At 72.8% G+C, this 57,671-nt stretch carries 47 protein-coding genes and 1 tRNA gene (2 of these 48 running past the window's edge); 24 read left to right on the top strand and 24 right to left on the bottom strand.

Features of this window, described 5'->3' with window-relative positions:
• Nucleotides 1-93, bottom strand: the start of a protein-coding gene (locus IF99_RS0105260; protein WP_030995150.1) for a gluconokinase. Its footprint begins 441 nt before the window's first position; 93 of the gene's 534 nt are visible here — the first part of the coding sequence; its start codon is at nt 91-93; its stop codon lies off the left edge, out of view.
• Between the two features lie 140 nt (nt 94-233).
• Here IF99_RS0105260 and IF99_RS0105265 point away from each other — a divergent pair, with 140 nt between their 5' ends.
• On the top strand, nt 234-935 hold the full coding sequence (locus IF99_RS0105265; RefSeq protein ID WP_030995151.1) for a FadR/GntR family transcriptional regulator: 702 nt from the start codon (nt 234-236) through the stop codon (nt 933-935).
• A gap of 45 nt (nt 936-980) precedes the next feature.
• On the opposite strand, the gene IF99_RS0105270 is transcribed toward IF99_RS0105265, so the two are convergent.
• The 3 genes from IF99_RS0105270 to IF99_RS0105280 form a co-directional block, all read right to left on the bottom strand.
• Nucleotides 981-1,409, bottom strand: coding sequence for a YchJ family protein (locus tag IF99_RS0105270; RefSeq protein ID WP_030995152.1), 429 nt, complete (start codon nt 1,407-1,409; stop codon nt 981-983).
• Between the two features lie 42 nt (nt 1,410-1,451).
• Complete coding sequence (locus tag IF99_RS0105275; protein ID WP_030995153.1) at nt 1,452-2,198, bottom strand: SDR family oxidoreductase; 747 nt, start codon at nt 2,196-2,198, stop codon at nt 1,452-1,454.
• 172 nt (nt 2,199-2,370) lie between these two features.
• Nucleotides 2,371-2,994: a histidine phosphatase family protein gene (locus IF99_RS0105280; RefSeq protein ID WP_030995154.1), complete on the bottom strand. Its 624-nt coding sequence runs from the start codon at nt 2,992-2,994 to the stop codon at nt 2,371-2,373.
• Nucleotides 2,995-3,073: 79 nt separating this feature from the next.
• Here IF99_RS0105280 and IF99_RS0105285 point away from each other — a divergent pair, with 79 nt between their 5' ends.
• Nucleotides 3,074-3,952, top strand: coding sequence for a DMT family transporter (locus IF99_RS0105285; RefSeq protein WP_030995155.1), 879 nt, complete (start codon nt 3,074-3,076; stop codon nt 3,950-3,952).
• 105 nt (nt 3,953-4,057) lie between these two features.
• Here IF99_RS0105285 and IF99_RS0105290 read toward each other — a convergent pair whose 3' ends face one another.
• The 7 genes from IF99_RS0105290 to IF99_RS0105320 all read right to left on the bottom strand — a co-directional run bounded on the left by IF99_RS0105290 (nt 4,058) and on the right by IF99_RS0105320 (nt 15,299).
• Nucleotides 4,058-5,728, bottom strand: coding sequence for a class I adenylate-forming enzyme family protein (locus tag IF99_RS0105290; protein WP_030995156.1), 1,671 nt, complete (start codon nt 5,726-5,728; stop codon nt 4,058-4,060).
• A 73-nt stretch (nt 5,729-5,801) separates the two neighbouring features.
• Nucleotides 5,802-7,046: a beta-ketoacyl-ACP synthase II gene (gene fabF / locus IF99_RS0105295; RefSeq protein WP_267882231.1), complete on the bottom strand. Its 1,245-nt coding sequence runs from the start codon at nt 7,044-7,046 to the stop codon at nt 5,802-5,804.
• Nucleotides 7,047-7,118: 72 nt separating this feature from the next.
• A complete protein-coding gene (locus IF99_RS0105300; protein WP_030995158.1) occupies nt 7,119-9,191 on the bottom strand; it encodes an FAD-dependent oxidoreductase in 2,073 nt (690 codons plus the stop codon).
• Between the two features lie 137 nt (nt 9,192-9,328).
• A complete protein-coding gene (locus tag IF99_RS0105305; protein WP_030995159.1) occupies nt 9,329-10,165 on the bottom strand; it encodes an SDR family oxidoreductase in 837 nt (278 codons plus the stop codon).
• Between the two features lie 54 nt (nt 10,166-10,219).
• The gene (locus IF99_RS0105310) at nt 10,220-11,389 is read right to left on the bottom strand and encodes an acyl-CoA dehydrogenase family protein (protein WP_030995160.1); all 1,170 of its coding nucleotides are present in this window, start codon (nt 11,387-11,389) and stop codon (nt 10,220-10,222) included.
• 130 nt (nt 11,390-11,519) lie between these two features.
• Nucleotides 11,520-14,510, bottom strand: a complete 2,991-nt coding sequence (aroA, locus tag IF99_RS0105315) for a 3-phosphoshikimate 1-carboxyvinyltransferase (protein WP_030995161.1) — start codon at nt 14,508-14,510, stop codon at nt 11,520-11,522.
• 704 nt (nt 14,511-15,214) lie between these two features.
• Nucleotides 15,215-15,299: transfer RNA gene (locus IF99_RS0105320), tRNA-Leu, on the bottom strand.
• A gap of 209 nt (nt 15,300-15,508) precedes the next feature.
• Between IF99_RS0105320 and IF99_RS0105325 the strand changes: the two genes are divergently transcribed.
• The 3 genes from IF99_RS0105325 to IF99_RS35550 all read left to right on the top strand — a co-directional run bounded on the left by IF99_RS0105325 (nt 15,509) and on the right by IF99_RS35550 (nt 18,312).
• Nucleotides 15,509-16,834, top strand: a complete 1,326-nt coding sequence (locus tag IF99_RS0105325) for a M20/M25/M40 family metallo-hydrolase (protein ID WP_030995162.1) — start codon at nt 15,509-15,511, stop codon at nt 16,832-16,834.
• A gap of 308 nt (nt 16,835-17,142) precedes the next feature.
• The gene (chpH, locus tag IF99_RS0105330) at nt 17,143-17,376 is read left to right on the top strand and encodes a chaplin ChpH (protein ID WP_030995163.1); all 234 of its coding nucleotides are present in this window, start codon (nt 17,143-17,145) and stop codon (nt 17,374-17,376) included.
• A 141-nt stretch (nt 17,377-17,517) separates the two neighbouring features.
• Complete coding sequence (locus tag IF99_RS35550; RefSeq protein ID WP_030995164.1) at nt 17,518-18,312, top strand: chaplin; 795 nt, start codon at nt 17,518-17,520, stop codon at nt 18,310-18,312.
• A gap of 154 nt (nt 18,313-18,466) precedes the next feature.
• On the opposite strand, the gene IF99_RS0105340 is transcribed toward IF99_RS35550, so the two are convergent.
• Nucleotides 18,467-18,655 carry a DUF5703 family protein gene (locus IF99_RS0105340; protein WP_009063724.1) on the bottom strand — a complete coding sequence of 63 codons (189 nt, stop codon included), beginning with the start codon at nt 18,653-18,655 and terminating at the stop codon, nt 18,467-18,469.
• Between the two features lie 47 nt (nt 18,656-18,702).
• Here IF99_RS0105340 and IF99_RS0105345 point away from each other — a divergent pair, with 47 nt between their 5' ends.
• Nucleotides 18,703-19,386 (top strand): hypothetical protein, encoded by a 684-nt coding sequence (locus tag IF99_RS0105345; RefSeq protein WP_030995165.1) that lies wholly within the window; start codon nt 18,703-18,705, stop codon nt 19,384-19,386.
• A gap of 159 nt (nt 19,387-19,545) precedes the next feature.
• Here the strand turns inward: IF99_RS0105345 and IF99_RS0105350 are convergent, their stop codons facing one another.
• Entirely contained in the window at nt 19,546-21,741 is a 2,196-nt protein-coding gene (locus IF99_RS0105350; RefSeq protein WP_030995166.1) for a helix-hairpin-helix domain-containing protein, read from the bottom strand.
• Nucleotides 21,738-22,724 (bottom strand): aldo/keto reductase, encoded by a 987-nt coding sequence (locus IF99_RS0105355; protein WP_030995167.1) that lies wholly within the window; start codon nt 22,722-22,724, stop codon nt 21,738-21,740. The genes IF99_RS0105350 and IF99_RS0105355 overlap by 4 nt, the downstream gene beginning before the upstream one ends.
• Nucleotides 22,725-22,906: 182 nt before the next feature.
• Here IF99_RS0105355 and IF99_RS0105360 point away from each other — a divergent pair, with 182 nt between their 5' ends.
• A complete protein-coding gene (locus tag IF99_RS0105360; RefSeq protein ID WP_030995168.1) occupies nt 22,907-23,956 on the top strand; it encodes an LLM class F420-dependent oxidoreductase in 1,050 nt (349 codons plus the stop codon).
• Between the two features lie 252 nt (nt 23,957-24,208).
• Nucleotides 24,209-24,997, top strand: coding sequence for a hypothetical protein (locus IF99_RS0105370; RefSeq protein ID WP_030995169.1), 789 nt, complete (start codon nt 24,209-24,211; stop codon nt 24,995-24,997).
• A gap of 69 nt (nt 24,998-25,066) precedes the next feature.
• Here the strand turns inward: IF99_RS0105370 and corA are convergent, their stop codons facing one another.
• Entirely contained in the window at nt 25,067-26,074 is a 1,008-nt protein-coding gene (corA, locus tag IF99_RS0105375) for a magnesium/cobalt transporter CorA (RefSeq protein WP_030995170.1), read from the bottom strand.
• 166 nt (nt 26,075-26,240) lie between these two features.
• Between corA and IF99_RS0105380 the strand changes: the two genes are divergently transcribed.
• From IF99_RS0105380 to mshC, 4 genes are all read left to right on the top strand, one after another.
• Nucleotides 26,241-26,930, top strand: coding sequence for a histidine phosphatase family protein (locus IF99_RS0105380; RefSeq protein WP_030995171.1), 690 nt, complete (start codon nt 26,241-26,243; stop codon nt 26,928-26,930).
• 85 nt (nt 26,931-27,015) lie between these two features.
• On the top strand, nt 27,016-27,606 hold the full coding sequence (locus IF99_RS0105385; RefSeq protein WP_078654996.1) for a DUF3090 domain-containing protein: 591 nt from the start codon (nt 27,016-27,018) through the stop codon (nt 27,604-27,606).
• Nucleotides 27,603-28,427, top strand: a complete 825-nt coding sequence (locus IF99_RS0105390) for an SCO1664 family protein (protein ID WP_051703377.1) — start codon at nt 27,603-27,605, stop codon at nt 28,425-28,427. The genes IF99_RS0105385 and IF99_RS0105390 overlap by 4 nt, the downstream gene beginning before the upstream one ends.
• A 188-nt stretch (nt 28,428-28,615) precedes the next feature.
• Nucleotides 28,616-29,845: a cysteine--1-D-myo-inosityl 2-amino-2-deoxy-alpha-D-glucopyranoside ligase gene (mshC, locus tag IF99_RS0105395; RefSeq protein WP_030995174.1), complete on the top strand. Its 1,230-nt coding sequence runs from the start codon at nt 28,616-28,618 to the stop codon at nt 29,843-29,845.
• A gap of 94 nt (nt 29,846-29,939) precedes the next feature.
• Here the strand turns inward: mshC and IF99_RS0105400 are convergent, their stop codons facing one another.
• The 6 genes from IF99_RS0105400 to IF99_RS0105425 form a co-directional block, all read right to left on the bottom strand.
• On the bottom strand, nt 29,940-31,079 hold the full coding sequence (locus tag IF99_RS0105400) for a PAC2 family protein (RefSeq protein ID WP_078654997.1): 1,140 nt from the start codon (nt 31,077-31,079) through the stop codon (nt 29,940-29,942).
• A gap of 115 nt (nt 31,080-31,194) precedes the next feature.
• Entirely contained in the window at nt 31,195-32,277 is a 1,083-nt protein-coding gene (locus IF99_RS0105405) for an LLM class flavin-dependent oxidoreductase (protein WP_037826480.1), read from the bottom strand.
• 211 nt (nt 32,278-32,488) lie between these two features.
• Nucleotides 32,489-34,102: a glycerol-3-phosphate dehydrogenase/oxidase gene (locus IF99_RS0105410; RefSeq protein WP_030995177.1), complete on the bottom strand. Its 1,614-nt coding sequence runs from the start codon at nt 34,100-34,102 to the stop codon at nt 32,489-32,491.
• A 178-nt stretch (nt 34,103-34,280) separates the two neighbouring features.
• On the bottom strand, nt 34,281-35,831 hold the full coding sequence (gene glpK / locus IF99_RS0105415; protein WP_030995178.1) for a glycerol kinase GlpK: 1,551 nt from the start codon (nt 35,829-35,831) through the stop codon (nt 34,281-34,283).
• Nucleotides 35,832-35,918: 87 nt separating this feature from the next.
• Nucleotides 35,919-36,719 (bottom strand): MIP/aquaporin family protein, encoded by an 801-nt coding sequence (locus IF99_RS0105420; protein ID WP_030995179.1) that lies wholly within the window; start codon nt 36,717-36,719, stop codon nt 35,919-35,921.
• A 472-nt stretch (nt 36,720-37,191) separates the two neighbouring features.
• The gene (locus IF99_RS0105425; RefSeq protein WP_030995180.1) at nt 37,192-37,956 is read right to left on the bottom strand and encodes an IclR family transcriptional regulator; all 765 of its coding nucleotides are present in this window, start codon (nt 37,954-37,956) and stop codon (nt 37,192-37,194) included.
• 315 nt (nt 37,957-38,271) lie between these two features.
• Here IF99_RS0105425 and IF99_RS35415 point away from each other — a divergent pair, with 315 nt between their 5' ends.
• The 5 genes from IF99_RS35415 to IF99_RS0105455 all read left to right on the top strand — a co-directional run bounded on the left by IF99_RS35415 (nt 38,272) and on the right by IF99_RS0105455 (nt 47,210).
• Nucleotides 38,272-38,397, top strand: a complete 126-nt coding sequence (locus tag IF99_RS35415; protein WP_267882232.1) for a hypothetical protein — start codon at nt 38,272-38,274, stop codon at nt 38,395-38,397.
• Nucleotides 38,398-38,543: 146 nt separating this feature from the next.
• On the top strand, nt 38,544-42,056 hold the full coding sequence (gene metH, locus IF99_RS0105440; protein ID WP_030995181.1) for a methionine synthase: 3,513 nt from the start codon (nt 38,544-38,546) through the stop codon (nt 42,054-42,056).
• Between the two features lie 291 nt (nt 42,057-42,347).
• Complete coding sequence (locus IF99_RS0105445; protein WP_030995182.1) at nt 42,348-43,043, top strand: HAD family hydrolase; 696 nt, start codon at nt 42,348-42,350, stop codon at nt 43,041-43,043.
• 461 nt (nt 43,044-43,504) lie between these two features.
• Nucleotides 43,505-45,109, top strand: a complete 1,605-nt coding sequence (locus IF99_RS0105450) for an ABC transporter substrate-binding protein (RefSeq protein WP_030995183.1) — start codon at nt 43,505-43,507, stop codon at nt 45,107-45,109.
• Nucleotides 45,110-45,605: 496 nt separating this feature from the next.
• Nucleotides 45,606-47,210 (top strand): ABC transporter substrate-binding protein, encoded by a 1,605-nt coding sequence (locus tag IF99_RS0105455; protein WP_030995184.1) that lies wholly within the window; start codon nt 45,606-45,608, stop codon nt 47,208-47,210.
• Between the two features lie 103 nt (nt 47,211-47,313).
• On the opposite strand, the gene IF99_RS0105460 is transcribed toward IF99_RS0105455, so the two are convergent.
• Both IF99_RS0105460 and IF99_RS0105465 read right to left on the bottom strand, forming a co-directional pair.
• A complete protein-coding gene (locus tag IF99_RS0105460) occupies nt 47,314-47,985 on the bottom strand; it encodes a response regulator (protein ID WP_030995185.1) in 672 nt (223 codons plus the stop codon).
• Between the two features lie 72 nt (nt 47,986-48,057).
• Nucleotides 48,058-48,891, bottom strand: coding sequence for a PD-(D/E)XK nuclease family protein (locus tag IF99_RS0105465; RefSeq protein ID WP_030995186.1), 834 nt, complete (start codon nt 48,889-48,891; stop codon nt 48,058-48,060).
• Nucleotides 48,892-49,234: 343 nt separating this feature from the next.
• On the opposite strand from IF99_RS0105465, the gene IF99_RS0105475 reads away from it, so the two are divergent.
• The 3 genes from IF99_RS0105475 (at nt 49,235) to IF99_RS0105485 (ending at nt 52,281) form a co-directional block, all read left to right on the top strand.
• Complete coding sequence (locus IF99_RS0105475; RefSeq protein WP_078654999.1) at nt 49,235-50,488, top strand: site-2 protease family protein; 1,254 nt, start codon at nt 49,235-49,237, stop codon at nt 50,486-50,488.
• A 53-nt stretch (nt 50,489-50,541) separates the two neighbouring features.
• Nucleotides 50,542-51,435, top strand: a complete 894-nt coding sequence (locus IF99_RS0105480) for a tRNA (adenine-N1)-methyltransferase (RefSeq protein WP_030995189.1) — start codon at nt 50,542-50,544, stop codon at nt 51,433-51,435.
• Nucleotides 51,436-51,663: 228 nt separating this feature from the next.
• Nucleotides 51,664-52,281, top strand: coding sequence for a hypothetical protein (locus IF99_RS0105485; RefSeq protein ID WP_030995190.1), 618 nt, complete (start codon nt 51,664-51,666; stop codon nt 52,279-52,281).
• Between the two features lie 173 nt (nt 52,282-52,454).
• On the opposite strand, the gene IF99_RS0105490 is transcribed toward IF99_RS0105485, so the two are convergent.
• Nucleotides 52,455-52,775, bottom strand: coding sequence for a ferredoxin (locus IF99_RS0105490; RefSeq protein WP_030995191.1), 321 nt, complete (start codon nt 52,773-52,775; stop codon nt 52,455-52,457).
• 234 nt (nt 52,776-53,009) lie between these two features.
• Here IF99_RS0105490 and arc point away from each other — a divergent pair, with 234 nt between their 5' ends.
• The 4 genes from arc to prcB form a co-directional block, all read left to right on the top strand.
• Nucleotides 53,010-54,776 (top strand): proteasome ATPase, encoded by a 1,767-nt coding sequence (gene arc, locus IF99_RS0105495; protein WP_030995192.1) that lies wholly within the window; start codon nt 53,010-53,012, stop codon nt 54,774-54,776.
• Between the two features lie 289 nt (nt 54,777-55,065).
• Nucleotides 55,066-56,577 carry a depupylase/deamidase Dop gene (dop, locus tag IF99_RS0105500; protein WP_030995193.1) on the top strand — a complete coding sequence of 504 codons (1,512 nt, stop codon included), beginning with the start codon at nt 55,066-55,068 and terminating at the stop codon, nt 56,575-56,577.
• 205 nt (nt 56,578-56,782) lie between these two features.
• Nucleotides 56,783-57,001, top strand: coding sequence for a ubiquitin-like protein Pup (locus IF99_RS0105505; protein WP_007828998.1), 219 nt, complete (start codon nt 56,783-56,785; stop codon nt 56,999-57,001).
• Between the two features lie 292 nt (nt 57,002-57,293).
• Nucleotides 57,294-57,671, top strand: partial view of a proteasome subunit beta gene (gene prcB, locus IF99_RS0105510; RefSeq protein WP_030995194.1) — the beginning only. Its footprint extends 465 nt past the window's final position; the window shows 378 of its 843 coding nt (coding positions 1-378); its start codon is at nt 57,294-57,296; its stop codon lies off the right edge, out of view.

A 57,671-nucleotide genomic window follows, 5' to 3' on the forward strand; every position in this document is an offset into this window, starting at 1 on the left:
CGTGACGCCGAGCTGTGCGGCCACCAGTGGCCCGATGGTCGTCTTGCCGGTACCGGCGACGCCCATCACCACGACGACAGGGGGGGTGCTCATCGCTGCCTCGTTGTCCTTCGCTGTCTTCTTCGACCTCGTCTGTGCACGCCACTGAAACCCACACGTCATACTTATTCAAGAGAATGTGACGTAAAAGTCTTACGTATTGCGGTGTGCGCAACGCGCCGTACGCTGAGCCCATGACTTCGCAGGACGGGGGCCTCCACGGCCGCGTACTCGACCACCTGGGCAAAGCCATCACGGGCGGGGAGTACCCGCCGGGCAGCGTGCTGCGCGGCGACGCCCTCGCCGAGCGCTTCGAGGTCTCGCGGTCGGTGATCCGCGAGGCGGTCCGGGTCCTGGAGGCGATGCGCCTCGTCAGCTCGCGCCGCCGCGTCGGGGTCACGGTCCGCCCCATCGAGGAGTGGAACGTCTACGACCCGCGCGTCATCTCCTGGCGCCTCGCGGGAGCCGACCGGCCGCGCCAGCTCCGCTCCCTGACGGTCCTTCGGTCCGCCGTCGAACCGATCGCGGCGGGGCTCGCGGCCCGCCACTGCACCCCTGAGGAGTGCGCGGCGCTCACCGAGGCGGCCCTCGGCATGGTCGCCACCTCGCACGGACGGCGCCTGGAGGCGTACCTCGTGCACGACGTCGAGTTCCACCGCATCGTGCTGACCGCCTCGCGCAACGAGATGTTCGCGCGCCTCGGCGACGTCGTCGCCGCCATCCTCACCGGGCGCACCCGCCACCAGGTCATGTTCGAGGACCCCGACCCGGCCGCCGTGACGCTGCACGTACAGGTCGCCGAGGCGGTACGGGTGCGGGACGCGGCCCGCGCGGAGGCGCTGACGCGCGAGATCACGGTGGGCGCGCTGCACGAACTGGACGTGCTGGCACCCTGAACCCGTCGCGGCCGGAGGGCCCCGCCCCCTCCCGGCCGGGAGCGCTCAGTCCAGGAAGTCCCCGTCCACGTACACCCATTCCCCGCCCACGCGCGTGAAGCGGCTCCGCTCGTGGAGCGCGCCCGGGGTGCCGCCCTCGCGGTAGCGGGCGCGGAAGGTGACGGTGCCGTCCTGGTGGAAGGCCGAACCCCGCTCGCTCGCCTCGATCTCCAGGCCCTCCCAGCGCGTCCCGCCGTCGAGCCCGATCACGGGCGGACACGTGTCCGGGTGCCAGCTGCGCCGCAGATACGCCTCGTCGCCCACGACGAAGGCGCTGTACCTGGCCCGCATGAGGTCCTCGGCCCGCGCCGCGACCCCGCCCGCGTGCAGCTTCCCGCAGTGCTCCGGGTACGGGGCGGGACTCCCGCAGGGGCAGGTGGCGGGGACGGTACGGGCCGCCGCGGGGGCGGTACGGGATGCTTTACGACGGGCCATGCCGCCCATTGTGCCGGTGCCCGCCCCGTGCCCGCGCCGTGCCTAGGCGGGCCAGGAGTCGCGCAGCCACTCGTCGAACGTGGTCGGCGCGATCGTCGCGTCGTGCGGCGCGGTCAGCTCGGCCCCCGGGACGGCGGCGAAGATCCCCGCCTGCTCGTCGGTCACGACGGCCCGCCCGTCGGGGTGCAGGGCGAGCACGTGCCGGGCGAGGTCGTCGAGGGCGAGGGACTCGGGCCCCGCCAGGTTCGCGCGGGCCCGCGTCGGCGGGCCGAGCACGACGTCCACGAGCACGTTCACGACGTCCGCCGCCGCGACGGGCTGGAGCGGCGTGGGCGGCAGCCGCACGACGCCGCGTTCCGTGGTCCAGTCCATGACGTCGGGGATGAACTCGTGGAACTGCGTGGCCCGCAGCACCGACCACGGCACCCCCGAGTCGGCGAGGGCCTGCTCCTGGTACGCCTTCGCCGCGTAGTAGGGCACCTGGGGCACGTCGTCGCAGCCGACGATGGAGAGCACCACGAAGTGCCCGACACCGGCCGCGCGCCCCGCCTCGACCATGTGCGCCATGGCCGCTTCCTGGAACCGCAGCGAACTCTCGTCGAAGGCGGGTGGCGTGGAGACGTCCACGCACACCTCACAGCCTTCGAGCCCCTCGCGCAGCCCCTCACCCGTGACGACGTCGACCCCGGCGGAGCGCACGAGGGCCACTCCCTGGTGCCCGCCCGCCCGGAGGTGCGCGATGAGCCGCGAGCCGACGCGGCCCGTGCCGCCGATGACACCGACCTTCATGGCGAATCCTCCCGGGGTGGCGGACAGGCTCTTCCCTCCACGCTAGGTCCCGCGCTCCCGGGACGCCTCCCGGGCAAGGGGGCCGCGCCCTGCCGGGCCCCGGGGCCTCAGTCCTCCGGCGTCCGAGGAGCGGGTGCGGGGGCGCGCCCCGGGCCCTCCGCCCGAGGACGGGTCAGGCGCCCCGGTCCTCCGACGTCACGTTCCACGCCGAGATCACCGGCCTGCCGTGCTCCGTCCCCAGCCGGCTCAGCGAGCCCACGTCCAGGCGGAAGAGCGCCCCGGCGGACACGTCCAGGCCGAGCCTGCGCGCGGTCAGCGCCCGCAGGAAGTGCGCGTGCGCGACCAGCACCACATCGCCGCCCTCCCCGTCGAGATCCGCGTCGCGCAACGCCTTGTCGACGCGCGCGAGGACGCGGTCGGCCCGCTCGCTCACCTGCTTCGGCGTCTCGCCCGGGTGCTCCGCGGGCCCTTCGTCGACCCCGTCGCGCCACAGGTCCCAGTCGGGCCGCTCCTGGTGGATGCGCGCGGTCGTCACGCCCTCGTACGCCCCGTAGTCCCACTCGTGCAGCTCCGGGTCCGTGAACGTGTCGCCGAGGCCGGCGAGGCGCGCCGTCGTCACGGCCCGCTGCATCGGGCTCGTGACGGTGAGCGCGATCCTGCGCCGGGCGAGCAGCGGCGCGAGGGACCGCGCCTGTTCCTCGCCGCGCGCCGTGAGCGGCAGCTCCGTGTAACTCGTGTGCTTGCCGGTCAGGCTCCACGCGGTCTCGCCGTGCCTGACCAGGATCACTTCACCCATGGGGTCACTCCTTGCTCGTACCCTCCAACCCTGCCACCGACTGCCTCATTCCATCCGGCGCCCCTCGCCCGCACGGCGCATGATGGTCCGTGTGATCAGCGTCCTGTTCGCCGTGCTGACGGCCATCAGCAACGGCACCGCGTCCGTGCTCCAGCGGCGAGCCGCCGCGACCGTCCCCGACCGCGACGTGCTGCACGCGTCGCTGATCGTGAAACTGCTGCGGCAGCGCGTGTGGCTCGCGGGGATCGGCATGGTGCTCGTGGCAGCGGCGTGCCAGGCGGTCGCGCTCGCGACGGGGCCGATCGCCGTCGTCCAGCCGATCTTCGTGATCGAACTGCCCGCGACGCTGCTCCTCGCCGGTCACCTCTTCCGGGTGAGGCTCGGCGCGCGCATCTGGACCGGGGTCATCGCGGTGTCGCTCGGCCTGGCGCTGGGCATGGCGAGCGCGGCCCCCGGTGGCGGCACGGAACGGGTGCACGGCCTGACCTGGCTGCCGGCCCTCGTCGTGACGGGCCTCTTCGAGGCGCTCGTCCTCGGCCTCGCGCTGAGCACGAGGGGCAACCCCCGTGCCGCCCTCCTCGGCCTCGCCGCCGCGTGCGGCTACGCGCTCACGGCGGCCCTCATGAAGGACGCGCTGGCCCGCCTGGAGAACGGCGGAGGACTCGCGGCGCTCTTCTCCAGCTGGCAGCTGTACGGAACGGCTGTGGCGGGCGTCGGCGCCCTCTTCCTCCTCCAGAACGCCCTTCAGGCGGGCTCCCTCGCCGCGTCCCAGCCGATGCTGACCCTGGGGGACGCCCTGATCAGCATCGTCTACGGGGTGGTCCTCTTCGGCGAACACCTCCGCACCGGCTGGTGGCTCCTCCCGGAACTGGCCGGAGCGGCGCTGATCGCGGCGGGCGTCGCGGAACTGGCCCGCTCGCCGCTGGCCCAGGGAGCGGTGTCCCGCGCGAAGACGTGACCCACGGGCGGGCGGGAGCGGGGCCCGTGTCCTCAGCCGCTGCGGCGCCCGCGGAGCGGGGCCCGGGGCGGCGCCCCGGAACCCCGCGGGGGCCGCACCCGTCGGCTACCGGCCCACCCGCTCCAGCAGCCCGGCCGCCGCGTCCGCGGAAACCCGCTCCCGCAACTGATAGTGGATCTTCTTCCCCGTCGACGTCACCGGCAGCGCCTCCACGAAGCGGTAGGCCCTCGGCCTCTTGTACGCCGCCAGCATCGGGTGCGCCCGGCAGTGCTTCTCCAGGTCCTCCACCGTCACGGCCGCGTCCTTGCGCACCACGTACGCGGTGACGAGCTGGCCCCACTCCGGGTCCGGCGCCCCGACCACCGCGGCGTCCGCGACGCCCGGGTGCTCGTTGAGCACCTCCTCGACCTGCACCGGGTGCACGTTCTCGCCGCCGGAGAGGATCATGTCGTCGCGGCGCCCCACGATCGTCACGTACTCGTCCTCGTCCCACGTCGCGAGGTCGCCGATGTACAGCCAGCCCTGCCGGAAGTTCTCGGCCTGCTCCTCCGGGCGCCCGATGTAGCCGTAGCCGGACTTCGGCGAGCGCACGATGACCTCGCCGATCTCGCTGCCGTCCTTCGCCGCGAGGTCGTCCGGCTCGGCGCGCCGGTCCTCGTAGACCTTCACGACGGCGACGTCGTCGTCCGTGCAGGCGCGGCCCGCGCTGCCCGCGTGGACGGGGAGGTCGGCGGGGCGCAGGAACGTGTTCCAGAAGGCCTCGGTCGTCCCGTACCCGTTGAAGATCCGCGGCGTCAGGACCTCCTGGTACCGCAGGCAGGCGGCGCGGTCGAGCGGCGCGCCCATCGTCACGATGCCGCGCAGCGTGGACAGGTCGCGCGGGCGGCGCTCCTGCGCGTCCGCGAGCCGCTCCAGATTGGTCGGCGCCCCGATGAGGAAGGTGATCCCCCGCTTCTCCACGAGGTCGAGCACGGTGTCCGCGTCGAAGTGCCGCAGCGGCACGACCTCGCCGCCGACGTAGAAGACCGGGTTGGGGCCGCCCGAGTAGAGTCCGCCGCGGTGGAACCACGGGGACATGTTGAGGGTGCGGTCCTCCGGCGAGAGCGGGAAGTGCATGATCACGTCGTGCGCCGAGAGCACCTCGACCGCGTTGTTGAGCGGCACGCCCTTCGGCAGGCCCGTCGTGCCCGAGGTGTACAGGCGTGTCGTCTCCGTGTAGATCCCGGCCTCGGGGGCGTCCGGCAGGGCCTGTCCGGCGCCTCGCTCGGCGAGTTGCACGAAGGGCAGGGAGCCGGGCAGCGGGTGGTCCCCCTCCTGCCCCGAGGGCACGTGCACCACGAGCTTCGGCGCGTGTCCGGCCCGCTCCAGGGCCTGCCCGGCGAACTCGGCGACGGAGGTGTCGTACACGAAGACGGCCGGCCGCCCCGTGTCCAGGATGTGCGCCGTCTCTCCCGGGGCGAGCCGGAAGTTCACCGGTGAGCCCACCGCGCCCAGGCGCTGCGTGGCGAGCCAGAGCAGGGCGAACTCGGGCCCGTTGAAGAGCTGGTAGGCGACGAGGTCGCCGGGCCCGACCCCGTGGGCGGCGAGCCCGGCGGCGAGCCGCTCGACCTCCTCGCCCAGTTCCGCGTACGTCCAGGTGCGGCCCGTGGCGGGGTCGGACATCGCGGTGGAACGGGCGTAGCGGTGCGTGTTGCGCGCGAAACCGGCCCAGTAGGTGAAGCGCTGCTCGAAGACGTCCCGGAAACCTGTCGGGTCGTAGGCGGGGGTGGTGTTCATATCTGTGTCTCGCGTATCTCGCGTATCGCGGAAAAGGCCGGGTGCGGAATGAGGACCGCGGGCACGGCGGTGCTCAGACCGCTCTCAGCACGGCGACGCAGTTCTGGCCGCCGAAGCCGAAGGCGTTGACGGCCGCCGCGCGGACGTCCGCCTTGCGGGCGGTGTGCGGGACGTAGTCCAGGTCGCACTCCTCGCCCGGCTGGTCGAGATTGATCGTGGGCGGCACGACGCCGTCCCGGATGGCGAGCGCGGCGACCATCGCCGAGAGCGCCCCCGCCGCGCCGATGAGGTGACCCACCATCGACTTCGGGGAGCTGACGAGGAGGTCGTAGGCGCTGGTGCCGTACACCTCGCGGATCGCCTTGGACTCGGTGAGGTCGTTGATGCGGGTGCTCGTGCCGTGCGCGCAGATGTAGTCCACGTCGCTCGCCACCGTTCCCGTGCGCTCCAGCGCCTGCCGCATCGCGGAGACGGCCCCCGCCCCGGACGGATCGGGCGCGCTCACGTGGAAGGCGTCCGAGGTGAGCGCCCCGCCCGCGACCTCCGCGTAGGGGCGCGCGCCGCGCGCGGCGGCGTGCTCGGCCGACTCCAGGACGCACACGACGGCGCCCTCGCCGAAGACGAACCCGTCCCGGTCCGCGTCGAAGGGCCGCGAGGCCCGTTCGGGCTCGTCGTTGCGCTTCGAGAGCGCGCCCATGTTCGACAGCCCCTGGAACATGACCCGCGTGATCGCCGAGTCCGTGCCGCCCGCGAGGACCACATCGGCCTCGCCCGACAGGATCAGCCGCCGCGCCTCCAGGAGCGCGTACACGCCGCTCGCGCAGGCGAGCGCGCTCGCCGTCACCGGGCCGCGCACCCCGAGGTCGATCGCGACCTCGCAGGCAGGCATGTTCGGGATGACGGACGAGACGAAGTACGGGGAGATCGTGCGCGGATCGGCGTGCATCTGGTCCACCGCGCGCTCGACGCCGTCCATCCCGGCGACCGCGTTGTTCAGGACGACGCCGACGCGGTCCGCGTTCACCCCCTCGCCGCCCACCGTGAGCGAGGCGTCGGCGACGGCCTCGCGCGCGGCGGCGATCGCGAGCTGCGAGAAGCGCGCCGAGCGGCGCTCGCGCTTGCGGTCGAGCAGGGCGGAGGGGTCGAAGCCCTTCACCTCCCCCGCGATCGTCGTCGGCAGCCCGGTCGCGTCGAACGCGGTGAGGGGCGCGATGCCCGACCTCCCCGCGAGGAGCGCCTGCCACGTGCTCTCCCGGTCGTTGCCGACCGGAGTGAGGGCCCCGAAGCCCGTCACCACGACTTGTCGATTGCTCTGCACGTACTCCTCCTGGAAAACAGACCAAAGAAAACAGACCAGCGAAAGCCGGCCGCGCACGCGACCGGTGACCCCCTACCGCCCGTCGAGCAGGCGGTGCGCGGCGCGCAGCCCCTCGGCCGTCGCGCGCACCGCGTTGAGCGCGCCCGTGCCGGCGGCACCGCCCGCCACCTCGAAGGGCACCCCCGCGTGCCGCAGCGTCACCGCCACGTCCCGCTCGGGCTCCTGCCCCGTGGCGAGCACGACGTGGTCGGCGGCGATCAGCTCCGTACCGCCCCCCGCGTCCCGCACCACCACGCCCTCCCGGGTGATCTCCTCGACCCCCGTCTCCGTCAGGAGCCGCACCCCGGCCGAGCGGAGCTCGTCGAGCACGACCCACCGCGTCGAGGGACCGATGCCCGCGCCCATCCGCCGCCCGCGCCGCACGACGGTGACCTGCCGGGGGACCGCGGAGGTGGTACGGGGCGCGAGCGCCGCGTCGCGCCCCCCGGCGCCCGCGGCCGTCAGCGCGTGCCGCGCAAGAAACGCCTCCGGGGTCCGCTTGAGCTGCGGGTCCGCCGTCAGCAGGTGCGCGAGGTCCACGCCGACCCCGCCCCCGCCGATGATCGCCACCCGCGGCCCGAGGGCCTCCGGGTCGGCGAACGCCTGCTGGTAGTCGAGGACGTGCGGCAGCGCGGCCCCCGGCAGGTCGGGGCGGTGCGCGAGGACCCCGGTCGCGAGCACGATCCCGTCGAGACCGCCCAGGTACGCGAGGTCGCGGTGCCCCACCCGGTGCCCGAGCCGCAGCGGCACCCCCAGCCCGGCCAGCTCGCGCACGTGGTGACGGACCGTCTCGCCGAAGTCCTCCTTGCCCGGCACCCGCGCCGCCCAGCGGAACTGCCCGCCCGGCTCGCTCTCCGCCTCGAAGACCTCGACCTCCTGGCCGAGCCGCGCGAGCGTCCGCGCCGCCTCCAGTCCGGCCGGGCCCGCGCCGACCACCGCGTACCGGCCGCGCCGCTCCCGCACCGTCAGCGGGAACTCGGCCTCGTACCCGGAACGCGGATTGACCAGGCACGACACGCGCTCGGTGCCGAAGGACCTGTCGATGCACGCCTCGTTGCACGCGAGGCACACGTCCACCGTGTCCGGGCGGCCCGCACGCGACTTCGCGACGATCTCCGGATCGGCGAGGAAGGGCCGCGCGAGCGCGACGAAGTCCACGTCCCCCGCCGCCAGCACCTCGTCGACCTGCGCGAGCCGCGAGTAGCGGTTCGACGCGATGACGGGCAGCGCGCCGTGCCCGCCCGCGCGCAGCGCCCGCTTCACGTCCTTCGCGTACGTCGCCCACGTCCCCGCCGGGACCTGCGCCTGCACGGTCGGCACGGGCGACTCGTGCCACCCGATCCCCACGGCGAGCGCGTCCACGCCCGCCTCCGCGAGCGCCACGGCGAGCGCGCCGACGTCCTCGCGCGGCGTTCCGCCCTCGACGAGATCGGCGCCCGACATGCGGAAGAGCACGGGGAAACCGGCGCCGACCGCCGCACGCACCGCCGCCGCCACCGCGACGGGGAACCGGCGCCTGCGCTCCGGGTCCCCGCCCCACTCGTCCTCGCGCCTATTGGTGAGCGGCGCCGTGAACTGGTTGACGAGGTAGCCCTCGGAGCCCATCACCTCGACCGCGTCGAAGCCGAGTTCCACGGCCCGCCGCGCGGCCCGTGCGAAGTCCTCGACCGTCGCGGCGATCCGCGGCCCGCTCAGCTCGCGCGGGGTCGTGCGCGTGAAGCGGCTCGCGACCGGCGAGGGCGCCCAGCCGGGCCCGCCGTCCGTGCCGGGCGCGCCGGGCAGCGCGTACCGGCCGGCGTGGAAGAGCTGGAGCGCGATGAGCCCGCCCGCCTCGTGCACCGCCGCGGCGGTACGGCGCAGCGCCTCCTCGTGCGCGGGCTCCCCGGCGACCCCGTACCCGGGACCGCCCGCGCCCTCGGGGCTCACCGCCGTGCCGCCCGTGACGAGCAGCGCCGCGCCGCCACGCGCGCGTTCCGCGTAGAACGCGGCGAGCGCCGCGCCCCCGTCGCCGAGCGTCTCCAGGTTCAGGTGCATCGCGCCCATGACCACCCGGTGCGGCAGACGCAGGCGGCCGAGCGTGCCGGGGCGGAAGACGTGGTCGAACATGGGCCTTCTCCTCGCTTCCGGCCCCGGGGCGGACTCCCCGGGGTCCGGGTGGTGAATGCCCGGCGGGCGGGGCGAGCGCTCCCGGGCCGGCCCGCCGAGCGGGGAGGCCGGGGCGCGCCGCCCGCCGGGCGCGGACGTCAGCTCTCGCGCGTGGGCCGCGGCGGAAGCTGCAACTCGGGCCCCGCGTCAGCGAAGAACGGCGGCGCCACGACGCTCAGCCCGCCGTCCACGACGAGCGTCTGCCCGGTGATGTAGCCCGAGCCCTCGCCGAGCAGGAAGTGGATGGTGTCCGCCATCTCCTGCACCGTCCCCGGACGGTGGGCGGGGATGCGGTCGAGGACGCCCTGCATGTCCGGCATCCCCTTGACGTTGTAGAAGTACTCCAGCGAGTCCGAGTCGATGAGCCCGCCGTTCACGGCGTTCACGTTGATCCCGTACGGCGCGAACTCCACCGCCATGAACCGCACCCACGCCTCGATCGCGGCCTTCATCGCGCCGAGCGTCGCGTACGTCGGGTACGCGCGGATCGACCCGTACGACGAGAGCGCCACGATGCGGCCGCCCTTGTCCATGAGCTTCACCGCCTCCTGCGCCCCGAGGACGAAGGGCCGCAGGTTCATCGCGTAACTGCGGTCGAGGTGGTGCGGGCCGAGGTCCACGATGTTCTTGAACGCGCTCGCCGCCGCGTTCGACACGAAGTGGTCGAGCCGCCCGCAGCGCCGCGCGACCTCGTCGAAGAGCGCCGTGACACCCTCCGTCGTCTCCACGTCGGCCTGTACGGCGAAGCCCTGACCGCCCGCCTCCTCGACATCGGCGACGGTCTTCTCGGCGAGGTCCTTGTTCTTCTTGTAGTTGACGACGACGGTGCCGCCCTCGCGCGCGAGCGTCAGCGCGAGTGCGCGCCCGATCCCGCGCGAGGCGCCGGTGATCAGCGAGACGCGGCCCTGTGCGGTGCGGTCCTGCTCAGTGCTCATGGGAGCTGTGTTCCTTCGTGGTGCGGACGGGTACGGGTACGGGCGGGGCGCCGTTCAGCGCCCGGCCTCCGGGGCGGCCACCGGCGGCGTGCGGCGCAGCACCTCGCGGAAGACGACGGCCTTCTGCACCTCGTTGGTGCCCTCCTCGAAGCGCTGTGCGCGGGCGTCCCGGTAGACCCGCTCGATCTTCTGGCTCTTCCAGTAGCCGAGTCCGCCGTGGATCTGGAGGGCCTTGTCGGTGACGTGCGTCAGCATCGTCACGGCGTGCATCTTCGCCATCGACGACTGCAGGGAGGCGTCCTCGGCCCCCTGCTCGAAGCGGCGCGCGGCGTGCAGCACGAGCTGCTTGGCCGCCTCGATGTCGGCGGCGTTCTCGGCGAGCATGAACTGGATCGCCTGGCGCTGCGTCAGCGCCTTGCCGAACGTGACCCGGTCCCGCGCGTACGCGACCGCGAGCTGCTGGGCCCGCTCGGCGAGCCCGACGCAGCTCATCGCGACCGAGATGCGCGAGGGCGTCAGGAAGCCGCCGAGGAAGACGTCGAGCCCCTCGCCCTCCGCGCCGAGCCGGTGGTCGACCGGGACGGGCGTGCGCTCGAAGCTCAGCGAGGCGTGGTCCGTGCCCGTGACGCCCATCGTCTGCGAGGTGTCCTCCACCGTGACGCCCGGCGCGTGGCGCGGCACGAGCAGCGCGACGGTGCCCTCGTGGCCCGTACTGCCCTCGACCCGCGCCGCGAGCAGGTAGTAGTCGCAGCGCACACCGAAGGTGATGAGGTGCTTGCTCCCCGAGAGGTAGTACGTGTCGCCCTCGCGCACCACGGACGTCGTGATGTCCGCGCCCGTGCCGTTGCCCGGCTCGGTGAGGGTGAAGGCGATCTTGATCTCACCGGTGATCGAGGGGAGGACGAAGCGCTTGCGCTGCTCCTCGGTGGCGTGCCCGTCCATCGCCCGCCAGATGCCGTTGACGACGTGCACGATCATGCGGATCGAGCCGTGCGAGCGGGAGAAGACCTCCATCAGCTCCATCCAGCGCGAGAACGGCAGCCCGTGCCCCCCGTACGCGACGGGCGCCGCCATGCGCAGGAACCCCCGCTCGTTCAGCTCGGCCCACAGCGCCTCGGGGACCTCACCGGTCTCCTCGATGCGCTCCGCCCAGCGCTCGCCGGGGCCCTCCACCCACGCCTCTACCTGGGTGCGGAGCTCCTCGAAGGAGTGCTCGTCGCTCATGTGCTGCCTCTTCTTCTTCTCGTACGGTCCAGCTCTGCGTCGGCGGGGCGCCGCGCGGCCCTCCCCGCCGTCCCGGGCCCTCACGCCCGGAGGGCCGGAGGGCGGCGCGCCGCCCTCCGGCCCCGGGGACTCAGTCCTCCTGCGGCCTCAGTTCCCTCGCTCTCTCGCGCAGGGCGAACTTCTGCACCTTGCCGATCGGGTTGCGCGGCAGCACCCCGAGCGGTTCGAGCCGTTCGGGCCAGTACTGCTTGGCCACCTGGTGCTCGTCCAGATACGCGCGCATCTCGCCGAAGCCGAGCCGCTCGCCCTCCTTGAACACCACGAAGGCGCACGCGCGTTCACCGAGCCGCGCGTCGGGCATCGCGACGACGGCGATGTCCTCGACGGCCGGGTGCGCGAAGAGCAACTGCTCGATCTCCGCGACAGGGATCTTCTCGCCGCCCCGGTTGATGACGTCCTTGACGCGCCCGGTGATCCGCAGATACCCCGAGGCGTCGAGCGTCGCGAGGTCGCCGGTGCGGTACCAGCCGTCCTCCGTGAACACCTCGGCGGTCAGGTCCGGCCGGTCCAGGTAGTCGTCGAACACGGTGGGGGAGCGCAGCTCGAAGTTTCCCTCGACCCCGGCCGGGAGCGCGTGCCCCTGGTCGTCCGTGATCCGCAGCTCGATCCCGTCGAGCGGCCGCCCGTCCGAGCCCCAGCGCTGCGCCGGCTCGTCGCCGGGCGCGGAGAGCGCTCCGAGGCACGTCTCGGTCGTCCCGAAGGCCCCGCACACGTCGGCGCCGAGCACCCGCCCGGCCCGCTCGGCGAGCCCGCGCGGCACCTGCGCCCCGGTCGCGACGAAGATCCGCAGCTTGCGCGGCATGTCCCCGCCGTCCTCGACCGCCTTCACGAGGTCGGTCAGGAACGGCGTCGCGGCCTGCACGAAGCTGGCCCCGTGCGTGTTGAGCGAGGTGAGCGCGCGCTTCGCGTCCCACTCGGCCTGCGTGATCTGCGGGACGCCGAGGACGAGCGCGAGCGTCATCCCGTACAGGAACCCCGTCTGGTGCGCGAGCGGCGAGGGCACCCAGATCGCGTCCCCCGCGTGCAGCCCGAGGTGCCTGATCTCCATCGAGACCGCGCGCACGAGGTTCTGCGAGGGCTGCGTGACGCCCTTCGGCTCCCCGGTGGTGCCCGAGGTGAACAGGAGCTGCGCGGTCGCCTCGGGCGAGGGGACGTACGCGTCGAGCGCGGCCCGGTCCACCTCGGTGCCCGCGAGCGCCTTCTCCCAGTCGTGCACCGTGACACCCGGGTGGTCCGCCCCGGGCAGCTCCGCGCTCCCGCCGTCCTCGGCGAGCACGACGAGCCGCGACAGCTCCCCGCGTTCCCCGGCGGAGAGCCCGAGCACCTCCTCGGCAGGTCGCCGGTTGCGGTACCGGTCGGCGACGACGAGCACCTTCGCCCGGGAGCGGCGCAGCACGAAGCCGAGTTCCCGCTCCCGGAAGAACGGGATGACGGGGCAGCACACCGCCCCGATCCGCAGCGCGGCGAGCGAGAGCACGACGAACTCGACGCGGTTCGGGAGCTGGTACGCCACGTTGTCGCCGGGCCGCACCCCGAGCCCGAGCAGCAGCGAGGCCGCGCGCTCGACCCGCTCGTGCAGCTCGCGCCATGTCACGGTCTCGTCCCTGTCGGCCCGGACGTCGACGACCGCGACGTCGTGCGGACGACTCGCCGCCCGGCGCCGCAGCCACTCGGGGAGCGTCACGCGCGCCGCGAGGTCCGGCTTCGTGACCTCTTTCTCCAGCCGCCGCTGCCGCGGCCGTCCCGAGGGAGCGGGCCCGTCCTCGACACTCATCGGCACGCCGAGCGTGTTCATCGCGTCGAGGAAGGCCGGGTACGAGATCCGGTACGCGTTCGGATACGTCAGCGTCGAGTGGCCGCGCGCCCGCGAGGAGGCGACGGCGAGCGACATCAGCACCCGGTGGTCGTTGAACGAGGAGAGCTTCGCGCCCACCAGCCCCTCGACGCCGCGCACCCGCAGCGCGTCCGCGTCCAGCTCCAGATCCCCTCCCATCGCGTTGAGCTGGAGCATCGCGGCGGCGCGGTCGGATTCCTTGAGCCGGGTGTGCGCGATGTTGTGGAAGACGGACTCGCCGTAGGCGAAGGAGCCGAGGGTGGAGAGGATCGGCAGCATGTCGGGCACGTCCCGGCAGTCCACCTCGACGCCCTTGAGCATCGGCGCCTCCTGCCGGATGCGCACCCCGCCGGCCGCCTCGTCCAGCTCCATCGGGACCCCCATCGCGCGCGCGATGTCGAGGAAATGGAACTCGGGGTGGTCGGCGGGACCGCCCTCCAGGCGGTTCATGCCCTTGAGCAGGACGTCCGAGGGGTGCAGCGCGGCGACGGCGATCCCGAAGGCGGCCGAGCCGATGTCGGGCGGCAGCGTCAGCTCCGTCGCCACGGCCGACTGCCCCGGCTCCACGTCGAAGCGCCGCCAGTCGTCGGAGACGGTGACCCGCAGGCCGAACTGCCGCATCATCGCGACGGTCAGCTCCAGGTAGGAGCGCTCGTTGAGTTCGCCCTCGACCTCGATCGTGGTGGGCCCCGTCGCGAACGGCGCGAGCAGGATGAGCCCGGAGATCCACTGCGAGAGCGTCCCGGCGATGCGGACGTGCCCGCCGCTGGGACGCCGCGCGGTGACTCCCACGGGCGGGCAGTCGTCGGCCGACTCGACGCCGACGCCCATCTGCCGCAGCGCGGCGAGCAGGGGGCCCACGGGACGGCGGCGGAAGTACTTCTGCCCGGTCACCGCGACGTCGCGGTCCGAGAGCGAGGCCAGGCCGATCATGAAGTAGAGCGTCGTGCCGGAGGAACCGGCGGACACGGCCGCGCGGCGCGGCCGGTAGCGCCCACCGAGACCGTGCACCACAAAGGTGTCGCCCTCGGTGGTGATCCTGACCCCCAGGCCGCGCAGCAGCTGCACGGTGTACTGGACGTGCCGGGCGTCGGAGAGCCCGTGCACGCGGCTGACGCCCTCGGCCAGCGAGGCGAGGATCAGGGCACGGTGCGCGTGGTACTTGGAGTTGGGGACAAGGACTTCACCGGTGAGCTGGTGCTGAATCCCTTTGACAAGAAGGTGCATGGGGTCGTGCTTCTCCCTGGCCATGGGCGGGCACACCGAGCCGCGCACGCACGCGCGCCGCCCCCGCCGGCCGCACCCGAGGCCGGTGGCCGGGCAGCACGAACAGGGCCGCGGGGCATCCGTGGCTCGGTGATGGAGCCGTCTCGGAGACGGCAGTGGTTACGTTATGGAAGCGAGGGGCTACAGGCGTGCGACGTCGCCGTAGACAGCGGCGCATGGCCCGTACGGGGGACGGGTGCCGTCTTGGTCGACGGCGACTCTGGGACACGCGCGGACGGTGACATCCGGCAACGCCTGGAGAAACAGATCGGACGGCTGTCATGGCACGGGGCCTGGGTGAGGCCCGTAAGTCGTGGCAGGAGCCGAGGTGCGCTCGCGCGGCCGGGCAGGGGCCGCGAACAAGTAAGCGTCCGGATGACCGGCCCACGCGAAACAACGCGTTGCTCAGTCACCCGATCTTTATATCAATGGGCGATGCATCTAGACAGCCCAGGTCCCGCCATGTGGTCATCACCGCGCTGACCTGCGGTTTTCCTGGATGGAGCACCGCGCAGGTGAGGCCCGTGGCGCTCGTCTGGGCCCGTCCCGGCGGCGCGGGGGAGCGGTGGGCGGCACGCGGGCAGAGGGGGCGGGCCGGGCCGGGGGGTGCGGGGCGAGTACCGGCACACGAAGAAGGGCCCCGCTCTCGCGGGGCCCTCACTGTGTGTCCGAGGGGGGACTTGAACCCCCACGCCCGATAAAGGGCACTAGCACCTCAAGCTAGCGCGTCTGCCATTCCGCCACCCGGACAGGGTGTTCGCTCTGGGCTGTTCGGCCCCGGCGACGTGGAAAACAATACCAAACATCCGAGGGCGGTCGATCACCCCTGGTCCGGGCCCCTGTGAACGGCGTGTGTCCCGGGGGAGGGCGGTCTTGGGGGCGCGGCGGGGGGCGCGCGAGGATGGGGGGAGCGCGGCGCCGAGCAGGGCGCCGGCCGACCGACCGCCAAGGAGAGCAGCGTGAGCGAGCCGAGCACCGGAAGGGCGGCTTCGGGCCAGGACGAGGTCGTCGATCTCACCCGGGACCTGATCCGCATCGACACCAGCAACTACGGGGACCACTCGGGCCCCGGCGAGCGCGCGGCGGCCGAGTACGTCGCCGAGAAGCTGGCCGAGGTCGGCCTCGAACCACGGATCTTCGAGTCCCACCCGGGCCGCGCCTCGGTCGTGGCCCGCGTCGAGGGCGAGGACCGCTCCCGCCCCGGCCTCCTCATCCACGGCCACACCGACGTCGTCCCCGCCAACGCCGCCGACTGGACCCACGACCCCTTCTCGGGCGAGGTCGCCGACGGCTGCGTGTGGGGGCGCGGCGCCGTCGACATGAAGGACATGGACGCGATGACCCTCGCGGTCGTCCGCGACCGGCTCCGCACGGGCCGCAAGCCCCCGCGCGACATCGTCCTCGCCTTCCTCGCCGACGAGGAGGCCGGCGGCACGTGGGGCGCGCGGCACCTCGTGGACCACCACGCGGACCTCTTCGAAGGCGTCACCGAGGCGATCGGCGAGGTCGGCGGCTTCTCCTTCACCGTCAACGAGAAGCTGCGGCTCTACCTCGTCGAGACGGCCCAGAAGGGGATGCACTGGATGAAGCTCACCGTGGCCGGGACCGCCGGGCACGGTTCGATGATCCACCGCGACAACGCGATCACGGAGCTGTCCGAGGCCGTCGGCCGCCTCGGCCGCCACGAGTTCCCGATCCGCGTCACCAAGACGCTCCGCCACTTCCTCGACGAACTCGGCGACGCGCTCGGCACCGAGCTGGACCCCGAGAACATGGACGAGACCCTCGCCAAGCTCGGCGGCATGGCCAAGCTCATCGGGGCCTCGCTCAAGAACACCGCCAACCCGACCCAGCTCGGCGCCGGCTACAAGGTCAACGTCATCCCCGGCGAGGCCAGCGCCCACGTCGACGGCCGCTTCCTGCCCGGGTACGAGGAGGAGTTCCTCGCCGACCTCGACCGCATCCTCGGCCCGCGCGTGCGCCGCGAGGACGTGCACGCCGACAAGGCCCTGGAGACCGGTTTCGACGGCGCCCTCGTGGACGCCATGCAGACCGCGCTGGGCGCCGAGGACCCGATCGCGAAGGCCGTCCCGTACATGCTCTCGGCCGGGACCGACGCGAAGTCCTTCGACGACCTCGGCATCCGCTGCTTCGGCTTCGCGCCCCTGCGGCTGCCCGCCGATCTCGATTTCGCAGGGATGTTCCACGGCGTCGACGAGCGCGTCCCCGTCGACGCGCTCCAGTTCGGTGTCCGTGTCCTCGACCGCTTCATCGACGCCTCCTGAGGCGAGGAAGGGCGAGGGCGCACACTCCCACGAGCGGCGCGCGCGCCGTGCCCGTACGCTCCCTGTCGCGTACGGGCACGGCGCGCGTTCGCGCTGGTCGGGGCGGTGCGGCGGGGCCGGGCGGGGTCCCGGGGCGGGCTCGGTCGGGCCCGGCGCACCGGGCGCCGCGACCGGCCGGAAATCGAGCGTCTGTACCACTCCCACTGGTACGGGTGAATGCACTCATCTGGTCGTAGCTCGAATACTCCCTCCTCGTTACAGGTGTTGCGGTCCGCGGCTGGGACCGCGCTGTCCACCTAGGAGGAAAAATGATCAAGAAGATCGTCGCCACGGTCGCGGCGACCGGTGGCCTCGTGCTCGCCGGTGCCGGCCTGGCCTCGGCCGACTCGGGCGCCCAGGGCGCGGCCGTCGGTTCCCCCGGCGTGCTCTCGGGCAACGTCGTCCAGGTTCCCGTGCACGTCCCGGTGAACCTCTGCGGCAACACGATCAACGTGATCGGCCTGCTCAACCCGGCCTTCGGCAACACCTGCGTCAACGCCTGATCCAGGTGGACGCCACCCCCGGCCGGGGGTGTCCCTGCGGCCCCGGAGCGCGCGACGCGCTCCGGGGCCGCGGCTCTCACCACACCGCGCACGCGCGAGGTGCCGTGCGCTTCGAAGCTGTGACTACGACAGGGAATTGCTATGCGACAGGTCACGCGCAAGGGCCTGATGACTGTGGCGGCCGCCTCCGGCGTGCTCGCCGTCACCGGTGGCTACGCGGTCGCCGACTCCGGCGCCCAGGGCGCGGCCGTGGGCTCGCCCGGCGTCCTCGCGGGCAACCTCGTGCAGGCACCGGTCGATGTGCCGGTCAACGTGTGCGGTAACACGGTGGACGTCGTGGGGCTCCTCAACCCCGCCTTCGGCAACCACTGCGAGAACGACTCGGGCCAGTCCCGTCCCGGCGGCTACGGCGACGAGGACGGCGGTGGCCGCGGGAGCGGGGGCGGCCACCACACCGGGGGCGGCCACCAGAGCGGCGGCGGCGCCCACGCGGGCGGTCAGGCCGTCGGTTCGCCGGGCGTCGGCTCCGGCAACCAGGTGCAGGTGCCGGTCGACCTGCCGGTGAACGCGTGCGGCAACAGCATCTCGGTCATCGGCCTCCTCAACCCGGTGTTCGGCAACGACTGCGCCAACGAGTCGACGCCGCCCCCGGCCCCGCCGGAGCACCCGGGCCACCCGGAGCACCCCGGCCACCCGGGCAAGCCCGAGAAGCCGGAGAAGCCGGAGACTCCCAGGACTCCGGAGAAGCCGAAGCCCCCGGCGGAGCACACCACGCCCCCCGGCAACTCCGTGCAGGTCTCCGCGAAGACCCCGGAGCCCACCCAGCAGCTCGCCGAGACCGGCAGTGAGATCCCCGCGGGCGCGCTCGGTGCCGCCGCGGCCGGGATGCTCCTCGCGGGCGCCGTGGTCTACCGCAAGGCCCGCGCGAAGGCGTGACCCGCGGCCGTAGGCGAGCGCGCGCCCAGGCGCCCCTCGCACGGCATGCCGAAGGGCCCCGCTCAGGGAGAGCGGGGCCCGACAACACGAGGAGACCTGGTCGCCCGTCCGGGTGAGGCGCGGGACCCGCGGCCGCGGCCGCCGCCTCCTCGTCTCACCACGTGGCCCGCGGCTGGCGGATGATCCTGCGCCGCAGCCGGACCCGGCGGCTGCCGTCGGGATGCAGCCTGAGGCGGTCCAACTCCCAGTGTCCGTACTCCGCGTGGTCGGTGAGCAGGCGAGTCGTGTCCTTGCGGCTGACGCCCCTGGGCACGTACACGTCGACAAATTCGTATTCCGGCATCGTATCTATTGTGCGTCCACAGGCCCGGTACGGATAGCGTCTGCACTATGTCTGATGCTGAGCAGCCCCCGGTTGCCGAGGTACGTGCCGCCGCCGAGGCGGTGAAGGCCGCGCTCGACCGTCACCTGGCCGCGGTCGAGAACCGCTCGGGCGAGGACGATCCCGCCGTCTACCAGGCTTTCAACGAGCTGGCCACCGCCGCGGAGACCTACGACGAACTGCTCTACGAGCGCTACGACGAGGTCACCCCCTTCGAGATCCCCGGCGCCGAGGACTCCTTGCCGCCCTACACCGGGCCCGAGGACCCGAGCGCCCTGAGCGTGCTCATCCGCAGGGACTACACCGTCGCCCGCCCCGACCTCCTGCTCGGCCAGGCCGAGCGCGTCGCGGACCTGCACCCCGAGTCCCCCGGCGCCGGGCTGCACGCGGCGCTCGGTGTCCTCTTCGGCGAGTACGAGCCGGACGAGATCGCCTCGCGGCACCGGGAATTCGGCCTGGAGGAGGGCGACTCGACGCTGTGGGTCGCCGCCACCGACGACGCCCCCGAGCCCGGTGAGTGGCTCGACGCGCCCTTCGAGGGCGCCGACCCGCAGTCGGTCATCTGCCGCTTCGACGTCAGCGCGGTCTTCGACGACGACCCCGAGGACGACGTACGGCCCGCCCACCGGCCGGGCCTGCGCGGCCACGGCGGCGAGGTGGAGGACGAGATCGACGAGGACGAGGGACTCTGAGCGTCCGCTCCGGCGCGGGCGGCACGGGTACGGGGCGGCCTTCCCGCCCCGTACACCGGCCGCTCGTACTTCCCCGCCCGCTCCGCCGCACGGGGCCAGGCACCGCCCCGTGCCGTAGCGACCGCCCGTGGGCCGGGGGGCGGCGGCGCGGGCGCCCTCTCAGCCCTCCGCGGGCCTGCTCAGCAGCGTCGTGAGGCGGGTATGGCGCTCTGCGGCGGGGCGCGCGGCCACCGCCCGCGCCAGGGCCTCCCCGGCGCCCTGGACGACGGAGAGGTGGCGTTCGGCACGTCCCGCCGCTGTGTAGAACCACGCGCGGCTCAGGACCGGGACGGCGTCGCCGGGGACCACGACCACGACGGCCGCCCAGCGGTGCCCGACCGCCTGGTGCGCGGTGAGCGCCCAGGCATGGCGCACCGTGCGGCCCGTGTCGGCGGGCGCCACGCGGACGGGGACGCCCTCGCACTCCAGGCGCAGCCCCTCCTGGTCGGCCCCCACGACCCGCCCGAGCGCCGTGCGCCCCGGGGCCGGTGACCACACGATCCGGTCGCCCGGATCGAAGCCGCCGAAGCGGCCGGGCCCCGGGTTGAGCCGTTCCTTCAGCGCCGCGTTGAGCACCCGGGTACCGGCCGCGCCGCCGTGCCCGGGAACGAGGACCTGCGTCTCGTCGGGGGCGACGCCCAGCGCGCGCGGCACGGAGTCGGTGACGAGCTGCACCGTCCGGTGCACGGCCTCGCCCGGATCGCGGACCGGAACCACCACGACCTCGTGGCCGCCCGTGCGCGGCACCTCGAACTCGCCGACGCCGAGCCCCGAGACGAACTCGCCGACCGGGCCAGGGTCGGGGGTGCGCGAGACGACGTGCGGCGCGAAGCGCGCGGCGAGCAGATCCCCGAAGACCCGCCCCGCACCCGCCGAACCGAGCACGCCCGGGTCCCCGCTCAGCACGAGCCGCGCCCCGTCCGGGACCGACTCGGCGAGCAGCGCGGCCTCCTCGACGCCGAGCTGGGGGGCGTCGAGCACGACGAGCAGGTCGAGCGCGAAGCGCCCTTCCTCGTCGCGGGCGGGCCCTTGCGTACCGGAGAGCAGTCCGGCGACGGTGAGCGCGGGCTCCTTCGCGCCGAGCAGCGCGGCGAGCGCGCGACGGCCCTCGGCGGTGTGCGCCGCCGCGAAGGCGCGCAGACCCAGGCCGCGCGCGGCGGAGACGAGCGCCGCCGTCTCGGCCCGGCCCGCCTCGCCGCCCGTGTGCAGGACGAGGGGGTGCGCGGCGGCGGCACGGATCAGCTCGGCCGCGCTGCCGCGCCCCGCCGCCTCCGCGGCGGGCCCCCAGCCGTCCTCGGTCCCCACCTCGGCGGCGGCGATCCGGCCGAGCGCGTCCGCGAGGCTCTCCTCGGCGAGCGCGTACCGCTCCAGGCCGACGAGCACGGGGACCGGCGGCGCTTCCTCCTCCTCGTCCCCGGCGGGCGGGACACCGTCCTGGAAGAGCAGCGCGTCGCCCTCGGCGACGGCCTCCTGGACGGCCTCCTCGGCGTCGGGGACGCCGTGCTCGCCGAGCGCGGCGGCGAGTTCGCTCAGCTCACGGACGGTGTGCCCGCGCAGCGCCGCGTCTTCGAGCAGCCGTACGGTCAGCGCCCGCCCCCGGCGTACGTCCCCGGGCGCCGCCTCGGCGCCGAGCAGGGCGCGGGCGAAGGCGTCGGCGTGCTCGGGCGTGACCCCGGCCAGTCGCAGCAGCTGCCACGGATCGGACTCCAGCTCGCTCGCCGCGCCCTCGCCGAGCGCGCGCACGGCGGCCGGGGCGAGCGCCTCGGGCGCGCCCCCGCGTGTGAGCAGCGCGGCGACGGCGGAGAGCGCGGCCGGGTCGGGCGCCGCGGGTGCCGGAGGGGCGGGAACCGGTTCCGCCGGGCGGGGCGGCGGGGGAGCGGCGCGGCGCGGGGCGACGGGGGAGGCGGGGGCGTCGAAGGTCGCCGCCGGCCGCTCGCCCTGCTCGACCGCGCGGACGGCGGCGAGCAGCTCGGCGGCCTTCCCCGTGAGCTTCGTCCCCGCCGCGACGGGCTCCTCGCGGGCGGCCTTGCGTGCCGCGATGCGCGCCCGCTCGACCCGCTGGGCCGCGAGCTCCGCCTCGGCCTCGGAGAGCTGCGCGGCGGTCTTCCCGCCCGCGTCCCCGTCCTCGGCGGTGGAGTCCCCGCTCCGGTCCCCGTCCTCGGCGGCGGGGGCCCCGCCCTCCGTGGTGGGGGGCGCTTCCCCGGCGGCAGGGGGTCCGGCCCCGTCGGCGCCGGTCTCCTCCTCGGCACGGGGCGGGGCCGCGCCGGGCGCGTCCTCCTCCGTACCGGTGTTCCCGGCTGCCGGCTCCGTGCTCACAGCGTGCTCCAGTCCTGATCGGGATAGCGGTGCACGGGCGCGGACACGTCGTCCAGGGCCCGGCAGATCTCGTCAGGAAGACTAAGGCCCTCCACCGACAGCGCCTCGCTCAGCTGCTGGGCGGTGCGCGCGCCGACGATCGGCGCCACGACGCCGGGACGGTCGCGCACCCAGGCGAGGGCGACGTGCAGCGGCGTCGCCGCGAGGCCCTCGGCGGCCGTCGCGACCGCCTCGACGACCGCCGACGCCGTCCCGTCGAGGTACGGGGCGACGAAACCGGCCATCGCCTCGCTCGCCCCGCGCGAGCCCGCCGGGCTCGCGCCCTCGCGGTACTTGCCGGTGAGCACCCCGCGCCCGAGGGGCGAGCAGGGCAGCAGCCCCACGCCGAGGTCCCGCGCCGCGGGCAGCACCTCGCGCTCGACCCCGCGCTGGAGCAGGGAGTACTCCATCTGCGTGCTCGCGAGCCAGGTCCGCGTGCCGCCGCCTGCGAGCTGCCAGGTCGCGGCCTTGGCGAGCTGCCAGCCGCTGAAGTTGGAGACGCCCGCGTACCGCGCACGGCCCGTGCTCACCGCGAGGTCGAGCGCCTGGAGGGTCTCCTCCAGCGGTGTCACGGGGTCGAAGGCGTGCACCTGCCACAGGTCCACGTAGTCCGTGCCGAGGCGCTGGAGCGAGGCGTCGAGCGCGGCGAGCAGGTGGCCGCGCGAGGCGTTGAAACGGCGGTCGGGGTCGGGGACGCTGCCGGCCTTCGTCGCGATCACGAGGTCACGGCGCGGGACGTGGGACTCGACGAGCTGCCCGAGCAGGTACTCGGCCTCGCCGTCCGCGTAGACGTCGGCGGTGTCGACGAGCGTGCCGCCCGCCTCCCAGAAGACCTTGAGCGAGGCGGCGGCCTCGTGCTCGTCGGTGTCCCGGCCCCAGCCGAGGGTGCCGAGCCCTATCCGGGACACACGCAGGCCGGTCCGGCCGAGATGCCTCTGCTCCATGAACGCTGAGATTACGCGTCGGACGTCCGTTCGTGGGGTGCCGCGAGGGCGGGTTCCCGGTGGGGCGCTCGCCGCCGGGGGACGAAGCTCACGTGCGCGCGCGCGTCGCGTCCCTGTCGCCCCGCGACGCGGCGCAGTAGAGTCCCGGCGTAAACGTTACTGATCAGTAAGGGGTGTGGCGCATGCGGCTCGGGATCAATCTCGGCTACTGGGGCGCGGGCATGGACGCGGACAACCTCGCCGTCGCGCAGGAGGCCGACCGGCTGGGGTACGCGGTGTGCTGGGCCGCCGAGGCGTACGGCTCGGACGCGCCCACCGTCCTCGCGTACGTCGCGGCCAAAACCGAGCGCATCGACATCGGCTCGGCGATCCTCCAGATCCCGGCGCGGCAGCCCGCCATGACCGCGATGACCGCGGCGACCCTCGACTCCCTCTCCGGCGGCCGCTTCCGGCTCGGCCTCGGTGTCTCGGGCCCGCAGGTCTCCGAGGGCTGGTACGGGGTCAAGTTCGACAAGCCGCTCGCGCGCACCCGCGAGTACGTGGAGATCGTGCGCCGCGCGATGAGCCGCGAGCGCCTGAGCTTCGAGGGCGAGCACTGGACCCTCCCGCTCCCCGGCGGCCCCGGCAAGCCGCTCAAGCTCACCGTCCACCCCGAGCGCCCCCACATCCCGCTCTACATCGCCGCGATCGGCCCGAAGAACCTGGAGCAGACCGGCGAGATCGCCGACGGAGCGCTCCTCATCTTCCCGGCCGCCGCGCACCTGGAGGAGACGGCGCTCAAGCCGATCCGCGCGGGCCGCGAGAAGGCGGGCAAGACGATGGAGGGCTTCGACGTCGTGCCCACCGTGCCCCTCGCGACCGGCGACGACATCGAGGCGCTGGCCGACACCTTCCGCCCGTACACCGCCCTCTACGTCGGCGGCATGGGCAGCCGCGAGCAGAACTTCTACAACCGCCTCGCCCAGCGCATGGGGTACGAGAAGGAGGCGGCCGAGATCCAGGACAAGTACCTCGCGGGCGACAAGAACGGCGCGGCGGCTGCCGTCCCGCACCGTCTCATCGACTCCACGACCCTGCTCGGCTCCGTCGACCGCATCGCCGACGGCATGCGCGCCTACGCGGAGGCCGGCGTCACGACCCTCACCCTCGCCCCCGCCGGTTTCACGCTCGACGAGCGCGTCGCCGCGCTGCGCGCGGGCGCCGAGGCGCTGGAGCGGGCCGGGGTGGCCTGAGCGGCTCCGCACGAGCGGCCTGAGCGGCCGCACGGGTGGCCTGAGCGGCTGCACCGGCGGCCTGAGCGGCTCCGCACGGGCGGACGCCGGTACCGGCCGTACGGCGAGGGGCGCGCGTATTCGTACGCGTGCCCCTTCCGTGTACCGCCACCCGAACGGCCCACCCCCCGCGCCGTCCGCTTGCCGGACCCCGGGGCCGCGCCTTGACTCGTCGGGCGGGCACGTACGCGCCCCCGACGTGGAGGTACGGAGATGCTTTCGGCCAGGAGTCTCTTCCAGGAGATCATCGACAACGACGAGACCTACCGGCTCTTCTGCTCGGTGGCCGCCAGCGGCGAGGCGCAGGGCGGCTGGGAGAACGGGCGGATCGCCGCCCTGCTCCCCGCGAGCATGGTGCATCTCGCCCCGAAGGTCGCCCGGCACGGCGCCGACGAGGACAAGCACGGGCGCATCTTCCACGGCCTCATGCGCCGCCGCGGGGTCGAGCCCGTCGACGTCCCGCCCGAGACCGACTACACGATGCTCCTCGAACGCGCGGGGATCGGCCTCCCGCACGCCAAGCTCTCCGCCGACGAGCCGCTGAGCGAGGAGGACGTCATCACGTACCTCGCGCACAGCCGCGTCACCGAGCAGCGCGCCTCGGACCAGATGGACATGCTGCGCCGCCACTTCGCCGCGCACCCCGAGGTGGGGAACGCGGTGCGGATCATCTCGGCCGACGAGGACAACCACCTCGCCTACTGCCACGAGGAGTTGCTGCGCCTCGCGCGCGAGGGCCACGGCCGCACGATCCAGCGCGTCCTGCACGAGTGCGCGCGCGCCGAGAACCTCATCTACCGCGACGTGAGCCTCGCCGTCATGGACCACATCGGCCGCATCCTCGGCTGGTCGCGCCCCAAGGCCGCGGTGCTCGCCACCGCCATCCACGCCGCCTACGCCTGGGAGCGCGCGATCGGCTGGCGGCGCATGGTGACCCTCGCGATGCCCCAGCGCCGCGACGCCCTCGGCGGCCCGGCGACGCCGGAGCCCGAGTTCGCCTGAGCGGGGCCGCCGCCCGCCCTGCCCCGCGCCGCCTCGGCCGGACGCGGGCGGGCGGTCCGCCCCCGCCGTTCAGAGCCAGCCGCGCCGCTTGAACTGCTGGTACAGCAGCACTTCCAGGGCGACCATCAGGCCGATGACCGCCGGGTACGACCACACCCAGTGCAGTTCCGGCATGTGGTCGAAGTTCATGCCGTAGATGCCCGCGATCATCGTCGGCACGGCCGCCATCGCCGCCCATGCCGAGATCTTGCGCATGTCGTCGTTCTGGCGCACGCCCATCTGCGCGAGGTGCGCCGAGAGGATGTCCGAGACGAGGCGGTCCAGGCCCTCGACGGACTCGTTGACGCGGGTCAGGTGGTCGCTCACGTCGCGGAAGAAGGGCCGTACCGCGTCGTCCACGAAGGGCACGGCCGCGGCGAAGGGGCCGTTGCCCGCGAGCCGCAGCATCGGCATCGCGAGCGGGCCGGTGGCGCGCCGGAACTCCAGGATCTGCCGCTTGAAGTTGTAGATCCGCGAGGCCGTGCCCGCCCCCGTGCCGGAGGTGGAGCCGCCGGGCGAGAAGACCGCGGTCTCCAGCTCCTCCAGGTCGTTCTGCAACTCGTCGGCGACCACCAGGTAGTGGTCCACGACCTCGTCCGCGATCGAGTAGAGCACCGAGGTCGGCCCGTGCCGCAGCATCTCGGGCTTCTCCTCCAGGTGCTTGCGCAGCTCCGCCACCGGCGTCCCGTCCCCGTGCCGCACGGTGACCACGAAGGAGTCGCCGAGGAAGAGCATCAGCTCGCCGGAGGAGACCGTGTCGCTGTCGGCCTCGTAGTGCACGGGCTTGAGGACGACGAAGAGCGAGTCGTCGTAGACCTCCAGCTTCGGGCGCTGGTGGGCCTTGAGGGCGTCCTCCACGGCGAGCGGGTGCAGCTTGAACTCGTCGGTGACGCGTGTGAACTCCTCCTCGGTCGGCTCGTGCAGGCCGATCCACACGAAGGCGTCGCCGACGGCACGGGCGGCGTCGAGGGCGTCCGAGAAGTCGCTGGGGCCGTCCGTGCGATGCCCGTTCCGGTAGATGCCGCAGTCCACGATCACCACCCCATAGTGCCCTGCCCGCCCGGGGTCATACGTGGCCGCAGGGAGCGGGAGCGAGGGCCCGCCGGCCCCGGCGCCGCGCCTCGTCCGGGGCTCCGCTTCGCCCGCGCCGCGGGGGCCGGAACGTCCTGCGGGCCGGATTTCCGCTCCGCGTAGGCTGGAAAGCATGACCACCCTCATCCTCGTGCGCCACGGCCGGTCCACCGCCAACACCGAAGGGGTGCTCGCCGGGTGGATGCCCGGGGTGGCCCTCGACGCGCGGGGCCGGGAGCAGGCCGCGGCGCTGCCGGGGCGGCTGGAGGGGCTGCCGCTCGTGGCCGCCGTGGCGAGCCCGCTCCAGCGGTGCGAGGAGACGCTCGCGCCGCTGCTCGCCGCGCGCCCCGGGCTGCCGCTGCACACCGAGGAGCGGATCGGGGAGTGCCACTACGGGGACTGGACGGGCCGCAAGCTCAAGGAGCTGAGCGGCGAACCGCTCATGGACGTGGTCCAGAACCACCCCTCCGCCGCGGCCTTCCCCGGCGGCGAGTCCCTGCGCGCGATGGCCGCCCGCTCCGCCGAGGCGGTACGGGAGTGGAACGCGCGCCTCACCGAGGAGCACGGCGAGCAGGCGATGTACGTCATGTGCTCGCACGGCGACATCATCAAGTCCCTCGTGGCCGACGCCCTCGGCCTCCACCTCGACCAGTTCCAGCGCATTCACGTGGACCCCTGCTCCGTGACCGTCATCCACTACACGCGGTTGCGCCCCTTCCTCGTCCGGCTCGGCGACACGGGCGACCTCGACGGCCTGCGGCCCCGCGCCGAGGGCGGCGAGCAGGGACAGGCCACGGTCGGCGGCGGCGCGGGAGCGGCCTGATCGTCACCGGCAGTAGGCTGTCCGGTACCCGTGGCCCCGTGGGCCCCGCTCCCCCCGACATCAGATCCCAAGGAGAGTCAAGGACGTGTCCCGTCAGGTGTTCCTCTACGACCCGCCGGAGCGTTTCGTGGCCGGTACGGTCGGGCTCCCCGGGCGCCGTACCTTCTTCCTCCAGGCCTCGGCCGGTGGCCGGGTCACCAGCGTCGCCCTGGAGAAGGCCCAGGTGGCGGCGCTCGCCGAGCGCATGGACGAGTTGCTGGACGAAGTGGTACGGCGCAGTGGCGGCAACGCCGCCGTCCCGGCGGTCGCGCCCGCCGAAGTCACGGATTCCGGCCCGCTCGACACCCCCGTCGAGGAGGAGTTCAGGGTCGGCACGATGGCGCTGGCCTGGGACGGCGACGCCGAGTGCATGATCGTCGAGGCCCAGGCCCTCGTGGAGCTCGACGCCGAGTCCGAGGACGAACTCGCCGCCGCCGAGGAGCAACTCCTCCAGGACGACGAGAACGGTCCGCCCATGCTGCGGGTCAGGCTCAGCGGCTCCCAGGCGCGCGCGTTCGCCAAGCGCGCGCTCGACGTCGTCAACGCGGGCCGGCCCCTGTGCCCGCTGTGCAACCTCCCGCTCGACCTCGAAGGACACGTGTGCCCGCGACAGAACGGATACCGCAGGTCGGAGTGAGCGAGCCCACCGAAGCCGAAGCCGAGCCCCTGGACCCCGCCCGCGTCCGCGAGATCCTCACCCGGGGCGAGCTGACCGTGCGCGGCCGGGTCACCCGCGCGTCCAACGCCGTCCTCCTCTGCGACGCCGCGCTCGACGGGCGGAGCCTCGCCTGCGTGCACAAGCCCGTCGCGGGGGAGCGGCCGCTGTGGGACTTCCCGGACGGCAACCTCGCCCGCCGCGAGGTCGCCGCGTACGAGGTCTGCCGGGCGATGGGCTGGGACTTCGTACCGCTCACCGTGCTCCGCGAGGGGCCCTGGGGCGAGGCGATGACCCAGCTGTGGATCGAGACGTCCGAGGACGGCGGCGGCCTCCTCGCCCTGCAGGACGGCGAGGAGCCGGAGGAGGGCTGGAAGGCGATCGGCCTCGCGGAGGTGGAGGAGGACCGCACGGCCCTGCTCGTCCACCGCGACGACCCCCGCCTGCGGCTCCTCTCCGTCCTGGACGCCGTCATCAACAACGCGGACCGCAAGGGCGGCCACCTGCTCCCCACCCCCGAGGGCCGTCTCCACGCCATCGACCACGGCGTCACCTTCCACACGGACAACAAGCTGCGGACCCTGCTGTGGGGCTGGGCGGGCGAGCCGTTCCCCGCCGAGGCCGCCGAGGCCCTGACGCTCCTGGCGAAGGCCCTGGACGGCCCCCTGACGACGGCGCTGACCCCGCTGCTCACGGAAGCGGAGATCACGGCCCTGCGGACGCGGGTGGCGACGCTGCGCGCCACGGGCGTCCACCCGGAGCCGAGCGACGAGTGGCCGGCGATCCCGTGGCCGCCGGTGTAGCACCACCCGGGTCCATCGGTTCCGGCCCGCCCGGCGCCGGAGGACCCGCTGCGGAGGCCGCCAGGGACCGGGCGGCCCCCGCCCGCCGCCCGTCCGCCGCGTGAGGTCCTCCTGCGGAGGCCGGGGAGCGCCCCCGGATGGGGTGAACCCGCCCACCGGGCCCGCCCCGGGCCGGTTAACCTCGACGTATGCATTCCTGGCCCGCTTCCGAGGTCCCCGCTCTTCCCGGCAAGGGCCGCGACCTCCGAATACACGACACCGCCACCGACGGTCCGGTGACGCTCACCCCCGGCGAGGTGGCCCGGATCTACGTCTGCGGGATCACCCCGTACGACGCGACCCACATGGGCCACGCGGCCACCTACAACGCCTTCGACCTCGTTCAGCGGGTCTGGCTCGACTCCGGGCGCCAGGTGCACTACGTGCAGAACGTCACCGACGTCGACGACCCGCTCCTGGAGAGGGCCGTGCGCGACGGCGAGGACTGGACCGGGCTCGCCGAGCGCGAGACCGCCCTGTTCCGCGAGGACATGACGGCGCTGCGGATGCTGCCCCCGCGTCACTACGTCGGCGCCGTCGAGGCGATCCCCCGGATCGTTCCGCTCGTCGAACGCCTGTGCGCGCAGGGTGCCGCGTACGAGCTGGAGGGCGACATCTACTTCTCGGTCGCCTCCGACCGCCACTTCGGCGAGGTCTCGCGCCTCGACGCCGAGGCGATGCGACTGCTCTCCGCCGAGCGCGGCGGCGACCCGGAGCGTCCCGGCAAGAAAAACCCGCTCGACCCGATGCTGTGGATGGCCCCCCGGGAGGGCGAGCCGAGCTGGGACGGCGGCAGCCTCGGCCGGGGGCGCCCCGGCTGGCACATCGAGTGCGTCGCCATCGCGCTCGACCACCTCGGCATGGGCTTCGACGTGCAGGGCGGCGGCTCCGACCTCGCCTTCCCGCACCACGAGATGGGCGCCTCGCACGCCCAGGTCCTCACCGGCGAGCACCCCTTCGCGCGCTCCTACGTGCACGCGGGGATGGTCGGTCTCGACGGCGAGAAGATGTCGAAGTCCAAGGGCAACCTGGTCTTCGTCTCGCAGCTCCGCAAGGACGGCGTCGACCCGGCGGCGATCCGCCTCGCCCTGCTCGCGCACCACTACCGCGCGGACTGGGAGTGGACCGCCGAGGGCCTCCAGGAGGCCGTGGACCGGCTCGCCCGCTGGCGTGCCGCCGTCTCGCGGCCCGACGGCCCCTCGGCGGAGGCGCTCGTCGAAGAGGTGCGGGACGCGCTCGCCGACGACCTCGACTCGCCCCGGGCCCTGCTCGCCTTCGACCGCTGGGCCGCGCGTCAGCAGGAGACCGGCGGCGAGGACACGGGCGCGCCGGGCCTCGTCTCGCGCGCGGCCGACGCCCTCCTCGGCGTCGCCCTGTGACCCGTACGGCCCAGCGGGCCCACTGAGGAGGGGCGGGGCGCCGACCGGCGCCCCGCCCCTCCCGCGTCCGTACGACTCCCGCCGGGACCCGGACTCAGTCCCGGCCCGGCCCCTCCTCGCCCGGTTCCCCGGGTCCGTCCTCGTCCGGGCGCCGCTCCGGCGCCTCCCCGGAGGACTCGGGAGCGGACCCGGTCTCCTGCTCGCCGGTCCCGGGCCCCGCGGCCTCCCGCCCCGGCTTCTCCTCCTCCGTGCCTTTCTCCGGAGGCTCCTGCGGCTTCGGCTCCTTCGGCTCCTCCGCGCGTGTCGGCCGCGCGGAGCGCGCCCGGTCGCCGCCGGGGCCCGCCGACTCGCGCCCGAAGCCGCCGGGAGCCCCGGGGCCGCCGGGACCCGCGCCGGGCTCCCTGCGCCGCAGGTACCGCTCGAACTCGCGCGCGATCGCCTCGCCGCTCGCCTCCGGGAGCTCCGCGGTGTCCCGCGCCTCCTCCAGCGACTGCACGTACTCGGCGACCTCGCTGTCCTCGGCCGCGAGCTGGTCGACCCCGAGCTGCCAGGCCCGCGCGTCCTCGACCAGCTCGCCGAGCGGGATACGCAGGTCGAGCAGGTCCTCCAGGCGGTTGAGGAGGGCGAGCGTCGCCTTCGGGTTCGGCGGCTGCGAGACGTAGTGCGGCACGGCGGCCCACAGGCTCACGGCCGGGACCCCGGCGTGGGTGCACGCCTCCTGGAGGATGCCGACGATGCCCGTGGGGCCCTCGTACTTCGACTCCTCCAGGTCCATCGTGCGCGCGAGGTCGGGGTCGGACGTGACCCCGCTCACCGGCACCGGGCGCGTGTGCGGGGTGTCGCCCAGGAGGGCGCCCAGCACCACGACCATCTCGACGCCCAGTTCGTGCGCGAAGCCGAGCAGTTCGTTGCAGAACGAGCGCCAGCGCATCGAGGGCTCGATGCCGCGCACGAGCACGAGGTCGCGCGGGCGCTCACCGGTGATCCGGACGACGGAGAGTCTCGTGGTGGGCCAGGTGATCTTCCGGGTCCCGTCCTCCATGAAGACGGTGGGCCGGTTGACCTGGAAGTCGTAGTAGTCCTCGGCGTCCAGCGCCGCGAAGACCTCGCCCTTCCACTCCTGCTCCAAGTGCGCGACCGCGCTGGAGGCGGCGTCACCGGCGTCGTTCCAGCCCTCGAACGCGGCCACCATGATGGGGTCGATCAGCTCGGGGACCCCTTCGAGCTCGATCACCCACCGCCTCCTTCGGACGTGTTCCCAGACATACGCCCCACCTTACGGCGTGGGCGGGGGACCTCCGCGGTCCCCTGCGGGGAGAACGCCCGATCACTGCCCCGCACGCCCCGGCTTACTCCTCCCCGCCCTTCTCGTCCTCCTCCCACAGCGTGGTCGGGGCCTCGCGGCGCACGACGGGGAGCACCTCCTCGGCGAAGCGCTGCAACAGCTCCAGTTGCTCGCCGCGTTCGAGCCCGAAGCCGTCGACGCTGATCGACTGGAGGTCGTGGCGGTAGGAGGCGTGGAAGCCGAGCAGCTTGTCGATCACCTGCTGCGGCGAGCCGATGAGCTGGGGCCCCTCCGCGATCGCCTCCTCGATCGTCGCGAAGGGGGTGTTGTAGCCGGCCTTCCCCGCCAGGTGCGGTTTGAAGGCGCGGCGCACGGACGCCTCGTACAGCTCGCGGTAGCGGTTTGTCGCCTCCTCCGCCGTGTTCGCGAGGAGCAGACCGCCGGAACCGGCGGCGACGCGGGCCCTGGCGGGATCGTGCCCGTAGGCGGCGAACCGCTCGCGGTAGTGGTCGACGAGGCGTACGTACGCCTCGCGCGGCTGGATCGCGTTGGCGGTGAAGAGGGGGTCGCCGTGGCGCGCGGCCAGCTCCGTGGAGCGCGGGCTCGTCGCCGAGCCGTGCCACACGGGCGGCGGGCCCGCGTACGGACGCGGCACGGTCGTGACGTCCTTGAGCGGCGGACGGAACTCGCCCTCCCAGTCGACGCCCTCCTCGCGCCACAGCCGGCGCAGCAGCGCGTACTTCTCCGCCTGGAGGTCCCACTGCCGTTCCTCGTCGAGGCCGTAGAGCGAGAAGTGCCCGGCCTCCGCACCCTTGCCGATGACGAGTTCGAGGCGGCCGGCGGCGAGCTGGTCGAGCGTCGCGTAGTCCTCGGCGACCCGCACCGGGTCGAGGATCGCGAGCACCGTCACGCCGGTGAGCAGCTTGATCCGCCGCGTACGGGCGGCTATCGCGCCGAGCACGACGGTGGGCGAGGAGGAGAGGAAGGGCCCCGCGTGCCGCTCGCCGACCGCGAAGGCGTCGAAGCCGAGCGCCTCGGCCGCCTCGGCGAGCGCGAGGACGTCCCCGAACCTCTCGGCGGCCGGTCGCACCACGGAGGTGAGGGGGTGGGGCGCGTGCTGGATGAGGCTGAGCACCTGAAACTTCATGACGACCACTGTGCGCGGCGAGTATTGCGGCGCTGTGGCGGCGGTACGAAGCCGCGGGGCCGACCGGACCGGGAAGAGGACGGCCGCGGGGGAGCGGGCCGCACGGGGGCGTACGGAAGCGGGGCGGCACGCTCGCTCGCGTACCGCCCCGCCGCGCCCGTCCCGGCGCCGGCCCTCGTCGGGGCCCGGCGCCGGTCCCCGGGACTCTCGCTCAGCTCTCGCGCTCGGCGAGGACCTTCGCGACCCGCGCGCGCAGCGCGTCGTCCGCGAGACCGCGGATCGTCAGCGTCGTACGGCGCCGCAGCACGTCGTCCGGGGTCTCGGCCCACTCGTGGTCACGGGCCCACACGACCTGCGCCCAGATCTCCGGGGCCTCCGGGTGGACGCGCTCGCCCAGCTCGGGGCGCTCGTTGGCGAGGCGCGCGATGTCGAAGGCCAGGGAGCCGTAGTGCGTCGCGAGGTGCTGCGCCGTGTCGGCGGCCATCTCGGTGCCCGCGCCCTGGTGGTCGACGAGCAGCCGGTGCTTGACCGCGAGCGGGTTGGCGACGCCGGGCAGCGGCATCTTCGACGGCAGCTCGGAGATGGGCTCCATGTCGTCGCCGAGCGGGTGCCCGGGGAGCGAGGCGAGCTTGTTCATGACCGTGCGGCCGATGTGCCGGAAGGTGGTCCACTTGCCGCCCGCGACGGAGAGCATCCCGCCCTTGCCCTCGGTCACGACCGTCTCTCGCTTCGCCTTCGAGGTGTCGCCGGGACCGCCGGGGAGCACACGCAGCCCCGCGAAGGAGTACGTGATGAGCGAGCGGTCGAGCTGCTGGTCCCGCACCGAGTAGGCGGCCTCGTCGAGGATCTGCGTGACGTCCCTGTCGTTGACCGCGACATCGGCCGGGTCGCCCTCGTACTCCTCGTCGGTCGTGCCGAGCAGGAGCATGTCCTCCCAGGGGAGGGCGAAGGTGATGCGGTACTTGTCGATCGGCGTCGCGAGCGCGGCGTTCCACGGCGAGGTGCGCTTGAGGACGAGGTGCGCGCCCTTCGAGAGGCGCACCGAGGGGGCCGCGTGCGGGTCCTCCATACGGCGCAGGTGGTCCACCCACGGGCCCGTCGCGTTGAGGACGAGCCGCGCGTTGACGCCGAACTCGGTGCCGTCCGTGCCGTCCCGCAGCTCGGCGCCCGTGACGCGCCCGTTGGTGAAGCGCAGCCCGGTGACGGCCGCGTGGTTGAGGACGACGGCCCCGGCCTCGACGGCCGCGCGCACGGTCATGACGGCCATGCGCGCGTCGTTCATCTGGTCGTCGCCGTAGACCGCGACCGCCTTCAGGTTCTCCGTGCGCAGCTCGGGCACGTCGCGCTGGGCGCGCGCGGGCGAGAGCAGGTGCCCGACGCCGTCGCCGAAGGCGGAGAGCGCCGAGTAGGCGAAGACGCCCGCGCCGAGCTTCGCGGCCCCGTGCGGGCCGCCCTTGTAGACGGGCAGGTAGAAGGTGAGCGGGTTGGCGAGGTGCGGGGCGACCTGCCGCGAGACCGCGCGCCGCTCGAAGTGGTTCTCCGCGACGAGCTTGACGGCCCCCGTCTGCAGGTAGCGCAGACCCCCGTGGAGCAGCTTCGAGGAGGCCGAGGAAGTGGCTCCCGCGAAGTCGCCGCCCTCGACGAGGGCGACGCGCAACCCGGACTGCGCGGCGTGCCAGGCGGTGGAGATGCCCAGGATGCCGCCACCGATCACCAGGAGGTCGTAACTCGCGCGGGAGAGCTGTTCGCGGGTCTCGGCGCGGCTCGGTCCTGTCCCCGTGGCCGGGTGGGTCCCGAGGCTCGGCAGGTGCTGGACGGTGGTCATGTCGTGCTCCTCGTCATGCGTTCCGGAGGTGGTCGCGGGGCGCGCCTCCTGGGCGGGGCACCCGCGGCTCCCTCCGGTGATCCGGGTCGGTCCCCGGAGGGGGTCCGGGACGGGGACCGGAGCGGGGCGCGACCTCTTCGTCCTGTGCGCCCGCTCCGGGCCCCGTCCCGGCGGGGGTTCAGCTCTCGTCGTCGTCCAGCCAGCCCATGGTGCGCTGGACGGCCTTGCGCCACTTCTTGTACTCGGCCTCGCGGGTCTCTCCCGGCATCTTGGGCGTCCACTCCGCCGCCCGGCGCCAGTTGGCCCGCAGTTCCTCGACGTCGTTCCAGAAACCGACCGCGAGACCGGCCGCGTACGCCGCTCCCAGACACGTGGTCTCGGCCACCATCGGCCGCACCACGGGCGCGTCGAGCACGTCCGAGAGCGTCTGCATCAGCAGGTTGTTCGAGGTCATGCCGCCGTCCACCTTGAGGGCGGTCAGCTCGACCCCGGAGTCCTTCTTCATCGCGTCCGCGATCTCCCTGGTCTGCCACGCGGTGGCCTCCAGGACGGCGCGGGCGATGTGCGCCTTCGTCACGTACCGGGTGAGCCCGGCGATCACGCCGCGCGCGTCCGGGCGCCAGTACGGGGCGAAGAGCCCCGAGAAGGCGGGGACGAAGTAGGCGCCGCCGTTGTCCTCGACGGAGGAGGCGAGCGTCTCGATCTCGGCCGCCGAGTTGATGAGGCCCATCTGGTCCCGCATCCACTGCACGAGCGAGCCGGTGACCGCGATCGAGCCCTCCAGGGCGTAGACGGGGGCCTGGTCGCCGATGCGGTAGCCGACCGTGGTGAGCAGCCCGCTGTAGGAGTTGATCGCCGTCGTGCCGGTGTTGATGAGCATGAAGGTGCCGGTGCCGTACGTGGACTTGGCCTCGCCCTCGGCGAAGCACGTCTGCCCGAAGAGCGCGGCCTGCTGGTCACCGAGCGCCGAGGCGACCGGGATGCCGCCGAGCACGTCGCCGAGGAGCCCGCCCTTGACCTCGCCGTAGACCTCGGCGGAGGAGCGGATCTCGGGGAGCACGGACTTGGGCACGCCGATCGAGGCGCAGATCTTGTCGTCCCACTCCAGCGTGCGCAGGTTCATCAGGAGGGTGCGCGAGGCGTTGGTGACGTCGGTGACGTGCACGCCGCCGTTGACCCCGCCGGTCAGGTTCCAGATGACCCAGGAGTCCATCGTGCCGAAGAGCAGGTCGCCGCGGTCGGCGCGCTCCTGGAGCCCGTCCACGTTGTCGAGCAGCCAGCGGATCTTCGGTCCGGCGAAGTACGAGGAGAGCGGCAGGCCCGTCTCGCGCCGGAAGCGGTCCGCGCCGACGTTGCGGCCCAGCTCCTTGCAGAGCGCGTCGGTACGGGTGTCCTGCCAGACGATCGCGTGGTGCACCGGCTCACCGGTGTGCCGGTCCCACAGCATCGTGGTCTCGCGCTGGTTGGTGATGCCGATCGCCTTGACGTCGTCCTTGGTGACCCCGGCCTTGCGGATCGCTCCGGCGACGACCTCCTGCACGTTGTCCCAGATCTCGGAGGCGTCGTGCTCGACCCAGCCCGGCTTCGGGAGGATCTGCTCGTGTTCCTTCTGGTCGACCGCGACGATCCGGCCGTCCCGGTCGAAGACGATGCAGCGGCTCGACGTCGTGCCCTGGTCGATCGCGGCGATGAAGGGGCCGGTGCCGTGTCCGGTGGTGGCGGTGCTCATGAGTGGCGCTCCTGTTTACGTCATACGTCGGTGTACGTCGTGGCCGCGGGCGGGTCGTGCGACCCGGGCCGCGGTACGGGGTCTGGCTCAGGCGAAGCAGAGCCGGTAGACCCCGCCGGCCGCCGCGGCGCCGAGGAGCGGCGCGAAGACCGGGATCCACGCGTACCCCCAGTCCGAGCCGCCCTTGTCCTTGAGCGGGAGGAGGGCGTGGACGATGCGCGGGCCGAGGTCACGTACCGGGTTGATCGCGTACCCGGTCGGGCCGCCGAGCGAGAGACCGATGCCGACCACGACGAGGGCGGTGATGAGCACGCCCAGGGTGCCGAGACCCTTGCCGCTGTCGTTGAGGCCCTGCGTGAGGATCGCGAGGACCAGCACGAAGGTGGCGATGACCTCCGTCATCACGTTCTGCACGGTGTTGCGGATCTCGGGACCGGTGGAGAAGACGCCGAGGAGGGGACCCGCCTTGGGGGAGGCCTGCTTCTCGATGTCCACGAGGCCCTCCTCGCCCTTGGGGCCGGGGCTCACGAACTCGGGGTCCGCCAGGTGCGCCCTGAACTGGCCGTAGTAGGCGAGCCAGACCAGCACGGCGCCGGCCAGCGCGCCGGCCAGCTGCGAACCCATGTACAGCGGTACGTCGCTCCACTTGGTGCCGCCCTCGATAGCGAGGCCCAGCGTGACCGCCGGGTTGAGGTGGGCCCCGGAGGGTCCGCTCGCGATGTAGGCGCCGGTGAGGACGGCGAAACCCCAGCCGAAGGCGATGGCGACCCAGCCCGCCCCGTATGCCTTCGACCGCTTGAAGGTGACGGCGGCGCACACACCGCCACCGAGCAGTACCAGAACGGCGGTCCCGATGAACTCGCCGAAGAAAATATCGGAGCTGGACACCCGCGACTCCTTTGTCCTTCGTCCAGGGGTGGCGAACCCCTTGTCCCCGGGGGGTGGGCCACCTCCGGTGAGGAGGGGCGCTGCCGACCCGTGGCGTGTGGCCACCCTAACGCTGTTTCTCGTCAACTGTTCGACAATGCCGACCAATGACCGGCAGTTTTCTCCTCGGGCGGCACCCCGTCAACCCTCCTGCACGCTGGATCACGGGGCACTCGCCCCCTCAGTGTGGTGTGCGGCACACCGTCCGGCGAGTGGGCGAGCGGCTCGCGTGCGGCGGCACGCGCCTTTTGCCCGTGTACGTGCGGGGAGCGGGGCCGTCGCGGCGGGACCGGGGCTGTGGCGAACGGGTGACGGGCGGGGGTGGGGGTGTCGTTTCGCGCGGGGCGGGACGGGCGGGTGCGCGCCGACAAGGGGCGAGGCCGGGCGAGGTGGTGGGTGGGGGCCCGCCGGGAGGTGGGGGTGTGCGTGCCCGTCAGAAGCGGGCCGCTCCGAGGTCGCGGGAGACGGAGCGGGCGCACTCGCGGACCGCGGCGATCAGCTCGGGGCGCAGGGTGCCCTCCGGGCACAGGCGCTCGACCGCGCCCGTGACGGCGACCGCGCCCACCGGGAGGGCGCGGCGGTCGTGAATGGGGGCGGCCACCGAGGTCACGCCCTCCCAGGTCTCCTCCAGGTCGGCCGCCCAGCCCCGCTTGCGGGTCTCGTCGAGCACCGCGGTGAACTCCTCCGTGCCGGTCACCGTGCGCCCCGTGAAGGACTTGCGCTCGTTCTCCAGCGCCTCGCTGCGGGCCACCGGGTCGAAGGCGCACAGGACCTTGCCGAGCCCCGTGGAGTGCAGCGGCTGCATCGCCCCCACCTCCAGGACCTGCCGGCTGTCGTCGGGCCGGAAGACGTGGTGCACCACGAGCACACCGCCCAGGTGCAGCACCCCCAGGTGCACGCTCTCGCCGCTGGAGCGCGCCAGGTCGTCGGTCCACACGAGCGCCCTGGCCCGCAGTTCGTGCACGTCGAGGTAGCTGTTCCCGAGCCGCAGCAGCTCCGCGCCGAGCTGGTACCGCCCCGAGGCGGGGTCCTGCTCCACGAAGCCCTCCGCCTGGAGGGTGCGCAGGATGCCGTGGGCGGTGCCCTTGGCCAGGCCGAGGGTCGCGGAGATGTCCGACAGGCCCAGTCGCCGCTCGCCGCCCGCGAGCAGCCGCAGCATCGCCGCCGCCCGCTCCAGCGACTGGATGTTCTTCGCCATCAGCCCGGTGTCTCCTCAGTTCTCCGCGGGCCGGCGCCGCCCGGACCCTCGCTGTGCGCACCCATGATCGCGCACATCCTCTGCTCCCCCTGGTCGGCGATGCTGAACATCATGCGCCTATGCCGAAGCCGTGTCACGGGCCCCGCACCGGAACCGGGCGCGCCGTCCGGCCACGGGACTGCGAACGGGCGTACAGCGCTGTCCGCAGGGGGCGAAGCGGTCATAACGTGGCGGAAGACGCGCGGCCCTGCCGGAGCCCCGGCGCCGCCCGCGCGTCCCCCCACCCGTGCCCCCCCACAGCAGGGACACCACGCCATGTCGCAGGAACACCTTCCCGCCCCCGCGCCCGGGAAGCCCGGCACCACCCCGCGCCCGCCGCCCGGCCCGTCCCCCGCGACGCCGCACGGTCTCCCCGCCGACCCGCCCGCCGCGCGCGCCTGATCCGGCCGTGCGGCCGGGCCCCCGGGCGTCCGCCCCGTGGAACGGCCCGACGCCCGGCAGCGCCCGCCCGTTAGGCTGCCCCTGTGCGCCGCCCGCCACCGGGACAGCGCAAAGCCGACAGCCGTCGCACCTCAGGGAGCACACCCATGGCCCACCCGCCCCTCCATGCCGCAGACCGCGTCACCGCGCTCCGCGAAGCCCTCGCCTCCCGCGTGGTCGTCGCCGACGGAGCGATGGGGACGATGCTCCAGGCGCAGAACCCCACCCTGGAGGACTTCCAGGACCTGGAGGGCTGCAACGAGGTCCTCAACGCCACGCGCCCCGACATCGTCCGCTCCGTGCACGAGGCGTACTTCGACGTCGGCGTCGACTGCGTCGAGACCAACACCTTCGGCGCCAACCACTCCGCGTTCGGCGAGTACGACATCGCCGACCGCATCCACGAGCTGTCCGAGGCCGGCGCCCGCCTCGCCCGCGAGACCGCCGACAGCTACACGGCCCGCGACGGCCGCACCCGCTGGGTCCTCGGCTCGATCGGCCCCGGCACCAAGCTGCCCACGCTCGGGCACCTCCCGTACGGCGTCCTGCGCGACGGCTTCCAGCAGAACGCCGAGGGCCTGCTCGCCGGTGGCGCCGACGCGCTGATCGTCGAGACGACGCAGGACCTCCTCCAGACCAAGGCAGCGGTCCTCGGCGCCCGCCGCGCGCTCGACGCGCTCGGCGCCGACGTCCCGCTCATCGTCTCGCTCGCCTTCGAGACGACGGGCACCATGCTCCTCGGCTCCGAGATCGGCGCCGCGCTCACCGCGCTCGAACCCCTCGGCATCGACCTCATCGGCCTGAACTGCTCGACCGGGCCCGCCGAGATGAGCGAGCACCTGCGCTACCTCGCCCAGCACTCCCGCATCCCGCTCACCTGCATGCCCAACGCGGGCCTGCCCGTCCTCACGAAGGACGGCGCGCACTTCCCGCTCACCGCCCCCGAGATGGCGGACTGGCAGGAGAGCTTCGTCAACGACTACCGCCTCTCGCTCGTCGGCGGCTGCTGCGGCTCGACCCCCGAGCACCTGCGGCAGGTCGTCGAGCGCGTACGGGACATGGCGCCGGGCACCCGCGAGCCCCGCCCCGAGCCGGGCGCCGCCTCGCTCTACCAGACGGTCCCCTTCCGGCAGGACACCTCCTACCTCGCGATCGGCGAGCGCACCAACGCCAACGGCTCCAAGAAGTTCCGCGAGGCCATGCTCGAAGGCCGCTGGGACGACTGCGTCGAGATGGCACGCGAGCAGATCCGCGAGGGCGCGCACATGCTCGACCTGTGCGTCGACTACGTCGGCCGCGACGGCGTCGCGGACATGCGCGAACTCGCCGGGCGCTTCGCGACCGCCTCCACACTCCCGATCGTCCTCGACTCGACCGAGGTGAACGTCCTGGAGGCCGGGCTCGAAATGCTCGGCGGCCGGGCCGTCATCAACTCCGTCAACTACGAGGACGGCGACGGCCCCGAGTCCCGCTTCGCGCGGGTCACCTCGCTCGCCAGGGAGCACGGCGCCGCGCTCATCGCGCTCACCATCGACGAGGAGGGCCAGGCCCGCACCGTCGAGACCAAGGTCGCCGTCGCCGAGCGCCTCATCGCGGACCTGACGGGCAACTGGGGAATCCACGAGTCGGACATCCTCGTCGACTGCCTCACCTTCACCATCTGCACCGGCCAGGAGGAGTCCCGCAAGGACGGCATCGCGACGATCGAGGCGATCCGCGAGCTGAAGCGCCGTCACCCCGACGTGCAGACCACGCTCGGCCTCTCCAACATCTCCTTCGGCCTCAACCCGGCCGCGCGCATCCTCCTCAACTCCGTCTTCCTCGACGAGTGCGTCAAGGCGGGACTGGACTCGGCGATCGTGCACGCCAGCAAGATCCTGCCGATCGCCCGCTTCAGCGAGGAGGAGGTCGCCACCGCGCTGGACCTGGTGTACGACCGCCGCGCCGAGGGCTACGACCCGCTGCAGAAGCTCATGCGGCTCTTCGAGGGCGCGACGGCCAAGTCCCTCAAGGCGGGCAAGGCCGAGGAACTCGCCGCCCTGCCGCTCGACGAGCGCCTCAAGCGCCGCATCATCGACGGCGAGCGCAACGGCCTCGAAGCCGACCTCGACGAGGCCCTGCGCACCCGCCCCGCCCTCGACATCGTCAACGCCACGCTCCTCGACGGCATGAAGGTCGTCGGCGAGCTCTTCGGCTCCGGGCAGATGCAGCTCCCCTTCGTGCTCCAGTCGGCCGAGGTCATGAAGACCGCGGTCGCCCACCTGGAACCGCACATGGAGAAGTCCGACGCGGAGGGCAAGGGCACCATCGTGCTCGCCACCGTGCGCGGCGACGTCCACGACATCGGCAAGAACCTCGTGGACATCATCCTCTCCAACAACGGCTACAACGTCGTCAACCTCGGCATCAAGCAGCCTGTCTCCGCGATCCTGGAAGCCGCCGAGGAGCACCGCGCCGATGTCATCGGCATGTCCGGGCTCCTGGTGAAGTCCACGGTGATCATGAAGGAGAACCTCCAGGAACTGAACCAGCGCGGCATGGCGACCGACTACCCCGTCATCCTCGGCGGCGCCGCGCTCACCCGGGCCTACGTCGAGCAGGACCTCCACGAGATCTACGAGGGCGAGGTGCGCTACGCCCGCGACGCCTTCGAGGGGCTGCGCCTCATGGACGCCCTGATCGGCGTCAAGCGCGGCGTGCCCGGGGCGGCCCTGCCCGAACTGAAGCAGCGGCGGGTACGGCCCACCGCGAGCGCCGTCGTCACGGAACTCGCCGAGGGCGAGGAGGAGGGCCAGGTCCGCTCGGACGTCGCGACCGACAACCCGGTCCCCACCCCGCCCTTCTGGGGCAGCCGCGTCGTCAAGGGCATCCCGCTCAAGGACTACGCCTCCTGGCTCGACGAGGGCGCGCTCTTCAAGGGCCAGTGGGGCCTGAAGCAGAACCGCACGGGCGAGGGCCCCGGCTACGAGGAACTGGCCGAGACCGAGGGCCGCCCCCGCCTGCGCGGCTGGCTCGACCACCTCCAGACCGAGAACCTCCTCGAAGCCGCCGTGGTCTACGGCTACTTCCCGTGCGTCTCCAAGGGCGACGACCTCATCCTCCTCGGCGAGGACGGCTCCGAGCGCACCCGGTTCACCTTCCCCCGCCAGCGGCGCGGACGGCGCCTGTGCCTCGCGGACTTCTTCCGCCCCGAGGAGTCCGGCGAGACCGACGTCATCGGCCTCCAGGTCGTCACCGTCGGCTCCCGCATCGGCGAGGCCACCGGCAAGCTCTTCGCCGCCGACGCCTACCGCGACTACCTCGAACTGCACGGGCTCTCCGTCCAGCTCGCCGAGGCGCTCGCCGAGTACTGGCACGCCCGGGTACGCGCCGAGCTGGGCTTCGGCGGCGAGGACCCCGCCGACGTCGAGGACATGTTCGCGCTCAAGTACCGCGGTGCCCGCTTCTCGCTCGGCTACGGTGCCTGCCCCGACCTGGAGGACCGCGCGAAGATCGCCGCGCTCCTGGAGCCCGAGCGCATCGGCGTCCAGCTCAGCGAGGAGTTCCAGCTCCACCCCGAGCAGTCCACCGACGCCCTCGTCATCCACCACCCCGAGGCGAAGTACTTCAACGCCCGCTGAGTCGCGGAAAGGGCGGGGACGCGGAAAGGGCGACGGCCCCCGGCGGGGCGGTACGCCGTTCCGGCGGCGGTCCGGAGCCCGTGAGGGCGGTACCGGCCGGGGCAGGGGGCGTTCCGGGCCGGTACGCCCCGCCGTGGCGGTACGAGGCTGGGGTACCGGGGCCCCCGCGCCCGCCCCCGCCCGTACCGCCCCGTGACCGCGTCCCCACCCGGTGTGTCCGTCGGCGATGCGCTCGCCGCCGCGCGGACGTAGACTGACCGGCCCTGCTGGCACCCCACGGAGGTTCGCCGGATGACGAGCACGATCCCCACCACGCCCCTCCTGACCGGCCGCGCCGGGCCCCTCGCCGCCGTCCTGCTCGACATGGACGGCACGCTGCTCGACACCGAGGGCCTGTGGTGGGAGGCGGAGGTCGCGGTCTTCGCACGCCTCGGTCACCGGCTCGACGAGTCCTGGCGCGGCATCGTGGTGGGCGGCCCGATGACCCGCAGCGCGGGGTACCTCATCGAGGCCACCGGGGCCGCCATCGCCCTGGAGGAGCTGAGCGGCCTGCTCAACGACGCCTTCGAGGAGCGCATCGCCCGCGACCTGCCGCTCATGCCCGGCGCGGCGCGGCTGCTCGCCGAGCTGCACGGCGCGCGGGTCCCCACCGCCCTCGTCTCCGCCTCGCACCGCCGCATCATCGACCGCGCCCTCCCCGCGCTCGGCGCCCACCACTTCGCGCACACCGTGGCGGGCGACGAGGTCACCCGTACGAAGCCCCACCCCGAGCCCTACCTGCACGCGGCCCGCAGCCTCGGCGTGGACCCGGCCCGGTGCGTCGTCATCGAGGACACCGCGACGGGCGTCGCCTCCGCCGAGGCGGCGGGCTGCCGCGTCCTCGCGGTGCCCTCCGTGGCCCCGATCCCGGCCGCCGCGCGCCGCACGGTGGTGCCTTCGCTGGACTCCGTGGACCTCGGCTTCCTGCGCGGGTTGTGCGCGCCCTGAGCCGAGCCGCCGCCCACATGGCAGACCACCGGACCGATATCCGGACAGCCGGTCCGTGTGCGCACGTGACTGCCGGGCCCCGGAAGGAAACCGCCGCCGGAAGGGGGTCGCTTGCCCCATTCGCGCGTCATGCGGTGAGCTTTCTCACTCCGGGCCCCGGTCGGCAGTGATCACGCTCCGTGTGCCTGTCCGGTATCCGGTGCGTGAGGCCGCGTCCTTGTGTCCACATTTGATGAGCCTTCGGTGAAACCTCACCCGGCCGCTGCTCCGTACCGTTGACAGCCTGTTCCCCTGCGTGTTCCTCCCGCGCGCGGCCCCGCCCCGACCGACCGTCAAAGGCCGCTGTGCGGGGCATTAATCTCAACGCGGGACACGACGGTGTTTCTTCTCGCACCGACCCGGCGGGGCCGCGCGTCTTCCTGCGCCTGGCCCGGGACCGACAGCTCTGGAGACATACGCGCATGAACCGCAAGACTTGGGTGCTGCCCGTCGCCCTCGGCGTGCTCGCCCCCGTCCTCGCCGGCTGCGGCGACTCGGGCACCGGCGCCGGCGGTGGCAAGCCCATCGTGGTCGGCACCACCGACGCGTACGAGAAGAGCGCCGACGCGCCCGCGCCGCTCGACCCGGCCTACGCCTACGACAGCGCCCTGTGGAACGTGCTGCGCCAGACGGTCCAGTCCCTCGTCCGTGTCCCCAGGGGCGGCGGCCAGCCGCAGCCCGACGCGGCCAAGTCCTGCAAGTGGGTCGGCTCCGGCGGCACCGTCTACACCTGCGAGATGCGGGAGGGACTCCAGTTCCCCGACGGCACCGGGATCACGTCGAAGGACGTGAAGTACTCGATCCAGCGCGTGCTCGACATCAAGGACCCGAACGGGGCCGTGGGCCTGCTCTCCGGCATCAAGACGATGGACACCCCGGACGAGAAGCACATCACCTTCCACCTCAGCAGCCCCGACGCGACGCTCCCTTACAAGCTCGCCACGCCCGTCGCCGGGATCGTGCAGAAGAAGTTCTACCCGCCGAAGTCGCTGCGCAAGGGCTACGTCCTGGACGGCTCGGGCCCCTACACGCTGAAGGCCGAGACCAACAGCAAAGCCGTGACGCGGGTGAAGTTCACCAAGAACCCGAAGTACAAGGGCCCGCTGACGGTGAAGAACAACCGCGTCGACCTCGTCTCCTACGCCGGTGCCCCCGCGCTCGGGGACGCGCTGGAGGCCGGGAAGATCGACGTCATGACCGGGAAGTTCGACCCCTCCCAGGTCGATTCCCTGCTCGCCAACCCGCCCCAGCGCGTCCAGTTCATGGAGGTGCCGGGTCTCGAGACGCACTACCTCATCTTCGACACCAGCGACGCGGCCACCTCGAAGCCGGTCCGGCAGGCCGTGGCGCAGCTCATCGACCGCGGCGAGATAGTCAGCAAGGCGTACGCGCCCATCGCCGATCCGCTCTACTCGCTGGTCCCGGCCACCATCGCCGGGCACACCAACTCCTTCTTCAACCGCTACGGCAACCCGAACGCCGCGAAGGCGAAGGCCACCCTGGAGAAGGCCGGGATCACCACCCCGGTCAAGTTCGACATCTACTACTCCAGGGAGCACTACGGGCCGGCCAAGGAGAAGGAGTACAAGCTCATCCAGAAGCAGCTCAACGACAGCGGGCTCTTCGACGTGTCGCTCAAGGATGTCGCCGACTGGACGAAGTACCGCAAGGAGGGCATGGAGGGCAAGTTCCCCGCCTACACGATGGCGTGGGCTCCCGACTTCCCCGACGCGGACAACTACATCGCCCCGTTCCTCGACGCGGACAACTTCCTCAACTCGCCGTACAACAGCAAGGACATCCGCAAGAGCCTGATCCCCGCCGAGCGGCGCGGGTCGGACCGCGGCGAGGCGGCCCCGGACCTGGAGAAGATCCAGGACATCGTCGCCGACGACGTGCCCGTCGTCCCGATGTGGCAGGGCAAGCAGTACATCGGCGCCCGCGACGACATCACCGGCGCCGAGTGGTCGCTCAGCACCTCCACCGACCTCCAGCTCTGGGAGCTGGCGCGCGGCGTGGGCGACTGACCGCTCTCCGCGGGCAGCGGGTCCCCCTGACGCGTGCCGTGCGGCCAACTCGCGCTTGGCATATGCCAGGTGACTGTACCGGCGGGTAACCATCCGCCCCTGGTGCGGACTTCACGCACCGCCACGCTGTGATCTTTTTCACCGTCTCCGCTGTCGACAACGGGCGACGCCTGTGCAGGCGCCGCCCGTTCGGCATGTCCGGGGGTACCCATGTGTCCCGGTTCATCGACAGGTGCGCGAAAATCTTCCCCCGGCCGATCGTCACTCCCGGCCACCCCGGCTGCGCTGCGTGATCGCCCGGCCACCCCGCTTTCCGGAGCCCCCGCCGCGCGCGCGACTAGTGTCGTCGCGAGCACCACGGCGTTACATCTTCCGCAGCTCCTGGCGCCACCTCCCCGCACGTCCGCACGCCCGGCAGGTACCGGTGATTCCGCATACCCGTACGTCGCGCACGTCCGCCGCCACCAGGGGCCGACAGCTCTGGAGAACGACCAGCATGAACCGCAAGACTTGGGTGCTGCCGTCCGTCATCGGCCTGCTCGCGCCCGTGCTCGCCGGCTGCGGCGGGCTGACGGGCTCGGACGCCAAGGAGAAGCCGATCGTCGTAGGCACCTCCGATGTCTTCGCCGTCAGCAAGGACATCCCCGCCCCTCTCGACCCGGCGTACTCCTACGACATCGCCTCCTGGAACCTCCTGCGGCAGACCGTCGAGCCCCTCATGCGCATTCCGCGCGGTGGCGGCGCGCCGACCCCCGAGGCCGCGCAGGAGTGCTCCTTCACCGACACCGGGCAGCAGCGGTACGTCTGCAAGCTGCGCTCGGGGCTGAAGTTCTCCAACGGGAACCCCATCACGGCGAAGACCTTCAAGTACTCGATCGAGCGCGTCATCCGCATCAACGCCGCGTCGGGCGTCAAGGCCCTGCTCACCAACATCGACACCATCGAGACGCCGAGCGACCGCGAGATCGTCTTCATGCTGAAGACGCCGGACGCCACCTTCCCGTACAAGCTCTCCACGCCGACCGCGGCGGCCGTCGACCCCACGCTCTACCCGAAGAACAAGCTGCGCTCGGGCTTCGTCGTGGACGGCTCCGGCCCCTACACCGTCAAGCTGGAGACCGAGGAGAACACCCTCGTCAACGCCGTCTTCACGCGCAATACGAAGTACAAGGGCAGCATCGAGGTCAAGAACGACCGCATCGACCTGCGCCCCTACAAGGACGGCAAGGGCCTCGGCGCCGCCGTGGCGGACGGTCAGATCGACATGGTCGTCAAGGGACTGACGACCAAGGAGTCCGACGAGTGGCTGGCGAACCCGCCGGATCACGTCGGCGTCACCGAGCTGCCGGCGCTGGAGATCCGCTACCTCGCCTTCGACACCGATGACCCGCTGGTCACCAAGCCCGTCCGGCAGGCGATGGCCCACGTCATCGACCGGGGGCAGATCGCCTCGAAGGTGTACGGCACCTCCGCCGAACCGCTCTACTCGCTCGTGCCCCAGGGCGTCGCCGGGCACAGCAACTCCTTCTTCAACGCCTACGGCGAGCCCAGCGTCTCCAAGGCGCGTGAAGCGCTGACCGACGCCGGAGTCACGATCCCGGTCAAGCTCACGCTCAACTACGCCACCGACCACTACGGGGCGCGCACCAAGGGCGAGTTCGAGGTCCTCAAGAAGCAGCTCAACGACTCGAAGCTCTTCGACGTGGACATCAAGGGCCGCCCCTGGGTCGTCCACAAGCCCGAGGAGCAGAAGGGCAAGTACGAGGTCTACGGGATGGGCTGGTTCCCCGACTTCCCCGACCCAGACAGCTTCATCGCCCCCTTCCTCGACAAGCCGAACTTCCTCAACTCCCCGTACGACAACAAGCGGATACGCAAGGAACTCCTCCCCGAGTCCCGCCGCGCCACCGACCGCCTCTCCACCACCAACGGCAGCCTCCAGAAGATCCAGGACCTCGTCGCCGACGACGTGCCCTTCCTGCCGCTGTGGCAGGGCAAGCAGTACGTCGCCGCCCGCGACGACATCACCGGCGTCGAATGGAGCCTCAGCGCCTCCTCGATCCTCCAGCTCTGGGAACTCGACCGCGGCGTGGGCGGCTGAGCCACCGCGCACACGTACGGCGGCCCGCCCCCGTGGTCCGGGGCGGGCCGCTGTACGTCTGAGGGCCGTTGTCCGCGCGGGACGGGCCGTTGTCCGACCGGGGTCACTGCCCGCCGGGCCGGACCAGTCCGCTCTCGTAGGCGTACACCGCCGCCTGCACCCGGTCCCGCAGGCCCAGCTTCGTGAGGACGTGTCCCACGTGCGTCTTGACGGTCGTCTCGCTCACGAACAGGTCGGCCGCGATCTCCGCGTTGGACAGGCCCCGCGCCACGAGTTTGAGCACCTCCACCTCCCGCTCCGTGAGCGTCTGGAGCGTGCTCGGCGGCTGCTCCTCGCCGGAGGGCAGGTGGCCCGCGTACTTGTCGAGCAGCCGTCGCGTCACGCTCGGCGCGAGCATCGCCTCGCCGCTCGCCACCACCCGGATCGCCTGCACCAGCTCGTGCGCGGGCGCGTCCTTGAGCAGGAAGCCGCTCGCCCCCGCCCGCAGCGCCTCCACGACGTACTCGTCGAGGTCGAAGGTCGTCAGCACGAGCACCTTGACCGGCCCGTCCCGCTCCGGCCCGGTGATCTGCCGCGTCGCCTCGACGCCGTCCATCCGGGGCATACGGATGTCCATGAGCACCACGTCCGGCTGGAGCGCCCGCACCTGGTCGAGCGCCTGCACCCCGTCCCCGGCCTCACCCACCACCGCCACATCGGGCTCGGCCTCCAGGATCATCCGGAAGCCGGTGCGCAGCAGCGGCTGGTCGTCCACCAGGAGGACACGGATCGCCACGGGAAGTCTCCTTCGTTAGCCCGGGGCCATTGTGCCCTGCGGCCGGAGGCGGTACGGGGGGGCGGTACCGGCTCAGGCCCCGGCGCCCGGCGCGGGCGCCTGCCCGGCGCTCCGGACCGGGAGCGGGTACGGCGGGGGAGTGCCGCCGAACTCCGGGCACACCGCCCGGTGATCGCACCAGCCGCACAGCTTGGAAGGGCGCGGGCGCCAGTCCCCGCTCGCCGTCGCCTCCTCGATCGCCCGCCACAGCGCGTGCAGCTTCCGCTCGACGCGCTCCAGGTCGCCGGGGACCGGGTCGTACGTGAGCACGTCACCGCTGCCGAGGTAGACGAGCTGGAGCCGCCGCGGCACGATCCCCTTGAGGCGCCACACCACGAGCGCGTAGAACTTCATCTGGAAGAGCGCGCCTTCCGCGTACTGCGGCCGTGGCGCCTTGCCCGTCTTGTAGTCGACGATCCGCACGTCCCCGCTCCCGGGCGCGATGTCGACGCGGTCGATGATGCCGCGCAGCCGCAACCCGGAGTCGAGCGAGGTCTCCACGAACATCTCGCGCTCGGCGGGTTCGAGCCGGGTCGGGTCCTCCAGCGTGAACCACCGTTCGACGAGCCGCTCCGCCGAGGCCAGCCAGCGTGCGAGCCGCTCCTCGGCCGTGCCCGCCGAGGCGCCGTCCCCGTCCGCCGCGGCCACCGCGGTGAACAACTCGTCGAGTTCCGGTCGCGCCGCGCGCAGCTTCTCCCACTGCCCGGGGAGCAGCGCCGTGGCCCGCTCCGCCGTGCGCTCGGCGGCCGGCGCGTCGAAGAGCCGCTCCAGGACCGCGTGCACGAGCGTGCCCCGCGTCGCCGCCTCGCTCGGCTTCTCGGGCAGCCGGTCGATGACGCGGAAGCGGTAGAGCAGCGGGCACTGCATGAAGTCGCTCGCGCGCGAGGGCGAGAGCGAGGAAGGGGGAGCGGGCGGCCTCGGAGCCGGTACGGGCACGGCCTCCGGGGCCGCGGAAGCCGGGGCCTCGGGTGGTCCGGCAGCAGGGGCCCGCGCGGGTACGGAACCGGGCGCCGCCGGTCCGGGCGACACGCCGCCCTCCGTCGGGGACGCCCCCGTGTCGCCGCTCCCGCCGCCGCCCGTCCCGCGGGCCTCCGGCACCGACACCTGAACCGCACTGCTCTCCATGCCCCCCGACCCTACGGCCCCGCGGCGACATCCCGCCGCATACCATCGACTCCAGCCAAGGCACCGACGAGGGGAACGTTTCACCGTGGACGAACGCGGCGAGAACGGGCAAGCGCCCACCGGAGGTCCCGGCGGTCACCCGCCCGCCCCGCACGGCCCACCCCGCAGACGTCCCCCGCGCGAGCCGGGAGAGCCGGGCAACGGCTTCCTCGTGGGACGCCCCTTCGGCGTACCGGTGTACGTGGCACCGAGCTGGTTCCTCGTCGCCGCCCTCATCACCTGGGTCTTCGGCGGCCAGCTCGACCGCGTCCTGCCCGAACTCGGCGCCGTCCGCTACCTGGTCTCGCTCTTCTTCGCCCTCGCCTTCTACGCCTCCGTGCTCGTGCACGAACTCGCCCACACCGTCGCGGCGCTGCGCTTCGGCCTGCCCGTGCGCCGCATCCAGCTCCAGTTCTTCGGCGGCGTCTCGGAGATCGAGAAGGAGAGCGAACGCCCCGGGCGCGAGTTCGTCCTCGCCTTCGTCGGGCCGCTCCTCTCGCTCGTCCTCGCCGCCGTCTTCTACGGCCTGCTGTACACGGTCGAGCCCGGCACCGTCCCCGGCGTGCTCGTCGCCGGGCTGATGATCTCCAACCTCATCGTCGCCGTCTTCAACCTGCTCCCCGGGCTGCCGCTCGACGGCGGCCGGATGCTGCGCGCCGTCGTGTGGAAGTGCACGGGCAGCGCGATGAAGGGCAGCGTCGCCGCCGCCTGGGCCGGCCGCGCACTCGCCGTCGCCGTCCTGATCGGCCTGCCGCTGCTCACCCAGACGGACCTGCTCGGCGAGGCCCCCGAGAAGGTGAGCGCCACCGACACCGTCTTCGACGCCCTGCTCGCCGCGATCCTCGCCGCGATCATCTGGACCGGCGCGGGCAACGGACTGCGCATGGCCCGGCTCCGCGAGCACCTGCCCGAGCTGCGCGTGCGCACCCTCACCCGCCGCGCCATCCCCGTCGAGGGCACGACCCCGCTCTCCGAGGCGCTGCGCCGCGCCAACGAGGCGGGCGCCCGCGCCCTCGTCGTCGTCGACGGGTACGGGACACCGCAGGCGCTCGTCCGCGAGAGCGGCATCGTCGCCGTGCCCGAGCACCGCCGCCCCTGGGTCGCCGTCTCGACCCTCGCCCAGGACCTCACCGAGGATCTGCGCGTCTCCGCCGAACTCGGCGGCGAGGAACTGCTGGAGCGGCTGCGCGCCCACCCGGCGAGCGAGTACCTCGTCGTCGAGGAGACCGGCGAGATCTACGGGGTCCTCTCCGCCGCCGACGTCGACCGCGCCTTCGTACGGGCCATGGCCCGGCCCTGAGCCCGCGCGGGGGCCGGTCCGGAGCGCCCCGAGGGGCCGGTAGGCTTGCGGGCATGTCCGAACCGACCGGTGCCGCCCGCCGACGCGGGCCCTTCAAGGTCGGGGATCAGGTACAGCTCACCGACCCCAAGGGCCGCCACTACACCTTCACGCTCGAAGCCGGGAAGAACTTCCACACCCACAAGGGTTCCTTCCCGCACGACGAGCTGATCGGCTCCCCCGAAGGCAGCGTGGTCCGCACCACGGGGAACGTCGCCTATCTCGCGTTGCGCCCCCTGCTCCCCGACTTCGTCCTGTCCATGCCCCGCGGGGCCGCCGTCGTCTACCCCAAGGACGCCGGGCAGATCATCGCCTTCGCCGACATCTTCCCCGGCGCGCGCGTCGTCGAGGCCGGCGTCGGCTCGGGCTCGCTCAGCGCCTTCCTGCTGCGCGCCATCGGCGACCACGGGATGCTGCACAGCTACGAGCGGCGTGCCGACTTCGCGGAGATCGCGCGGGGCAACGTGGAGCGCTACTTCGGCGGCCCGCACCCCGCCTGGGAACTCACCGTCGGGGACCTCCAGGACCACCTGAGCGACACCGAGGTCGACCGCGTCGTCCTCGACATGCTCGCGCCCTGGGAGTGCCTGGAGGCCGTCTCCAAGGCGCTCGTGCCCGGCGGCATCCTGTGCTGCTACGTGGCGACGACGACGCAGCTCTCGCGCACCGTCGAGACGATCCGCGAGCACGGGTGCTTCGCCGAGCCCCAGCCGTGGGAGTCGATGATCCGCAACTGGCACGTCGAGGGCCTCGCGGTCCGCCCCGACCACCGCATGATCGGCCACACCGGCTTCCTCGTCACCGCGCGCCGCCTCGCGGACGGCGTCGAACCCCCCATGCGCCGCCGCCGCCCGGCGAAGGGCGCCTACGGGGACGACTACGAGGGCCCGGGTTCGGGCAGCCGCTGATCCTCCGGTGGGACGCCCCGCGCGCACGGGCGTCCCGCCGCCCCGGCTGCGGGCAGTCGGCCGCGCCCGGCGCGGGCGCGCCCCACGGCGTGCCGCACAAGCGGAGGGCGCGTGCCGGGCGTCGCGCGGCGGAGGCGAGATCGAAGACAGGCCTAGCCCGCCGGTGTGAGGTATGGCACGATGCCGACCACCCCACCGGCACGCGCCCACAGCGGGAGACACACCCTCGTGCAGCACTCCGTCGAACCGGAACTCGCCCACACCCGCACCACCCCCCTGCACTGGCTCGCCGTCGCGGCGGCGCTCTGCGCGGTGATCTCCCTCTCCTCGGTGTTCCAGCCCGACGAGGCCGGCGCCACCCCGCACCCCGCGCCCGCGCCCAGCCCCTCGTCCCACGCGGCGGCCCGCCCGGTGCCCGCGCCGGACGCGTCGCTCGCCACCTACCCCCTCACCTGCCCCGCCCCGCCCGGCGAGAAGGCGGAGCCGCCGACGCTCGCCGTGCACGTCGCGGGCGACCTCGACGGGGACGGCAGCCCCGAGACCGTGGCGCTCGTCCACTGCGCGGCGGGCTCCGGCAATCCGCCCGAGGGCCTGTACGTCCTCACCCGTACGGCGGCGCGGAAGACGCCCCGCGTCGTCGCGACCCTCCTCGACCCCGCCGAGCAGCGCACGGTCGAAGACCTCGCGATCCGCCGCGGCCAGGTGCGCGCGAGCGTCCTCGGCTACTCCAGCCTGGACGTCCCCCGTTGCTGCCCCGACGTCCACCAGGCCACGGCCTGGACCTGGCACGGAAAGAGCTTCACCCGCAGCAGCCCCGGCGCCCCGGCGGGCGACGGCCTCGCCTGAACCGGCGTCAGCGGGTCGCGGCAGGGCTCGCGGGCGCCGCTACCGACTCCGGCCGCGCGAGCCCGCGTCCCCGTCGACTGGACGCGCAGGGCGGCAAGGACCGGGAGCCGGGGTGAGGCGGCCCGTAGAGGGAGCGAGCGAGGGCTTGCCCCCGTGCGGGAGCAGGCGGGGGCTCAGCCCGCGTCCGCCTCCGGCCCGTAGACCTCCACGCGGTCCGCGACCCGGCGGACGTGGATGCACTCGCCGGGGCACTCCTTCGCGCTGTCCACGACGTCCCGGAGCAGCGGCAGCGGCACGCGGGTGGTCGCGCCGGGGGCCTGGAGGAGTTCGTCCTCGCCGCTCTTGACGTACGCGAGCCCGTCGATGTCCAGCTCGAAGACCTCGGGCGCGTACTGCGCGCAGATGCCGTCGCCCGTGCACAGGTCCTGGTCGATCCAGACCTCCAGCGGTTCCTCCTCGCGCGCCGCGAGCCCGGACTCCTGCTGTGCGGTCATGTTTCCTGCCGTTTCCTCTGCGTGAAGCCCGCCACCGTCAAGGGGCGTTGAACACCTCGACGATACAACCGGGCCGCTTCATCGGGAGGTGGGTGGGTATTCCCCTCGGGAGAGGGAGAGCGCAAGGGTGAACATCGGACACGCCCCACCGTCTTTTTGATCTAGGGGTTTCAACCGGCACCCGCCCAGGTAGGGTCTGGAAGCGTCCAGCTCCCTTTGGAGGAGGTGAGGACCGTGGCAGCCCACGACGACGACATGAACCGCGGCATCCGCCCGGGCCGGGGGTCCGAGGACCCGCCCGCCCAGGTCGCCCAGCTTGAGCAGGAGATCGCCGTCCTGCGGCGCAAGCTCGCCGACTCACCGCGTCACACAAGAATTCTTGAGGACCGGATCGTCGAGCTTCAGACCAACCTGGCCGGGGTGTCCGCGCAGAACGAACGACTGGCGAGCACCCTCCGCGAGGCCCGCGACCAGATCGTGGCCCTCAAGGAGGAAGTGGATCGCCTCGCCCAGCCCCCCGCGGGCTTCGGTGTCTTCCTCGCGGCGAACGAGGACGGCACCGTCGACATCTTCACCGGGGGGCGCAAGCTCCGGGTGAACGTCAGCCCCGAGATCGAGACCGACACCTTGCAGCGTGGCCAGGAGGTCATGCTCAACGAAGCGCTCAACGTGGTCGAGGCCATGGAGTTCGAGCGCGCGGGCGACATCGTCACCCTCAAGGAGATCCTTGAGGACGGCGAACGCGCCCTCGTGGTGGGGCACACCGACGAGGAGCGCGTGGTGCGCCTCGCCGAGCCCCTCATGGGTGTCACCATCAGGGCCGGAGACGCCCTGCTCCTCGACTCCCGCTCCGGGTACGTCTTCGAGATCGTGCCCAAGAGCGAGGTCGAGGAACTGGTCCTCGAAGAGGTCCCGGACATCGGCTACGAGCAGATCGGCGGTCTGGGCAACCAGATCGAGCTGATCCGCGACGCCGTCGAGCTCCCGTACCTCTACCCGGACCTCTTCAAGGAGCACGAGCTGCGGCCGCCGAAGGGCGTGCTGCTCTACGGCCCGCCCGGCTGCGGCAAGACGCTCATCGCCAAGGCCGTCGCCAACTCGCTCGCCAAGAAGGTGGCCGAGGTCACCGGACAGGCGGCGGGCAAGAGCTACTTCCTGAACATCAAGGGCCCCGAACTGCTCAACAAGTACGTCGGCGAGACCGAGCGGCACATCCGCCTGGTCTTCCAGCGGGCCCGGGAGAAGGCGAGCGAGGGCACCCCCGTCATCGTCTTCTTCGACGAGATGGAATCCCTCTTCCGCACCCGTGGTTCCGGCGTCAGCTCGGACGTGGAGAACACCATCGTCCCCCAGCTGCTCGCCGAGATCGACGGTGTGGAGGGCCTGGAGAACGTCATCGTCATCGGGGCCTCGAACCGCGAGGACATGATCGACCCCGCGATCCTGCGCCCCGGCCGGCTCGACGTGAAGATCAAGATCGAGCGTCCGGACGCCGAGGCGGCGAAGGACATCTTCGCGAAGTACCTCACCGACCGGCTCCCGCTGCACACCGACGACCTCGCCGAGCACTCGGGCGACCGCGCGGAGACCGTCCACGGCATGATCCAGTCCGTGGTCGAGCAGATGTACGCCGAATCGGACGAGAACCGCTTCCTCGAAGTGACCTACGCCAACGGCGACAAGGAAGTCCTGTACTTCAAGGACTTCAACTCCGGCGCCATGATCGAGAACATCGTCGGCCGCGCCAAGAAGATGGCCATCAAGGCCTTCCTCGAACAGAACCAGAAGGGTCTCCGGGTCTCCCACCTCCTCCAGGCATGTGTGGACGAGTTCAAGGAGAACGAGGACCTGCCCAACACCACCAACCCGGACGACTGGGCCCGTATCTCCGGAAAGAAGGGGGAGCGGATCGTCTACATCCGCACCCTCGTCACCGGAAAGCAGGGTGCCGACACCGGTCGCTCCATCGACACGGTGGCGAACACCGGTCAGTACCTGTAGGCGTTCCCCCGCAGGAGGCCGCGGTCGCTCCCCGGAGCCCCGCGGCCTCCCGCGTTGGCGACGGCCGCGGGCGGGCCGTGCCCGGTCGGCGGCGGGCCGGCCGGTGCGAGGAAGACGCGCCGGGCCGGAAGAAGCGAGGAATACCCCTACCAGCGGCGCACAGGCGTTCTAGGCTCAGCGATATCACCGGGCGGCGCGGCGCGAGGACGGGGACCGGGCGTGCGCCCGAGCGCGCACGGTACTGGAGCGCGGCTCCCGCGGGGGAGCGGCGCCGGGCAAGGAGGGCCGCATGACCGTACGGCGAGTAATGGGCATCGAGACGGAGTACGGGATCTCCGTGCCCGGTCACCCGAACGCCAATGCCATGCTCACCTCGTCCCAGATCGTCAACGCCTACGCGGCGGCGATGCACCGGGCCAGGCGGGCACGCTGGGACTTCGAGGAGGAGAACCCGCTGCGCGACGCGCGCGGCTTCGACCTCGCCCGCGAGTCCGCCGACTCCACCCAGCTCACCGACGAGGACATCGGCCTCGCCAACGTGATCCTCACCAACGGCGCCCGGCTCTACGTGGACCACGCCCACCCCGAGTACAGCTCCCCGGAGGTCACCGGGCCCCGGGACGCGGTGCTGTGGGACAAGGCGGGGGAGCGGATCATGGCCGAGGCCGCCGAACGCGCGGCCGCCGTGCCCAACACCCACCCCATCCACCTCTACAAGAACAACACCGACAACAAGGGCGCCTCCTACGGCACCCACGAGAACTACCTGATGTCCCGGGAGACCCCCTTCGGCGACATCGTCCGGCACCTGACCCCCTTCTTCGTCTCGCGGCAGGTCGTCACGGGCGCGGGCCGGGTCGGGATCGGGCAGGACGGCCGCGAGCACGGCTTCCAGCTCAGCCAGCGCGCCGACTACTTCGAGGTCGAGGTGGGCCTGGAGACGACGCTCAAGCGGCCGATCATCAACACCCGCGACGAGCCGCACTCGGACGCCGAGAAGTACCGCAGGCTGCACGTCATCATCGGTGACGCGAACCTCTCGGAGATCTCCACCTACCTCAAACTCGGCACCACCTCGCTCGTCCTCGCGATGATCGAGGAGGGCTTCATCGCCGTGGATCTCGCCGTGGACCAGCCGGTCCGCACCTTGCACGAGGTCTCGCACGACCCCTCGCTCCAGCGGCTCGTGAGGCTGCGCGACGGCCGCACCCTCACCGCCGTCCAGCTTCAGATGGAGTACTGCGCCCTCGCCCGCAAGTACGTGGACGAGCGGTACGGAACCGACGCGGACGAGGAGACCACCGACATCCTCAGCCGCTGGGAGGACACCCTCGACCGCCTGGAGCGGGACCCCTCCAGCCTCTCCAGGGAGCTGGACTGGGTCGCCAAGCGGGAGCTGATGGAGGGGTACCGGCGGCGCGACGGACTCGGCTGGGACGCCGCGAGGCTCCACCTCGTGGACCTCCAGTACGCCGACGTACGGCCCGACAAGGGGCTCTACAACCGGCTCGTCGCCCGCGGCAGCATGAAGCGGCTGCTCAGCGAGGAGGAGGTGTCCCGGGCGGTCTTCGACCCGCCGGAGGACACGAGGGCCTACTTCCGCGGGCGCTGCCTGGCACAGTACGCGGACGAGGTCGCCGCCGCCTCCTGGGACTCGGTGATCTTCGACCTGCCCGACCGTGACTCCTTGCAGCGGGTCGCGACGCTGGAGCCCTTGCGCGGTACACGTACCCACGTGAAGGACCTCCTGGACCGCTGCCGCACGGCCGAAGAGCTGGTCAGGGCCCTGACCGGTCCCTGAGCGGCGCCAATCCGTGACCTCGTGGGGGCCTGAAAAGGCCGCCAGGCGGGAAACATCAGAGCAGGCAGCGCGTTGACCCATCACGGGGCCGGATCGCGGCTCTGCTTGTAGGGTCGGGAGAGAACCGATCTTGGGGCCGGGACGGAACCGGTCCTCCGGCACACCACAGCACATCCAGCGGGGCACACCGAGCGGGGTGAGGTAGATGGCGACCAAGGACACCGGCGGCGGACAGCAGAAGGCGACGCGGTCCACCGAGGAGACCGAGGAACAGACCCAGGACGCACAGGACTCCTCGGATCTCAAGGAACGCCAGGAGAAGCTGAGCGACGACGTGGACTCCGTCCTGGACGAGATCGACGACGTCCTGGAGGAGAACGCCGAGGACTTCGTGCGCAGCTTCGTCCAGAAGGGCGGCGAGTAGCGCACCCCCGTGGGGCCGCGACCCCACGCGTACGGACGCGGGACGTCCCGGGAGACCCCGGGGCGTCCCGCGCCGTGCTTATTGCCCGGCCCCTCCCGTGCCGCACCGTCAAGACGCAGGTCAGCGGCCCGCGCATCCGTGTGGCACGGGTTTGCCACTGTGGGTGGTTCCGCCCGCTGTGGCGGGTAGGGTCCGAGGCGTACACACCGTCATCAACCGCAACCGGGCCCGTCGGCGCGGATGAGTGCCCCCGTGGCGCCGCGACCGGACCACCGCCCGACCGGAGGGAAACATGGGAGCACACACGCGTCACACCGGGCGTCTGCCCGCCGCCTTCCTGACACCCGGTTCCTCCTCGTTCCTGGACTTCCTGTCCGAGCATCAGCCCGAACTGCTGCCCGGCAAGCGGCAGCTGCCCGTCAAGGGGGCGATCGAACTGCCGCACGGGACCACGATCCTGGCCCTCGCCTTCGAGGGCGGCGTGATCCTCGCCGGGGACCGCAGGGCCACGATGGGGAACGTCATCGCCCAGCGGGACGTCGAGAAGGTCTTCCCCGCCGACGAGTACTCGGCGGTCGGCATCGCGGGCACCGCCGGGCTCGCCGTCGAGATGGTCAAGCTCTTCCAGCTGGAGCTGGAGCACTTCGAGAAGGTCGAGGGCGCCCAGCTC

The sequence above is a fragment of the Streptomyces sp. NRRL F-5630 genome (genome assembly GCF_000719475.1).
GTDB lineage: Bacteria > Actinomycetota > Actinomycetes > Streptomycetales > Streptomycetaceae > Streptomyces.

Coding starts and splice junctions, on each gene's coding strand:
- aroA (WP_030995161.1), bottom strand. CDS start 14,510: ATGCACCTTCTTGTCAAAGGGATTCAGCACCAGCTCACCGGTGAAGTC.
- IF99_RS0105465 (WP_030995186.1), bottom strand. CDS start 48,891: ATGCAGTGCCCGCTGCTCTACCGCTTCCGCGTCATCGACCGGCTGCCC.
- metH (WP_030995181.1), top strand. CDS start 38,544: ATGGCCCACCCGCCCCTCCATGCCGCAGACCGCGTCACCGCGCTCCGC.
- IF99_RS0105305 (WP_030995159.1), bottom strand. CDS start 10,165: ATGAGCACTGAGCAGGACCGCACCGCACAGGGCCGCGTCTCGCTGATC.
- dop (WP_030995193.1), top strand. CDS start 55,066: ATGACCGTACGGCGAGTAATGGGCATCGAGACGGAGTACGGGATCTCC.
- IF99_RS35415 (WP_267882232.1), top strand. CDS start 38,272: ATGTCGCAGGAACACCTTCCCGCCCCCGCGCCCGGGAAGCCCGGCACC.
- IF99_RS0105290 (WP_030995156.1), bottom strand. CDS start 5,728: ATGAACACCACCCCCGCCTACGACCCGACAGGTTTCCGGGACGTCTTC.
- IF99_RS0105490 (WP_030995191.1), bottom strand. CDS start 52,775: ATGACCGCACAGCAGGAGTCCGGGCTCGCGGCGCGCGAGGAGGAACCG.
- IF99_RS0105275 (WP_030995153.1), bottom strand. CDS start 2,198: ATGAAGGTCGGTGTCATCGGCGGCACGGGCCGCGTCGGCTCGCGGCTC.
- IF99_RS0105300 (WP_030995158.1), bottom strand. CDS start 9,191: ATGTTCGACCACGTCTTCCGCCCCGGCACGCTCGGCCGCCTGCGTCTG.
- IF99_RS0105310 (WP_030995160.1), bottom strand. CDS start 11,389: ATGAGCGACGAGCACTCCTTCGAGGAGCTCCGCACCCAGGTAGAGGCG.
- IF99_RS0105285 (WP_030995155.1), top strand. CDS start 3,074: ATGATGGTCCGTGTGATCAGCGTCCTGTTCGCCGTGCTGACGGCCATC.
- IF99_RS0105280 (WP_030995154.1), bottom strand. CDS start 2,994: ATGGGTGAAGTGATCCTGGTCAGGCACGGCGAGACCGCGTGGAGCCTG.
- IF99_RS0105360 (WP_030995168.1), top strand. CDS start 22,907: ATGCGGCTCGGGATCAATCTCGGCTACTGGGGCGCGGGCATGGACGCG.
- mshC (WP_030995174.1), top strand. CDS start 28,616: ATGCATTCCTGGCCCGCTTCCGAGGTCCCCGCTCTTCCCGGCAAGGGC.
- IF99_RS0105455 (WP_030995184.1), top strand. CDS start 45,606: ATGAACCGCAAGACTTGGGTGCTGCCGTCCGTCATCGGCCTGCTCGCG.
- IF99_RS0105405 (WP_037826480.1), bottom strand. CDS start 32,277: ATGAAGTTTCAGGTGCTCAGCCTCATCCAGCACGCGCCCCACCCCCTC.
- IF99_RS0105340 (WP_009063724.1), bottom strand. CDS start 18,655: ATGCCGGAATACGAATTTGTCGACGTGTACGTGCCCAGGGGCGTCAGC.
- IF99_RS0105370 (WP_030995169.1), top strand. CDS start 24,209: ATGCTTTCGGCCAGGAGTCTCTTCCAGGAGATCATCGACAACGACGAG.
- IF99_RS0105480 (WP_030995189.1), top strand. CDS start 50,542: ATGTCCGAACCGACCGGTGCCGCCCGCCGACGCGGGCCCTTCAAGGTC.
- IF99_RS0105445 (WP_030995182.1), top strand. CDS start 42,348: ATGACGAGCACGATCCCCACCACGCCCCTCCTGACCGGCCGCGCCGGG.
- IF99_RS0105355 (WP_030995167.1), bottom strand. CDS start 22,724: ATGGAGCAGAGGCATCTCGGCCGGACCGGCCTGCGTGTGTCCCGGATA.
- IF99_RS35550 (WP_030995164.1), top strand. CDS start 17,518: ATGCGACAGGTCACGCGCAAGGGCCTGATGACTGTGGCGGCCGCCTCC.
- IF99_RS0105425 (WP_030995180.1), bottom strand. CDS start 37,956: ATGGCGAAGAACATCCAGTCGCTGGAGCGGGCGGCGGCGATGCTGCGG.
- IF99_RS0105345 (WP_030995165.1), top strand. CDS start 18,703: ATGTCTGATGCTGAGCAGCCCCCGGTTGCCGAGGTACGTGCCGCCGCC.
- IF99_RS0105410 (WP_030995177.1), bottom strand. CDS start 34,102: ATGACCACCGTCCAGCACCTGCCGAGCCTCGGGACCCACCCGGCCACG.
- IF99_RS0105505 (WP_007828998.1), top strand. CDS start 56,783: ATGGCGACCAAGGACACCGGCGGCGGACAGCAGAAGGCGACGCGGTCC.
- IF99_RS0105380 (WP_030995171.1), top strand. CDS start 26,241: ATGACCACCCTCATCCTCGTGCGCCACGGCCGGTCCACCGCCAACACC.
- glpK (WP_030995178.1), bottom strand. CDS start 35,831: ATGAGCACCGCCACCACCGGACACGGCACCGGCCCCTTCATCGCCGCG.
- IF99_RS0105450 (WP_030995183.1), top strand. CDS start 43,505: ATGAACCGCAAGACTTGGGTGCTGCCCGTCGCCCTCGGCGTGCTCGCC.
- IF99_RS0105265 (WP_030995151.1), top strand. CDS start 234: ATGACTTCGCAGGACGGGGGCCTCCACGGCCGCGTACTCGACCACCTG.
- chpH (WP_030995163.1), top strand. CDS start 17,143: ATGATCAAGAAGATCGTCGCCACGGTCGCGGCGACCGGTGGCCTCGTG.
- IF99_RS0105270 (WP_030995152.1), bottom strand. CDS start 1,409: ATGGCCCGTCGTAAAGCATCCCGTACCGCCCCCGCGGCGGCCCGTACC.